Source organism: Streptomyces krungchingensis, assembly GCF_054729265.1.
This window is the reverse complement of record NZ_JBPUKY010000001.1, coordinates 283352-341022: the sequence shown is the minus strand read 5'-3', so window position 1 is coordinate 341022 and position 57671 is coordinate 283352. Positions and strand designations below refer to the sequence as shown.

Genomic DNA, 57671 nt, shown 5'->3' with positions numbered 1-57671 from the left:
GCGGCATCCAGCGTATGTCGAACCTCGTCGGGTCCCTGCCCTGGCCCGCGTACATGGGCGCGAACTGGACCCCGGCGCAGATTCAGCAGAACGTCACGAAGGTCGCCACCAAGATGGCGGCCGCCCAGGTCAACATGGACCTCGCGCCGGTGGTCGACGTCGACGGCAGGAACGTGGCACCCAGCAAGACCAATCCCGACGGGTGGCGGTCCTTCAGCGGCAACACCGCGGTGGTCTCCAAGGCCGGCGTCGCGTACATGAACGGGCTGCTCGCCGGAGGCGTGATACCCGTCGTCAAGCACTTCCCGGGCATCGGCGGCTCCACCTACAACTCCGACTTCGGCCCCGCCCGTACCCTTCCCTGGTCCACCCTGCAGAAGGTGGGCATCCCGCCGTTCACGGCGGCCATCAAGGCCGGAGCCCCGGCCATCATGGTCTCCAACAACATCGTGCCGGGCCTGGGCACCAACCCGGCGAGCCTGTCACCCACCGTCATCAGCTACGAGCTGCGCGGCAAGCTGGGATTCAAGGGGCTGGTCGTCACCGACTCGCTCAGCGCCAAGGCGATCTCCGCAGCAGGCTTCAGCGTCCCCGCCGCCGCCGTCCAGGCCCTGCGCTCCGGCGCCGACATGGTCATGTTCGACCTGGGGACCAACGTCAGCGCCCAGACGTCCTCCATCGCCACGGCGATCACCAATGCGGTGGCCAACGGGCATCTCTCCCGCAGCCGCCTCATCGACGCCGCGGGGCACGTCCTGGCCGTCCGGCACGTGAATCTGTGCTCCTGAGCGCGAGCGGTCACCCACCGGCCGAGACCATGAGAAACAGCACTGCTCGGTGGAACAACCGGGCAGTGCATGGTCTGTCGTAGGCGGTTGAGAGGCTGGACCAGTTGCCTGACACTTGTCCCGCAATCGATCTTTGAACGCTGACGGCCCGACGGACTGACGGCACGGCTGCCGCGAGTCCTACGAAAGGTGACGGTGCGTGGGGAGTCTGTTGAAAGGCGTCGCCGGCGTCCACTGGGGGGAACTGCGCGACGCACGACGGCTCCCCGCCGGAGAGATCCCGCCGCTGCTTTCCCGGATCGCGTACGGGGGCGAGGACACCGCCTGCCTCGCCATCGACGAACTCGGCGACCGTATCTGCGCGTTGGGGTTCGTGGTCGGCGAGGCGACCGCCTCGACGGTCCCCTTCCTCCTGGAACTGACTGGCGCCCCCTACGTGCCCTGCAAGGCCGAACTGCTGGATCTGCTCGAGAGCGTCTACCGGACCGAGCAGTGGCACTCTTCGGCCGTGGCTGCCGGCGGTCCGAAGCGCACGAACTTCCGGGAGCAGCCCGCCTGGGAGGTGGCCGCCAGGGAAGCCGTGCGCGCGGGCCGACCGGTCATCGAGGGCCTTGCCTCATCGCTGCGACCGGAAGAGGCCAAACCAGCACGGAAACTGTTGCTGACGATGGACGAGACTCCACCGTTCCCGGACCTCTGAGATCGGTCGCTTCCTTCCCAACGGGCCGGGCCGGCTGGTGTCGGAGCCCAGGGAAGACGCTCAAGAGGCCGATGCGGGACAAACTGGGAGCTCAGCGGTGTGACCACCTCGCCAGCACGAGAAGTCATGTCGCCCGACGGGTTGTTGCGCAAACGGGCGGCGAAGTGCGAGGCGATCGTCCGGCGCAGGCGCAGGCGCTTGTCGGTTGCCTTGCCCGGCAAAAGGAAAAGGCAAGGAGAACTCTCTCCTTGCCACTCTCAACATATAGCGCACCAGGGGGCTTGCGGCAAGACCCGGGTCACGGCGCAGAATCGTCGGCCGATGCCACAACCTGCGGAAATGAGGGCACGAGGTGCGTGAGCTGTTGTCGACGTACGGGGGACGCGGTGACGTCGAACCAGTGGTGGGACCGGCGGTGTGGCGGGTGCTCGGCGCGGAGGTGCGACGGTGCGCGCCGTCGGACAGGGCCGAGTGGCCGGCCGGCGCGTCGAAGGGGAGGCGACCTGGGACGAGGACGCGCCCGGCACGGCGTACGACCGATCCCGGAGCGTCGGTGATTCGATCGGCCACCGCGGTGCGACGGAGCACGGCTGTCTCGGAGGTGTCGGAATGAACGAGCGATACGTCGTGGATCTTCACGAGGTCGACGAGACGCAGGTCGCGGTCGTCGGCGGCAAGGGCGCGCACCTGGGCGGGCTGTCACGGATCGAAGGCATCCGCGTGCCGGGTGGCTTCTGCGTGACGACGGACGCCTTCCGGCGGATCATGGCGCAGGTGCCGTCGATCGACGAGCGGCTCGATCAGCTCTCGCGCTCGAACCCGGACGACCGGGAGGCGATCCGAGTGCTCAGCGCGGAGATTCGCCGGAGCATCGAAGAGAGCGTCGTACCGGGCGATCTCGCGGCGGCGATCACCCGCGCGCTCGCCCGGCTCGGTGAGCGGTCCGCGTACGCCGTCCGGTCCAGCGCGACGGCGGAGGACCTGCCCACGGCCTCCTTCGCCGGCCAGCAGGACACCTACCTGAACGTGGTGGGGCCCACGGAGATCCTCCGGCACGTCGGCCGGTGCTGGGCCTCACTGTTCACCGAGCGGGCCGTGATCTACCGTCAGCGGAACGGCATCGACCACCGCACGGTCCGCATGGCCGTGGTCGTGCAGCGGATGGTCTTCCCGGACGCGTCCGGCATCCTGTTCACGGCCGACCCCGTCACGGGCCATCGGAAGGTCGCCACGGTGGACGCCGGGTTCGGTCTCGGCGAGGCCCTGGTCTCCGGCCTGGTGAACCCGGACGTCTTCAAGGTGCGGGACGGCGAAGTCGTCGCCAGGACGATCGCCGCCAAACAGCGAGCCGTTCACGCCCTGCCGGCCGGCGGCACGCAGGAAGTGGTGATCGACGCGCACCGGCAGGAGCAGCCGGCGCTGACCGACGCACAGGCCGTAGAGCTCGTGCGGCTGGGGCGGCGGATCGAAGCACACTTCGGCAGCCCGCAGGACATCGAATGGTGCCTGGTCGACGACGGTTTCCGCATCGTCCAGAGCCGGCCGATCACGACACTGTTCCCCATCCCCGAGAGCGGCGATCAGGAGAATCACGTCTACGTCTCCGTCGGGCATCAGCAGATGATGACCGACCCCATGAAGCCCCTGGGGCTCTCCATGTGGCGGCTGACGGCCATGGCGCCGATGCACGAGGCCGGCGGAAGGCTGTTCGTCGACGTCGCCCGGCGCCTGGCCTCGCCCGCGAGCCGCGCCGCCCTGCTGGACGTCATGGGGAGAGGTGATCCGCTGGTCAGGGATGCTCTGGAGACCGTCCTCGGCCACGACGATTTCGTCCCGTCACTTCCGGACGCGGGTCCCGGCGGGCCGCCGGCAGGTGCTGCGTCCGCTCCGGTCGAGGCCGATCCGGCCATCGTCACCGAGCTGATCGAGCGCAGCCGGGCGTCCATCGACGCCTTGGAGCGAGACATCCGGACGAAGACCGGACCGGCGCTGTTCGACTTCCTGTTGGAGGCCTTCGAGGAGCACAAGCGAGTCCTCGGTGATCCGCTGAACATGCGGGCGATCATGGCGGGGATGGAAGCCACATGGTGGCTCAACGACAAGCTGTGGGAGTGGCTGGGCGAGAAGAACGCGGCGGACACGCTGACGCTGTCCGCCCCGGACAACGTCACGTCGGAGATGGGCCTTGAGCTGCTCGACGTCGCCGACGTGATCCGCCCGCACCCGGAAGTGGTGGCGTTCCTGCAGGGAGTCGAGGAAGAGGGCTTCCTCGACGAGCTGGCGAAGCTCCCGGGCGGGACCGAAGCGCGCGACGCCATCGAGGCCTACCTCGACCGGTACGGCATGCGCTGCGTCGGCGAGATCGACATCACGAGGCCACGGTGGCGCGAGTACCCCACCACGCTCGTGCCCGTGATCCTCGACAACGTCAGGAACTTCGAGCCGGGCGCCGCCGGTCGACGCTTCGAGCAAGGGCGGCAGAAGGCGCAGAAGATGGAACACGACGTGCTGGCGCGGTTGCGGGCCCTGCCGGACGGGGACCGGAAAGCCGACGAGGCCAAACGGATGATCGACCAGGTCCGCGCCTTCATCGGGTACCGGGAGTACCCGAAGTACGGCATCGTCAGCCGCTACTTCCTCTACAAGCAGGCGCTGTTGGCGGAGGCCGAGCGTCTCGTGCAGGCCGCCGTGCTTCCCGAGAAGGAGGACGTCTTCTACCTCACGTTCCAGGAGTTCCACGACGTCGTGCGCTCGCACCAGGTGGATGACCGGCTTATCCAGCGGCGCAAGGACGCGTTCCGGTCGTACGACGCGCTCACACCGCCCCGGGTGCTCACTTCGGAGGGTGAGGCCGTGACCGGGGCGTACCGGCGCGACGACGTCCCGGCCGGTGCGCTGATCGGCTTGCCGGTTTCCGCCGGGACCATCGAGGGACGGGCCCGCGTCATCCTCGACATGGCGGACGCCGACCTCGAAGCGGGCGACATCCTGGTCACCCCCTTCACGGACCCCAGCTGGTCGCCGCTGTTCGTCTCAATCGCGGGCCTGGTCACGGAGGTGGGCGGCCTGATGACCCATGGCGCGGTGATCGCCCGGGAGTACGGTTTGCCGGCCGTGGTGGGCGTGGAGCGGGTCACCCGGCTGATCCGGGACGGACAGCGGATCCGCGTGCACGGAACGGACGGGTACATCGAGATCCTGACCTGACCGACCATGCGGAGAAGCCCAGGAGGGTGCGTCCGCACGGCTCAGTGCCTGTGTTGGGTCCTTACATGACAAATTGAGTGGTCTGCTGATGCAGCTCAGGAGCTCCACGGCACCGTCGTGCTGTCTACGGATTGGGTCGGCAGTTGGGTGGTGGTGCGGGGTCGGTGAAGAGGAGGCCGGTTCGTTGGGCGGTCGCCTGTGCCCACGGGGTGGTGGCGAGAGTGCCGAGCAGGGCGATGGTGGCGCCGCAGGCAGTGATGATCCACCAGGCGGGGAGGCTGGCCTCGGCGAACGCTGTGGGGCTGCGATGGGTGGTGCTGTGCAGGGTCGTGGAGAGGAAGGCCCCGGTGACTGCGATGCCGAGGGCCTGGCCGACCAGTCGGCTGGTCATGATGACACCTCCGGCGACCCCGGACTGGGCGGGCGGCAGCCCGGAGACGACCATCTGCGTGACCGGGGTGAGGGCAATGCCGTAGGCGATGCCGTTGAGCGCGAAAGCGGCCATCAGGGCCGGGACCGACCCGGTTTCGGCGTCGGCGAGGGTATACATCAGTCCGCCGGCGGTCAGCGCCGCGCCGGCGATCAGGAGAGGAATCCGTGGCCCCAGGGCAGCGGTCAACCGTCCGGCGAGCGGTGCGAGGATCACGGTCATGGCTGTCATGGGCAGGAGCCACAAGCCTGTCTGCAGGGCGGACAGGTGCCGGGCGTCCTGCAAATACAGGGTGCTCAGGAAGAGGAAACCCGCGCCGGCCCCGACAGCGACCATGGCGATGAGGGCGGCGCTCGTGAACGGCACGCTGCGGAAGAACCTCGGATCGATCAGCGGATGACGGCGGTGGAGTTCATAGGGCACCAACGTCGTCAGGGCCGCGACGACCACGCAGATGCAGGCCAGGATGAGGGGCGTGTCCCAACCTTGTCCGGGCCCTTCGATGATCACGTAGACCAGCGCGGCGAGAAAGACAGTCATCAGCACCTGGCCGACGGGGTCGGCGCCACGGACCGTGGCCGTGCGTGACTCAGGTACATGACGGGTCAGAAGCAGCGCGATCAGGGCGACCAGAACACTGACCCAGAAGACGTAGCGCCATCCGAGGCTGTCCACCACGGCGCCGCCCAGCAACGGTCCCGCGGCCAGTGCGATGCCGGACGCGCTGCTCCATGTCCCGATGGCCCGGGCCCGCTCGGCTTCGCCGGAGAAGACCCCGGCGATGATCGACAAGGAGAGGGGGCTCAGCACGGCGGCACCGATCCCCTGCAGGACGCGGAAGAACACCAGCCATTCGAGCGTGGGAGCCACGGCGCACAGCGTCGAGCCCAGGACGAAGATGCACAGGCCGATGCGGAAGGTCCTTCGGTGCCCGGTCCGGTCGCCGATGGCTCCGGCTGACATCTGCAGGGAGCACAGGACCAGTCCGTAGGCGGCCAGAATCCATTGCAGTCCGGAGACTGAGGTGTGCAGGTCCCGCTGGATCATGGGAAGTGCCACATTCAGGGCGGTGAAGTCCAGGATGACGATGACGATGCTCGTCGAGCAGCAGGCCAGCACGAGCCGGCGACGGTGTGGACTGGTCCCTTCCGCGGCATGCTCGGACTGCTGCGGTGACACTCGCCCCGTTCCAGGGCGCCGGCCACGCTTTCTGGGCACTGCCGGCCTCCGGAGGTCGCCTTGATGCCCTGACTGCCGTCGAGGACGGTAGGGCGCAGGATCGCGTCGGTCGTAGGTGTAGGCGACGGTACCCGCAGGCAGCACGCCGGCCTTGCATGCCACGCGCCGGCGCAGAGGCCTCCCGCGCCGTCAGGCGTGAGACGCCGACGTGCGGGTGGCATGGGGTCCGTTGAGGTCGCGGCCTCGGTGAGGTCGGCGATGGTGTGGCCGCCGGTGGCGTGCTTTTTGAGGAGGTGGGCCCCTCGGCGGCGGCCCGGTAGGAAGCGTAGCCTTGGGCCATGGCCGCGTGTGAGCGGGTGATCGTGTCCTCTCAAGGCGATTTCACCTGGGTCACCATGAATCATCCCGAGCGCAGGAACGCCCTGAGCTGGGAGATGTTGCGAGAGCTGCAGAAATCCCTGACCGAGGTGGCCGGTTCCCGAGCCACGGGGATCGTGCTGGCGGCCAGGGGACCGGTGTTCAGTTCCGGGCACGACTTCGCTGACGTGCTGGCTCTGGACGTTCAGGGCGCCCGCGAGCTGCTGCAGCTGTGCACCAACGTGATGCGGCTGGTCGAGTCCGTCCCCCAGGTCGTGGTGGCCCGGGTACAGGGGTTGGCCACGGCCGCCGGGTGTCAGCTGGTGGCGTCCTGCGACCTGGCTGTGGCAGGTGACCGTGCTGGGTTTGCCCTTCCGGGCGGCAAGGGGGGCTGGTTCTGCCACACCCCTGCTGTGCCGGTGGCCCGCTCCGTCGGGCGCAAACGGCTTATGGAGATGGCCCTGACCGGTGACGTGATCGACGCCCGCACCGCCCTGGACTGGGGACTGATCAACCGAGTCGTACCCGACAGCGAGCTGGACACAGCGGTCGAGGAACTCCTCATCCGCGCCACCCGCGGCAGCGCGGCCAGCAAGGCACTGGGCAAACGCACCCTGTATGCGCAGCTGGACCGCCCTGAAGCAGACGCCTACGACATCGCTTGCCAGGTCATGGCCGATTCCTCACAGACTCCGGCGGCCCGTGAAGGCATCGCCTCCTTCCTCGATAAACGCCCACCCGACTGGCCCGAATAGCACCAATGTCGACCGACGCCATGCAGTTCGGCTGCCGGAGAGGTGCTCTGGGCGCGGGCAGGAAGGGACGCGGACACCACAGATGCCGTGCTCGGCATGCCCAGCGGACAGGCCGGCAGGTGCCGGCTGCCAGTCCGGGGAGAAGGTGCACCCTGACACCGGCGGGCCACGAGGCCGACGGGGCAATCGACCGGCGCACCCCGTGCGGGTCGAAAAGGGGGCGCGGCTGCGCCTGTCCGTGGCCGGTTGGGCACCACCGCCAGCGGCCACCTCTGCCCTGCGGCACGCTACGTCGCCCGATCATGTCGCCGAAGCCGGGGGCGGTCGTGGGCGCCAGCGGCTGGGGCACCGCCACAGGAGCGCTCCTGAGCGGGGCGGGTCTCCTCGTCAGGCCCAGCGGCCCTGCAAGTGCCGCAAGAGGATGGTCGCCGCTGCCGGCGCGGCTTTGACGAAACCCAGAAACGGGCCAAAGTCCTGTGCGGCTGCGAAGCCGGTGAGATAGAGGCCGGGAACGGTGGTCTGGAAGTTCTCGTCCAACACCGGGAACCCGTTGCGGGTGGCGATCCGCTCCAACAGACCGGCCAGGTAGGGGACCCGTGCCAGGTCGGGTGCGTACCCGGTGGCGAACACCACCTGATCAGCTGTCAGAGTTTCAGAATTGGACAGGGTGACATGCACGGTGTCACCGGTCGCGCCTCCGCCGGCGCGGACGACATCGGTGTCCGGCCACACCTGCACCACGGCGGGGTCCAGCCGGGCAGGCAGCCACGGTTCCAGAGTCGCCCGTCCGGCCTGCCAGCACCGCATCCCGATCGCTTCCCGCTCCGTGGCCGTCAGCCGACGCCACCACCCGGTGACCTGCAGGGTGCTGTCGACGTAGTCGTCGAAGAACGCCCAGCTCACCGGTTCGAAACGCGGAACGGGATGGCGGTGGACGATGTCGACGTGGTCGGCATCGTGCTCGGCCAGCAAGGCCGCCCACTCGTACGCGCTCTGCCGACCTCCCACGATCAGCACACGTCGGCCCGCCAGGTCGTCGAAACGGACCAGGTCACAGCTATGGGTCGCTCGACGGGCCGGCACACCGGCCGCCCACGGAGGCAACTGCCGGAAATAACGGACACCAGGAGCGGCGACCACGACCTCGGCACGCACCCGTCCGCCATCGGCGAGTTCCGCTTCGAACCCCGTCTCCCCCCGCGCGATGTCTTGCACCAGTCCGGGCCGGACCGGCACCTGCTTGACGCGGCGGAACCACTCGCCGTACTCGCGAAACAGTTCCACGGGGACGGGGAGGACCTCGTCACCGGTCAGCCCCTGCTCTTCCAGGTAGGCCTGAAGCGTGTGCACTCCCGTGGCGTCCAGATGCCAGTCGACCCCCGAGCGCAGCAGCATCCCGTCGGGCATGTGCTCATGCCAAAAACCCATCGGCCGTCCGACCACCTGGGCGTCAATGCCGTAATCGCGGGCGAGGGCAGCCGCTGAGAGTCCGAACGGTCCCGCACCAACGACGAGCACACGGGTGGAGAGAGTTTCGTCCATGGTCAGCTCCTTTCCGGCCTGCGGATCCGCGGGCACCAGCAGGTGCGTATGACGCGGCCGAGCCAGGACACCTCATGGCCCTCAGCCCCGGGCCTGGCCTGTGCAGACCCGGCAGGGTCCGCCCCCGCCGAGACACTCCCGTTCCCTCCCGCCATTCCACCGCACACGGCGCGCGCGAGCATCAGGGCCGTCGCGGACCGGCATCCGACAAGACCGTGAAGGGCTGATCAGTAGCCTGGTGTCCCGTACCACCCGGAAATGTGCGCCATCCTGCAAGTTTCTCTGAGCCACGCTGAGTCGCCGGCCCCGTGGTCAGGGGGTTCTCCCTCTTGGGTGCGCTTAATGCCCGTGTCACCGAGTGCCGGGTTCGCATCCGATGCCGCTGATCGGCGGCGCGACCTCGATCGCGAGCCGCCGGGCCGCCTCCGCCGCCAGGCAGCGGCGGCGGGCATAGAACGGTCGGGGAGCAGATCGACCAGACGGCGGGTTCCAACGTCCACGAGGACTGTGCCGTAGTGGCGGCCCCTGCAGGTGGCGTACTCATCGACGCCGACCACCCGCGGCCCGGGCACGACCGGCTCGAGCAGCGCGTCGATCAGGCGCAAGATCATGCTCAAGCTGACGGATACGCCGAGGACGGCAGCCAGCCGGGCGCCGGCACGGCCCGCCACGACGAGGCCGACCGCAGCCAAGGTCGAACGCAGCCGCTCGGTGCGCTGGCCGTACCTGCGCGTCAGGCCCGGTATCTGCCTCCACGAAGATCCGGCGCGGACACATGGCGTTCCCGCAATAGAACCGCCGGACCCGGAGTTGGAGGGCGACGCTCCGTCCGGCGCTTGGTACGTCTACGGAAAGCCGCAAGACCTGTGAACCGAGGTCGAGCAGGCCCCGCAAGCCGAGCAGGCCCCGCCGGCCGTGGTGCAGTGCACGTGAACGCGCACTGTCTCGGTATCCACGTCCACCGACGGCACTGCGATGTCCGCGATCGACGGGAACAACAGCTTCTCCAGCCGGAGCACGACCTCTTCCACAGCCCCGAACCGTCAGCCCAACCACCGTGACCACGGCTCATTTCCGGGCGAGTTCGAACGCTATCGGCGAAGCGCACCTGTCGTTCACGGCGTTCGCTGCACCAAGAAGTGGACCAGAGCCCCTGGAGGTGAACGAAGCCACACCACCGACAACCACAGCGCTACGTCGAACCGGTCAAAGGCGGACCAGGATCCGTCGACGTGGCTGCCGCCGAATGCCGACTGCCGGCGTACCTACATCACCAACTGGGTCGCCGACAGAACCCGCTACCGGTTGACCATCGACCCGACCGAGCAGAGCGCCCTTGCCGAGGTCTTGCCGCCTGCCCTGACTCGCCCATCACGGTCACCCTCACCCGCCAACCAAGCAGTCCTGGCCCGCCGCTACGGGGGAAGCGACGGGCCAGGACTCCCCCTACGGTGCCACACCCGCTCATCCGTGCGCAGCACCTCCCATGACGCCACCTCGCGTGCCGGACGGCACCCGGGCCGCGCCGCTGTTTGAGCTCTGCGGCCGGGGCCGCCACGTGAGTGGCAGGCTCGGCGAATCCCGAAACCGCAGAACTCCGTCGGTGCAGTTCCGTCGGTGCAGTCCCGCGTGGGGCCACCGTCCAGCCAGACTGTCGGTGAGGACCTGTAGCGTGACCGGAGAAGCAGCCTTTCGCCTCTCAGCCAGGACTTTCGGGAGCCTCACGTGGCCAAGGACGACGACTATCCGCCGCCAGGCAGGCGCCGGGCCACGGCCCCGCAGGCCAGCGTGGTGTGTGCCTCGTGACCTCCGCATACGGCAGGTTCATCCAGCAGATCCGTCTGGTCCCCGGCGTCGACGACAGTCGGTACCCGTTCAGCCTGCCCGCTGTGAGGCATCTCGCCCGTTCGGGCGCTCTTACGCTGCCGGCGGGTGTCACGTTCCTGGTGGGTGAGAACGGCACCGGCAAGTCGACGCTGATCGAGGCAGTCGCGGTGGCCGCAGGGTTCAACCCGGAGGGTGGCAGTCGAAACTTCCGGTTTGCTACCCGAGCCACCGAGTCCGTGCTGGGCAATCACCTGGTCCTGACCCGGGGGATCCGTAAACCCCGTACAGATTTCTTCCTGCGTGCGGAGTCCTACTACAACGTGGCCAGCGAAATCGAACGACTCAACCAAGCCGGGCCCCGGCCGCTGCTGCCCGCCTACGGCGGCGTCTCGCCCCATGAACGTTCTCACGGAGAATCGTTCCTCGATCTGGCCACCCACCGTTTCGGACCCGCCGGGCTCTACTTGCTGGACGAGCCGGAGGCCGCTCTCTCCGTCCAAAGCTGCCTCGCCCTCCTCACCCGCATGTACGACCTGATCGAGCAAGGCAGCCAATTTCTGGTCGCCACGCACTCACCGATTCTCCTCGCCCTTCCCGGCGCGACAATCATGGAGATCTCCGACGAAGGGATACTGGAGCAGGTCGACTTCGACCAGGCCCTCCCCGTGCGCCTGACACGCGAGTTCCTCGGAGCGCCGGGCCGGTTCCTGAGGAATCTCCTGGACACCGGTGAGAGCAACGGTACTCAGAACAGCTGGCACTGAGCAGGAGTTGGAGAGCTTCTTCAACTCGCCGCAGCAGAGGGAGGCGACGGGCCGCGACCGCCCCGCAGTTGGCCCCCTCCCAGATCGCGGCCCGGCATCGTCATGCCACTCCCCGCTACTGCTACCCCTCTGACACCAGCGACCTCGAATGGGCACTCCTGGAACGGCTCCTGCCGACGCCCGCCTGCCAGACCCCCAAGGGCGGGGCCCGGAGAAGTGGCCACGGCGCCGCATCGTCGACGCCATCCGCCACATCACCGACAACGGGGCGAAATGGAGGGCGCTGCCCGCCGACTTCGGCATCCCATGACGCACCGTGTTCGGCTACTTCGCCCGCTGGGCGAAGGCCGGCGCCCTGCGGCACGTTCTCGGCCAGCTCCGCCGCCGGCTGCGGCTGCTCAGGCGCCGGTGTCCCTGGCCGGTCCGGGTGATCGTCGACTCCCAATCCGTCAAAGGCGCGGAGACCGTGTCGAAAGCCACGCGCGGCTACGACGCGAACAAACACATAAACGGCAGGAAGCGGCATCTCCTCGTCGATCAGGACGGCCTGCTCGTCGACCTGCTTGTCACGCCCGCCTACGTCCAGGACCGGGACGCGGCCCGCGTCCTGCTGAGCCGCCTTCATGCCGAGCACCCCGAAATCGTCCTGGTCTGGGCGGACAACGGCTACGGCGGAGACGAGTTCAGCACCTGGGCCCAGGACACCCTCGGCATCACCATCAAGGTCGTGTCCCGGCCCAAGGGCGCCAAGGGCTTCGTCCTGCTACCCAAGAGGTGGGTGGTGGAGCGGTCGAACTCGTGGACGATGCGGGCCCGGCGCAACGCGAGGGACTACGAACGCCTCATGTCCCATGCCGAAGCCCACATCCAATGGGCCTTCATCACCCTCATGACCGGCCGCCTCACCCGGCGAAACCGCCGACCCGAGGCAGTTACGACCACCTTCACGGAAACCGCCTGGAGATCCCGCCGCTCGCCGTTCGGTTCGGCGTCCGCAGCACGCCGAACCGAACGGCAAACCCGATCACCGTCGCCCTCAACACTCCGTGACCTGCAGAAAGAGGATGTGACACAGGCACTCACGCCGGCGGTTCCGGGAGCAGGCCGGAACCGCCGTCCTGGGTACGGGCTTCGATCGCGTGCAGGACGGCCACCATGTCCTCGGCGCCGTGGCCGAGGGAGACGGTCTCCTGGAACAGTGAGTGGCAGACGTCGAGAAGCGGTGAGGCGAGGCCGTTCTTGCGGGCGGCCTCGGCGATCAGCCGGTTGTTCTTCAGGACGTCCAGCACCGCGGCCTGGACGGCGAAGTCGCGGGCGAGCAGTTTCGGCGTCTTCATCCGGGTGACCGCGCTGGCCATCGGTCCAGCGCCCAGGACGTCCAGGAACAGGTTCCGGTCCAGGCCCTGGCGCTCGGCGAAGTGGAAGGCTTCGGTCAGAGCGGTGACCTGGGCGATCAGGAACAGGTTCACCGACAGCTTCGTCAGCAGGGCGTTCGGCGCGGGGCCGCACACGAACGTCTCACGGCACAAGGGGCCGAGCAGCGGGCGTACTTGTTGCACGGCCTCCTCGTCGCCGGCCAGCATCGCCACCAACTCGCCCTTTTCCGCCGGGACTCGGGAACCCGAGACGGGTGCCTCGACGTAGCGTGCGCCCGCCGCACGGACATCGGCCTCCAGGCCCTGCGAGTACTCCGGCGAGGTCGTGCCCATGTGGACGACCGTGCTGCCGGCGACGCGCGCGGCGAACTGGGGAGTGCCGCGGCCCAGGACGGCGTCGATCGCGAGGTCGTCCGCCAGCATGACGATCACCACGTCGGCCCGCGCGAACACCTCCGCGGGGTCCTCCGCCACCACCGCGCCCGCCGCACGCAGGGGCTCGGTGCGGGCGGAGGTGCGGTTCCACACCACCAGGCGGGTGCCCGCACGGGCCAGGCGAAGCGCCATGGGCTGCCCCATGACCCCGAGACCGATGAAGCCGACGTCCACGAGCGCACCACCCTGCCCACGCGCGGCGGCAAGGTCGCCGCGTCCCGACTATGACAGCGGTCATAGTATCGGCCGTCATGACGACGGTCATAGAGTGGAGGCCTGGACGGGAGGCAGGCGATGGCGACGACCGAACGAGGCCCGCGCGAACGGATGGTGTTCAGCGCGGCGCAGCTCATCCGGCGCGACGGAGTCGCGGCAACGGGCATGCGGGACGTCGCGGCCCATGCCGAAGCGCCCCGCGGCTCGCTCCAGCACTACTTCCCCGGCGGCAAGGAACAACTGGTCAACGAAGCGGTCGCCTGGGCCGGCCGGTACGCGGGCAAGCGCGTCGCGCGCTTCATGGCCGGCATGACCGAACCGACCCCGGCCGGTCTGTTCGCGGCGATGGTGCGGCAGTGGACCGACGAGTACGAGACGCTCGGCTTCGCCGCCGGCTGCCCCGTCGCCGCGGCCACGGTGGACTGCGCCGAGTCGACGGAGTCCACACGCCGGTCCGCGGCCGAGGCGTTCGCCGGCTGGGCCGCCCCGGTCGCCCAGGCCCTCACGGACATGGACGTCCCGGCACAGCGCGCCGAGCCGCTCGCCACGCTCATGATCAGCGCCCTGGAGGGAGCGATCCTGATGGCCCGCGCGGAACAGGACGTACGCCCGCTGACGACCGTGGCGCGAGAACTCGGCCCCATGCTCGACCAAGCGGTACGGGGCGGCGGGCCGAGTCGCGGAGGTCCTCGGTAGGGGATAGGGGACCGGCCGTCCGGACCGTCGCGGCCGAGAAGGAGCCACGACGTCCGGGCCGCCGGAAGGGGCGTGATTGCGTCCGGAGGGCCGAGCCCGTCCTCGCGATGGCTGCGCCTGTTCGGGCGAACTATGACGGCAAACACGCATCGGGCCCGAGAAGCCATGGTTTCTTCGAAGAAATCCGGCTGAGAGAAGGGACCATGAAGTGTATTTGAGGCGTACCGCAACGGCCTTGTGTGCAGCCGCGCTCACCCTCCTGACCATTCCGGCCGACGCCCACGCCGCGGCAATCGCCTGCGGCGGTGGTACGTCGACCGGTCGCGTCGCCGTCAACGGCTGCATCAGCGCGCAGCGAGGAACGGTCGGCGCATTTCCCTCGCGCGAGATGACGGCACACATCAAGCTGCGAAACGCCGGCACGAGAGCACTGAACGTCTCCTACGAGGCATTCGCCCGCCCTGACGGTGGCTCCTGGGACAAAGTGGGCACCGGTCGCGCCTATGTCAGGGCCGGCGAGGAGATCGGTCCTGTCGAGGTGGGAAGCACGACCCGGGTGTGCGCTCCCGTGAGGGTCGAGATCCGGGTCCATGCCCGCGCCGACGGCGCCGCCTGGAGCAACTGGTCCACCGCAGCGACGAAGCAGTGCCAGACCTGACGACCGCTCCGTCGTCCGTGGCCCCGGCCGGTGTCCCGGCCGGGGCCACACGTGTATCCGGGCACAGGATCGCGGTCCATGTGCGCGTGCCCTTGAAGCACACAGGGGCTCGGTGGGGACCGACGACGCGCCCCGGCCTCCGCCGCCGACCGGGTGGCAACGGGCCGGTGGTTGGGCCACGTCGGTGACCCTCCGCAGGACGGGCCGTGCGGGGCGAGGCATCGTGCAGGGAGAGGCGTCGAGGGACGGGTGACCGTCCCGGCCCGGGCTGAACGGCCGTTGCACAGCCCGGCGTACGAACGCCGTCGCGCGGCGCCGAGCGCCGTATTCCGCCTGTTCCGTCTGTGAGGGAGGCCGTGCGTGCGAGCCGTCACTTCCCGTGCTCCAGCAGCCAGATATGCCGCTCGGGCGGCGTCGTACACGGCGGCGACGGCCGTCCTGCTGGTGCCGATACTCGGTGACTTCGCGCCCGACAGTCCGCAGACGCCGTCCGTGACGTCGATGCAGCAGGCGTTCGAGGATTCCGCCGCCGAGTACCGGGTCCCGAAGAGCGTGCTGCTCGGGGTGTCCTACGTGCAGTCCCGGTGGGACACACATGCCGGCGTCCCGAGCGTCAGTGGCGGGTACGGGCCTATGCACCTCACCGGCGCGCGCACCGCTCTGGCCCAGGCACACCAGAACAGTGCACCCCACGCCCAGGCAGGTTCGTCCGCCGCGATATCCGGCGCGCCTCTGCCCGAAGGGCCCCCGCCCGAGCAGATGACCACGCTGGAACAGGCGGCGAGGCTCGTGGGCATATCGTCGCGCAGGCTCCGTACGGATGCCGCCGAGAACGTGCGCGGAGGCGCAGCCTTGCTGGCGGACACCCAGCGGCAGCTCGGCAGACCGCTCAGCACCGACCCGGCCGACTGGTGGGGCGCGGTGGCGCGCTTCACCGGCACGACGAACAGCGTGACGGCAGCCGAATTCGCCGACGACGTCTTCGCGGTGATCCGTAAAGGGGCCCGACGCACCACGGACACCGGGCAGCAGGTCACACTCGCGGCCAGCCCCGGCGCCCGTCCGAACGCCTCGCAGACTCAGGCCGCCCGCCCGGCGAAGGCACCTCACACCGACGTCGAATGCCCGGCGACGCTCGCCTGCGACTGGATTCCCTCACCCCATGTGGAGTTCGGTGACGACCGGTACGGCAATCACGACCCCGCCGACCGTCCCAAGGACCAGAAGATCGACTACATCATCATCCACGACACGGAGGACACCAGCCCGGTCATGATCAAAACGGTGCAGGACCCCAGCGAGGCGTCCTGGCACTACACGATCCGTTCCAGCGACGGCAGCGTGATCCAGCACGTCAAGACCAAGGACGTCGCCTGGCAGGCCGGAAACCAGTTCATCAACGCCAGGTCCATCGGCATCGAGCACGAAGGATTCCTCACCCACCCGGACGCCTGGTACACGGAACAGATGTACCGCTCGTCGGCCCGACTGGTGTCCTACCTCGCCAAGAAGTACGGCATCCCGCTGGACCGCCAGCACATCCTCGGTCACGACAACGTGCCCGGGCCGACCGCTTCGACGATCCCGGGCATGCACGAGGACCCGGGACCTTACTGGGACTGGCGGCACTACTTCGATCTCCTCGGCGCACCACTGCGTGCCACCGCCGGCCCGAACAGCGAACTGGTCACCGTCCTGCCCGACTTCGCCTCGAACAAGCCGGTGTTCACGAACTGCGCCGGCGACGACGAACCCTGCCCGGCGCACGGGTCCAGCGCGGTAAGGCTGTACTCCGAGCCGAGCGAGGACGCCCCGCTGGTCCACGACGAGGGGAAGCATCCTGGGGGAGAGGACTCCACCTTCCGTGTCGCCGACATGGGAGCACGAATCTCCACCGGGCAGACGTACGCCGTCGCCGAGCGCCGAAGGGAGTGGACGGCCATCTGGTACCTGGGCCAGAAGGCGTGGTTCAAGAACCCGCCCGCACACCCGACGGCGGTCGGCGCCGCCGGACGGATGGTGACTCCGAAACCCGGCCTGGAGGACATCCCCGTGTACGGTCGCGCCCTCCCGGAGGAAGACGCCTACCCGGCGGACGTGCCCGTGCAGTCCGTCTCACCCCTGCCGTACGAACTGTCGGCGGGCCAGCGCTACGCCACCCAGGGCAGCACGACCGGCTCGTACGTCGACAGCGGGTCGGGCTTCGACAATGCACCACATCGGGTGGTCGTCGGCGACGACGTCTACTACGAGATCCAGTTCGGCTACCGGATCGCCTACGTCCGTGCCGACGACGTGGACGTGGTGCGCGCGGACGGCTGATGGCCGGCGGACCGTCACGGCGGGATCGTGTCGATCACGTCCCGCAGGCGCCGCAGCACTTCGCCGAGCTCGTCCCGGGGCGCTGTGGCGAGGGCCGGCCGCAGCGCTCGGGGGCGGTGGGGGCCGATGGCGAAGGCGTCCGCGGTGGAGACGAGGATGCCCTACGCACTCCAGTCGGCATCGCCGCCGCCCGCTCCCGCTGCTGCGGGGTCAGAACCAGTGCAGGCAGTGCGGCGGGCGTTCGGCGCGGAAGAGCGCGTCGGCGAGGGAAGCCGCGCCCGGGCGGTGGGCCTGGATGTGTCCGGCACGCACGAGCACGCTCGGGGTGGTGCCGCCGAGGTAGATCGAGCCCAGGTCGCTCACGTCCAGCGAGAGGTCGGGCTCCCGGTCCGACGGGACGCAGTCCGCTGTGCCGTCCCGTACGGTCAGCAGGTACCGGGCGTGCTCGCCGAGGAACGGGTCGCCGACGTCGAGCACGAGCTCGCCGTCCATGGACCACCCGCGTGCGGTCAGGGCACGCGGGACATCCAGCAGCCGCACCCAGAGCCAGTCGGTGTCGTTGCTCACCTGGCCGGCCCGGAAGTCCGCGAGCTGCCAGCGCAGTGGGTGCTCGGGCGGGACGTGCTTGAACACGACCTGGCCGACCAGGTCGTGTCCGAGGACGAACCGGGCCAGGGCCGTCGAGGCGACGTCGTCGACGGCGACGGTCTCGTCGACCGTCAGGGTGTCGGGCTCGCCGATGGAGTAACTGGCGTACCCGTCCGGGACGCCGTCGGGGTCCCGGTGGACGGCGACGTAGCGCGGCGCCGGGGAGACCGGGGGCTGCGTCGACAGGTGGCCCGGTCAAGCGAATTACGGTCGACTCGGCGCGGCTGGACAGAGCGCAGCCCGGTCCCGGAGGACCCGGCCCGGAGGGCGAGTCGGGTCCGACGGGCTCGGTGGCGGCGATCCCCCGAAGCCTCATGGCACGCAAGCAGGGGGCGGGGTATGGGGCCAACCTGGTCAGGACCTCGCCGCGAGGAGCACCGGGAACTACGGTACCTGGGTGACTGATCTTGAGGTTGTGGCACATGTGCCGGGCGGTGGACGTTCCGTTGAGCGGTTGGCCTGCCATCCGCGACTCCCCCTGGTGGCCGGTCTGGACTCGGAGAGACCGGCGGTTCACATCTGGGCCTGCGACGCGGGACAACTGCGCGAACTGGGCTCGATCGGTGCCGAGTCGGACGCCTACGGCGACGCGTTCGGCTGGGACCGGGCACAGCTGACCCCTGTCGTGGCATGGCATCCCCACAAGCCCCTGCTCGTGGTGGCGAGCGACAGCGGGGTGCTGCGGTGGACCCCCGACGGAGCACGCGAACTGAACAGCGTTCCTCCCACTGCCTCCTACCGCAGTCTGGTCTTCGGCCCGGACGGTCGGACGTTGTGGGCGTCGCCGGCGTCAGGCGACGAGGACAACGCATGGGAGAGCTCGGACGTCATCGACCTCACCTCGGGGACGGTCGGTTCCGGACCCCGATGGGACACGGGAGTCGCGGAACATCCCGCCGGTGCGCTGGTGGTCACGCTCGCCAGCGACCAAGGCGCGACGTACGGACTCTTCGCACGGGTCGACCATGACATCACGCCTGCCGTCATGCGTGTACTCCGCCGGGCGTTGATCCTGGACGCGGACGGCTACGAGACGCCGCTCTTCAGCGCAGACGGACGTCATCTCGCGATTCGCGGCAACGCATACGACAACTCGCTGGAGGTGTTCGAGTTTCCTTCCCTTCACCGGGTTCTGGCGACAACACTCGGCGAGCCCAGCCCCGGCTACCCGTACCCTCAGGAGTGGCTCGAACGGATGCGCGCCTGGTCCCGGCACAACATCGCGTTCGGATCCCGGCCCGGCGTGCTCTGGGTCGGAACACCCACCGGAACCCTGGTCGAAGTGGACCTCGGAGACGATCACGCGGTCGAGCACGACGTGCTGACCGGCACTCCCGTGTCCGCGCTCGGCGCCACGCCGACCGGCGAGCTGGTGGTCGCCGGCGGTGCGGGCGATCTTGTTCTCCTGTCCGTGCGCTCCGCCCCCGCGCAACCCCACACCACCGACGGGGCTGCCGCCGAGGCCGCAGCCACAGCGTTCTTGGAGTCCACGTCCGAGATTCCCGACGACGGTGACCTGGACGCACACCTCGTCGTCACCGACGGAGCCCGCACCTGGGCATCCGACGACCTGGCAGCGGTGACCACCGCCACCCCAACAGACCCCACCTGGCTGCAACTTCAAGCCGCCATCAACAACGTCCGCGACCAGGGCGAGTAGCCGGTCGAGCGTGAATGCCGACCGAGCCGTCCCGTCCGGCGGCGTCCTGGCGACAAATGATGCCGGTGGCGTAGCTCTGGCGCTGACCGGGTCAGTCGAGTCCGGCCCCGAGGCGACGCGCGAGATCGGTCAGATCTGCCACCCGCAGCACTCGTCCGCCGAACCCTGGCAGGGGGACATGCAAGGACTCGGTCCAGCGGGCAGGGATCGCTTCCCATCCGTAATAGGCGCCCGCGAGACCTCCGGTGACCGCGGCGACGGTGTCGGTGTCACCGCCGACGTCGATCGCCGCCCGAAGGGCATCCTCGAAACTGGTCGTAGTGCGCAGAGCCCAGACCGCCGTCCCCAAACAGGGCCAGACCGCGCCGTTGAACTCGGTCGCCTGGTCGGGATGCCAGTCAGCGGCAAGGACCGTGCCGTATCGCCGGCGGTGGCCGGGATCGACGAGGTCCAGAACGTCAGGGAGGGCGCGAAGGGGATCGGCGCCGGCCAGGCTGAGGCGCATGAGTTCATGGAATATGGCGGTGCCTTCCCAGGCGGCGCGATCGCCGTGGGTGAGGGCGGCGATGCGCCGCGCGGCATCCATCGTGACCGACCGGCCGCCCGGTGCAAAGTAGACCGCGGATGTCGACGCCCTCATCAACGAGCCGTTGCCGGCTGCCCGTTGGTTGACCTGGAAGTGAAGTCCGGCGGCGAGATCCCAGGGCATGTCGTTGGTCAGTACGTCCTCGGTCTGCAGGCCGATGTCTTTGGGCTCGGCTGCCGCCCACTGCTGGAAGCGAGCGAAGATGTCCGGCAGGTCCAGTCCGCCCCGCTGCAGTAGCGACTCGGCGACAAGAACGGCCATCTGCGTGTCGTCCGTGGCCTCGCCCGGTTCCCAACCGCCGCCTCCGCACATCTCGCCACCTGCCCCTGGCGCTGGAAATCGGGCGGAGAACGCACCCGGCGGACCGAACTCGAAGGGAGCTCCCAGGGCGTCGCCCACAGCTGACCCGACGACCGCCGCGACGGCTCGCTCCATACGTTCCATCGGCGCAGGCTATCCGCCTCACGCGACAGCGCACCCGCCATTTCAGGCGTCCATGGTCGAGGCCCGTGCCGCGGCCGGCCTCGATGAGCCGGCATCAGGGAGCCGCTGCCGAACGGCCAATGCCCTTTTGCGTCCTGGCGTCATTGCGCGTCACTTCCGCAGCCGTCCTCTGCGGTCGAGGGAGGCGCCCCGCCCCGGCTCGCGACGGGTGCCCGTTGGCGCAGCTGGGCTGCTTTGGTTGTGAGGTAGCGCTGCTCGGGGGCGTTGGTGGTGAGGGCCGCCGCCAGGCGGTAGTGATTCACTGCCGACATCGGCTCTCCCGCCATGTCCAGAAGGTGTGCGCGTACCGCGTGCACCCGATGATGGCCGGCGAGTGGGCCGCGGTCGTCGGTGTCGAGTCGGTCGAGCAGTGCCAGGGCGGCGCTCGGGCCGTCGACCATGGCGAGGGCGACCGCTCGGTTGAGAGTGACGAGCGGGCTGCCCGTCACGTGTTCGAGCAACTCGTAGAGGCCGTGGATCTGTGGCCAGTCGGTGTCCTCGGCGCGTGCGGCGTGGTTGTGGACGGCTGCGACGGCGGCCAGCAACCGGTACTCGCCGGGCCGTCCCTCGTTGGCGAACGTGCCGATGAGCAGCGCGACGCCCTCCTGGATCAGGCGGCGGTCCCAGCGCGTGCGGTCCTGTTCGGCCAAGGGGATCAGCTCGCCGTGCGGGCCGGTGCGTGCCGGTCGGCGTGCCTCGGTCAGGAGCATCAGGGCCAGCAGTCCGGCCACCTCACCCTCGGTCGGCAGGATCCGGTGTGCCTGCCGGGCCAGCCGGATGGCCTCACCGGACAGGTCCGCTCGGTGCAGCACCGGGCCCATGGAGGCGGTGTAGCCCTCGTTGAACAGCAGGTACAGCACGTGCAGTACGGAGCGGAGCCTGCCGGGCCAGTCCGGCGTACCCGGCGCGGGCACCTCGAACTGCACCGATGAAGCCTTCAAGCGCTGCTTGGCCCGGCTGACGCGCTGCGCCATCGTCGCTTCGGGCACCAGGTAGGCGGCTGCGATCTGGGCGGTCGTGAGGCCGCCGACGGCCCGCAGTGTCAGGGCGATCGCCGAGGCGGGTGTGAGCGTGGGATGACAGCACATGAACAGCAGCGCGAGGCTGTCGTCGGCAGCCGGGGCTTCGGGCCGGGCCGGTTCCCTTGCCACTCGTTCCTCGCGCCGTCGTCGTGCTGATTCGCTGCGCATCTGGTCGGTGTAGCGGCGCGTGGCGGTCTGCAACAGCCAGCCACGCGGATTCTCCGGCACCCCGTGTGCGGGCCAGTGGCGGGCGGCTGCGATCAGGGCTTCCTGGACCGCGTCCTCACATGCGTCGAAGTCGCCCAGCCGTCGCGCGAGCAGGCCGAGGACCTGCGGCGCCAGCGAGCGCAGCAGGTCCTCGACATCCGGGCGGTCGGTCACAGGTCGAACGCCGTGTCGTTCATCACCTGGCGCACCTCGACCGGCTGTTGGGTCGGAACCCCGCCGGGGCCGGGCACGGCCGAGATCCTGGCGGCGATCTCCAGGGCACGGGCCTCGGAGGCCACGTCGATGACATTGAACCCGGCCAGAACCTCCTTGGACTCCGGGAACGGGCCGTCGGTCACGACCGGGGCCGCAGCCCCGTCCGAGCGCACGATCCTGGCGCGACGCGGGTCGGCCAGCCCGGTGAACTGCACCATCTCACCGCTCGCGACGAGCTCCTTGGTCAACGCCTCGTAGTAGTTGAAGTGGGCCGTGATGTCGCCGGGAGCCCATTCGTCCATGGGCTCCTCGAACACTCCACCGTCGTGGTTGACCAGCAACAGGAACTTCGGCACGTGAACTCCTTGATCTTAGGCGCGCCCAGTGTGGCGCACTCGCCCCATGAACGGAGCCGCCGAGGGGTTCTCTACATCGCCCGTCAGGGAAATGAGGCAAGACGCTCATCCAGTCGCCGGCGCCGTGGGGTCTGGAGAGCCTCGACGGCCGAGGCAACGGCGGTTGGAGGTCGAGCCCGGTCTTGGCGGTGGGACCCCGCACAGGGAGGCAGGGGTGTCAGCGGCTGCCGTGCGGGCCGGTGTGGTCTCGTCGCCGTCCGCACGCCCTGCCTGTGAAGCCATGGTTTGTGCCCTCACTTCACCACTGATCCGCAGACGCCGATGCGCTGCGGCGTCTTCGATTCGTCGGGCCCGGTGTTGCTCTTGGTGGATGCTTCGAGCGCGAGGTCAACGGCCGTGCGGCCCGAAGCCACGAGAACGTTCGGCGCGAGCTGTCAGCATCGATCCGGCTGGAATCGCTGGTCCAGGGCTGTGACGACCACCTCTGCGGCACGCGCGACGAGTCTGTCGTCGTGGTCGGCATCGTGAGTGTCTCGGCTGGAGAGGATGACGATGACGACGGGGGCCGCCTGGGGCGGCCAGGCGATGGCGATGTCGTTGCGGGTTCCGTAGTCGGCGGAGCCGGTCTTGTCGCCGACCTGCCAAGTGTCCGGGACGCCGGCTCGGATGAGGTCGTCACCTGTGGTGTTGCGCTTGAGCCAGTCGATGAGCACTGCTCGCTTGTCGGTGTCGAGGGTGCGGCCGAGGCCGAATTCGCGTAGATCGGCGGCGAGGGCGCGCGGGGTCGACGTGTCGCGTCGGTCGCCGGGCGTGGCTTCGTTGAGGGCGGGTTCGTAGCGGTCGGCCCGGGTGGTGTCATCGCCCAGCGCTGCGAGGGCGGTCTGGAAGCCCTTCGGGCCGTTGAGCTCGTCGAACAGCAGGTTTCCCGCGGTGTTGTCGCTGTAGCGGACCGCGGCGTCGCACAGAGCCCGCAGGCTCATGCCGGTGTCCACATGCTGTTCCGTGACGGGCGAGTGGTCGACCAGGTCGGCTTTGGCGTAGTGGACGATCCGTTCGAGGTCTTCCAGACGGTTCTGGCCCAGCACTGCGGCGGCCGCCAGTGCCTTGTAGGTGGAGGCGTAGGCGAACCTCTCGTCCGCGCGATGGGTGACGATCGTGCCGCTACCGGTGTCGACCGCGAAGACAGCGAGCCGCGCATCGAACTCCCTCTCAAGGGCGGTGAAGGCGTGGTTCGCTGCCGTATGAGACCTCCCTGCGGCCGCGTTGGCGGTGGGGGCGCCGCTGCCGATGATCGGGGTGACGGCGAGGCCGGCCAACGCGGTCAGGGAAGAACGGCGCGTGAGGGGCATCGAAGTTCCTGTTCGGTGGCGTTGCTGCCTTTTGCTCTTGTCCGAGGCTATCTGCCGCGATCAGCTGCCGCGGACACGGCGCCACTGGGTTCAGAATGATCGGATCGCGGTCTCGTGGAAGAGTCAGTGTCAGTGCGCTGTGCGAGGGTCAGTCCCTGAACAGAGGGCTGGGCGACTCGGCGCTTCGACGTAGCACTGACCGTCATTCAGCGCGTTGATGTACGGGCTTGCCCGAGTGTGCTGGACTTCTGTGTACGACGAGCGAGGGGTGGCGGAAGTGATTCGCAAGCTGCAGGCGGTCGCGCTGGACTGCGCCGATCCGGTACGGCTCGCGGAGTTCTACGCGAGTCTGCTGGGCGGTCGGGTGGTCGTGGACCCGGAGGATCCGGACTGGGTCGAGGTGCACGGGTTCGAGGGGACGCCGTTGGCCTGCCAGCGGGTGGACGGATACCGGCCGCCCGAATGGCCTGGCCAGGAGCGCCCGCAGCAACTCCATCTGGACTTCGATGTGGACGACCTCGACGGGGAGGAAGAACGGGCCCTCGCCCTCGGCGCGACCGTGCTGGAGCGGACGGACCAGCTCCGCCCTGCTGCGAACTGGCGGGTCTACGCGGATCCGGCCGGTCATCCGTTCTGCCTGTGCCTCCACTGAGCGCGCCGGGCTCATCGCGGATGCCGAGGCGCGGGAGTGGGGCCCGGTGTCAGGGCTTCACTCTCCGCAGAGAGTATGTGCTGCGGGAGTCGGGGTCACCGAAGAAGAAGTAGATCTCAAGTGCCTTGCTGTCACTGCGTCGCAGCTCGAATGTCCAGATGTAGGTCCGGGGTATCTCTTCGCGACTCGGTAGTGGCTCCGATGGCTTGCCCGGCTCCGGTTTGCGCGTCGCGACCGCGGTGCGTGAGGTGAGCGACAGTTGGACGTGCTGGCCGTCGTTCCAGCCGGTCCGCTTGTCGGTCAGTTTCCAGTGCCCGGTGCCCGACAGCCGCCACCTGTCGTCGAAGTCCCACTCCTGTCCGTCCAGGACGCGGATCTCGGCCTTCCCGTCGGGCTTGAGGACAACTCTCGCTCGGTCGTAGCCGATCCATGTCCCCGTCACCTCTGCTCGCTTCACGCCGTGCAGTGCTGGGACCGATGAATACGCGCCCGGGTTGATGCATCCCGTCAGGGCCAGCAGGCCGGCGGTGAGCACCATGGGGCGCCGTCGGAGGAGGCCGGACGGGCTGGGTGGCACAGGTTCGCTCCACTCAGGACGGGCACACCGAACGGTGGCGAGTCGGCGGGACGCCGATCGCGCTCGCCATGCTGGCACGGTTTCTGAACGTGTTCAACTCTCGGTGAATGGTGGCCGGACAGCATGCGTGTCGCGTCGGTCCGGCGCGTTCGGAGAACCTCAAGTGCCGTGCGCTCATGCGCGGAAGGTGCGGCGATACGTGTCCGGGGGGACGCCCACGGTGCGGTTGAAGTGGCGGCGCAGGGTCGTGGCGGTACCCATGCCGGTGGCTTCCGCGATGGTGTCGACGCTGTCGTCACTGACCTCCAGCAGTTCCTGGGCACGGCGGAGCCGCTGGGTCAGCAGCCACTGGAGCGGGGTGGTGCCGGTGACCGACTTGAAGTGGCGGCCCAGATGGCGGGAGCTCATGCGCGCCTGGCGCGCGAGGTCCTCGACGGTCAGAGGTTGGTCCAGGCGGGCCAGCGCCCAGGGGAAGAGATCGGCGAGCGGGTGGTTCGCGGGAGAGGGTACCGGGGTGGTGACGTACTGGGACTGGCCGCCGTCCCGGTGCGGCGGGACGACCAGGCGCCGGGCCACGGTGTTGGCCACGGACGAGCCGTGGTCGAGTCGGACGATGTGCAGGCACAGGTCCATGGCGGCGGCTTTGCCCGCTGAGGTGAGGACGCGGCCGTTGTCCAGGTACAGGACGTCGGGATCGACCTCCACCTTCGGGTAGCGCGTTGCGAGTTCCCGCGTGTGTGCCCAGTGCGTCGTGGCGCGCTTCCCGTCGAGCAGACCGGCGGCCGCGAGTACGAACGCGCCCGTGCACAACGACGCCACGCGGGCGCCGGCTTCATGGGCCTCCCGTACGGCGTCGACCAGTTCGGTGGGCGGGTCGACGTCGACGTCGGACCAGCCCGGGACGATGACGGTGTCGGCGTGCCGTAGGTGGTCCAGCCCGTGGTCCGGCGAGAGGCGGAAGTTGCCGATCCGTACGCCCTCCGGGCCACACACGGCGACCTCGTACCAAGGGACCTTCACGGCGTCCGGGGGCGGGCCGAAGACCTCGTACGCGAGGGACAGTTCGAAGTGGAGCATTCCATCGGTGACGGCGATCGCGACAGTGGCCATGTCCGGAATTGTATGGTGCGGTTCGTTCCAGACACTGGATTCCGGGTTTCTGGCCGGCCAGGGTGGGTGCAGTTGATCGTCCGAGAGTGCACCGGCGTGCAGCTGGCGGCGTAGTGGGCAGCCGAAAGTCTCCGATCCCACCCCCTGAACACGCCACGCACACCATGGGTTCGGCGATGGCAGGAGCCGGACTCGCACGACCAACGACCACCGACCACCGGCCTCGGTGCCACGGTCCGGCACCTCCGCCATGTCATCGCTGCCGCCACTGGCCCCTCGCCCGTGATCCCCGGCAGGGGACTCGCGACCTCATGGAGGGACTCGGGCGGGACTCGGGTGGGCGGGGAAGGGCGCAGGCGCCGATCGGCGAGTTTAGTATCGAATGATACCGTCGTGATCGAAACCTTGAGGGGAGCTGTCGCGATGGGTTCGTTCTGTCGCCCTTCCCCACACGCAGCGTGAGCGGACGGGAGTGATCATGAAGATCGCAGTGGCCGGTGGCACCGGAGTGGCCGGACGAGCGGTGGTGGAGGTACTGCGGGCCGGCGGACACGCACCCGTAGTGCTGTCGCGCGGACACGGCGTCGATCTCGTGAGCGGGTCGGGGCTGGATGCCGCGCTGAGCGGGGTCGAGGCGGTGATCGACGCCAGCAATGTGACCACGAATCGCAAGTCGGTCGCCGTCGGCTTCTTCGACAAGGCGGGACGGAATCTCGTCGGGGCGGCCGAGCGGGCCGGGGTTCGGCACCTCGTGACCCCGTCGATCGTGGGGGTCGACCGGGTCGGGCACCCGTACTACACGGGCAAGTTGCGGCAGGAGGAGATCATCCAGGGTGGGGTGGTGCCCTGGACGATCATGCGGGCGACGCAGTTCTACGAGTTCGTGGGGCAGGCGCTGAGTGGTGTCCCCGGGCCGATCGCGCTGGTGCCGACGGCGGTGGTCCAGCCCATCGCCGTACGGGAGGTGGCCGAAGCCCTCGTCGACCTCGCCCTCGGACAGCCAAGGGGGATGGCCCCTGAGCTCGCAGGTCCGCAGGTCGAGTCGCTGGTCGACCTGGCCCGGCGCCTCATCGCCGCGGGCGGCGCGCGCCGACGCCCGGTCGTGCCCCTGTACCTCCCCGGCGCGATGCGAAAGGGAGGCCTGCTGCCGACCGGCCCCGGCCCCCGCGGCACGCAGACGTTCGCCGACTGGCTCAAGGAGGAGAGCCCTGCGAAGCCGTCATGACGAAGTCCCGTCCCGTGAGCCCGGCGACGTCCTCATGACGAAGTCCGGTGTCGCGAAACGAACGAACGGACGGGCAGGGCCGGTCTGAGCCAACCGGTCCCACGAGGGGCAGCGGTCAGAGCGTGGCCGTCGCCACCAGGTGCGACAGACTCACCGTCCGCTCTCAAGGCGACTGGGCCGGTCGCAGCCCTCGGCGAGTGACCGCGGCCAACGGGGAGTCGGCGCATGCTGACGTCTCCCCGAATGCCCTGCCACACCGGCCGGCCGGGCAGTAGAGTCCGCATGTGCGTTGATCTTCCGGGCGGCAGCCGTGCGCAGCCGCAGACAGTGCAGGGAGCCCTTTGCGTAAGGGGCCCCAGCAGGCATACCTGTCGTCACCGCAGCGGAGATCCACACCATGACTGCTCAGCAGCCTCTCACCTACGACGCGCTCGTCGAACGAGCCACCGCTGATTCATCCGTCGTCGGGCTCGTCCTCAAAGGTTCCCGAGCCCACGACGGCATGATCACCCGACACTCCGACCACGATCTGTACGTGGTCGTCGCCGATGACGCCACGACCGACCTCGCCCGGTTCGCGGGCCACCGCACCGCCGAACTGGACCTCGTCGTCGTCTCTCTCACCGAGTTCCGTGCGGCCGGGATGCCAGGCTTCGAACGCTACGCCCTCGCTCGCGCCCGGATCGTGCTCGACCGGCTCGACGGAGGCATCGCCCGGATCCTCGCCGACAAGGCACGTCTGGGGGCCGACGAGGCATTCCAGGACGCCCGCGGCCGGCTCGACGCCTACGCCAACTCGCTCTACCGCTCTGTCAAGAACCACCGGGACGGCCAGGCTCTCGCCGCTCGACTCGACGCCGCCGACAGCGTTCGGTTCCTGCTCGAACTGCTCTTCGCTCTCGACCGTCGCCCCCGTCCCTACAACAAATACCTGGAGTGGGAGCTTGCCCGACATCCGCTTCCGGGCTGGGACACCGACGTGTTGCTCCGCGCCCTGGACCGCATCTCGGCAACAGGCGACGTATCTGAGCAGCGGCACCTTTTCACCCTTGTCGAGGCGACGGCACGAAAGGCCGGACACGGCGAAGTGCTGGATGCATGGGGCGAGGACCTTGCCCTCATGCGACCGCAATAGGGAGACAGCGTCTCCCTGGTTGGAGCCCGCGCCGCGCGCCCGCGCGCCCGCGCGCCCGCGCCGCGCCGCGTACCGGCACGGATGACCTTCCAAGTCGCGAAGACCGAGGCCGTGCGCAAGGCTGATCAGTTGACCGCTCCTGTCGCGGGGTGCGGTGATGCCGAGGACAGGGAGATCTCGTGGTGGGGGAATGGTCCACGTGGTGCGGCGAGTGGCTGGGATCGCCGCCCGTCGAGACGCTCTTCGAACACGCCCACCTGTCCACGGTCGTGGGACTGCGGCTGGCGGACGGCCGTGAAGTCGTCGTCAAGGCAAGGGCGTTCGAGCACCGGCTGGCCGGTTGCCAGGAGGTGCAACGGCGTCTGCACCAAGCCGGTTTCCCGTGCCCGGAGCCGCTGGTGGGGCCCAAGCCTCTTGCCGGACAGGGGCCGTTGAGAGGCCAGGTCGTCACGGCCGAGGCACTGGTCCCCGACGGCAGCGTGCTGCCGCCACGTCCTGACGCACCCGAGCTGTTCGCGGCGGCGCTGGCCCGCCTGATCAAGACGGCGCCGTCAACTGCGGACGTACCGTCGCTTGCTCCCGCGCCACCGTGGAACGGCTGGGACCACGACGACCCGCGCCCCTGGCCGTGGCCGGACGACATGGACGTGGATCTCAACGACCGCCCCGGCCCCGGCTGGCTGGACGAGACGGCACGCCGAGTGCGCGCTCGGCTGCGGCGCGCCGCCCTGCCCGAGGTGGTCGGCCACGGCGACTTCGAGTCCCAGAACATCCGCTGGAACGGCGCCACACTGCACGTGGTCCACGACTGGGACAGCGCCGTCGCACGGCCCGAGGCGGCCCTGGCCGGGCTGGCCGCCGCCGTCTTCCCCCTGGGCGGGCCAAAAGACCGGCCCGCGACCGTCGCCGAGACCGAGCGGTTCCTGTCCGGGTACGCCCGATCCCGCGGCCGGCACTGGACGCGTGAGGAGTCCGAGGTGGCCTGGGCCGCGGGGCTGTGGGTCCTGGCCTTCAACGCCAAGAAGGCAACGGTCGCCCGGCCGGACGGCTCCGCAGCCGCTCGGCTGACCGAAGAAGCAGCCGAGCGGCTCCGCAGGGCCGACGCCTGAACCGTGTGGGCTGAGGCGCGCCCGGCAGCGATGCGCAGCCGGGGTGTCATGGCTCGCCACGGGCAGCACCGGCCGCAACCGGCCGCCGGACGAGGAGCGGGCCGGCCTCCGTGAGCGGGGCACCCCGCCCGTGGTTCAGCTCACGCTTCGTGGACCGTTCAGCGTGTGGCGAGGAGTTCCAGTGTGTCGATGACGCGGTTGGAGAAGCCCCACTCGTTGTCGTACCAGGCGACGACCTTCACGTGTCGGCCGTCGACTCGGGTGAGGGCCGCGTCGAAGATCGACGAGGCGGGGTTGCCGACGATGTCGGAGGACACGAGGGCGTCGTCGGAGTACTCGAGGACACCGGCCAACGGGCCCTGCGCGGCGGTGCGGTAGGCGGCCAGCACGTCGTCGCGGGTCACCTCGCGGGCGACGGTCGTGTTGAGCTCCACGATCGAGCCGACCGGCACCGGCACACGGATCGAGTCGCCCGACAGCTTGCCGTCGAGGCCGGGCAGGACGAGGCCGATCGCCTTGGCGGCGCCCGTCGTGGTCGGCACGATGTTGACGGCGGCGGCGCGGGCGCGGCGGGCGTCGCGGTGCGGGCCGTCCTGCAGGTTCTGCTCCTGCGTGTAGGCGTGCACCGTGGTCATGAAGCCGTGCTCGATGCCGGCGAGGTCGTCGAGCACCGCGGCCAGCGGCGCGAGCGCGTTGGTCGTGCAGGAGGCGTTCGAGACGATCGTGTGCACGGCCGGGTCGTACGCGTCCGTGTTGACCCCGTACGCGAGCGTAACGTCGGCGCCGTCCGACGGGGCACTGACGAGCACCTTGGCCGCTCCCGCGTCCAGGTGGGCGCGGGCCGCCTTGGCCGACGTGAAACGGCCGGTCGCCTCCAGCACGATGTCGACGTCGAGCTCGGCCCACGGCAGCTGGGCCGGATCCCGCTCGGCGAGCACCGTGATGCGCCGGCCGTCGACGATCAGGGCGTCGCCGTCGACGGTCACCGGACGGCCGAGCCGGCCGGCGGTGGAGTCGTACGCGAGGAGCCGGGCGAGGGTGGCGGGCTCGGTGAGGTCGTTGACGGCGACGATCTCCAGGCTGCTGTCGCGCTCCAGCAGGGCGCGCAGCACGTTGCGTCCGATGCGGCCGAATCCGTTGATGGCGATGCGAGTCATGTGTGGTGTCCCTTCGGTTCCCCACCAGCCTCGCGTGCGGGATCCGCCCGTGGCCGTGGCGAGAGCGCCATGGTTCGAAAGGATCGCGCCAAGCGCCGGACGGCAGGTCTACTCGCCGCGTCGGACGGCGGGGCTACTCGCCTCGGGTGAACGTGCGCCGGTACTCGCTCGGAGTGGTGCCGAGGATGCGCTGGAAGTGCATCCGCAGATTCGCGCCGGTGCCCAGACCGACGTCGTTGGCGATCTGCTCGACGCTGCGCTTCGAACGCTCGAGCAGCTCGCGGGCCAGGTCGATGCGGGCGCGCATGACCCACTGCATCGGTGTGTACCCGGTGTCTTCGGCGAAGCGGCGCGAGAACGTGCGCGGTGAGACCGCCGCGTGCTGGGCGAGGGCTTCGAGGCTGAGCGGCTCGTCGAGCCGGTGCAGGGCCCATTCGCGGGTGGCGGCGAACCGCTCACCGAGTGGCTCGGGCACGCTGCGCGGCACGTACTGCGCCTGGCCGCCGCTGCGGTAGGGGGCCGCGACCAGGCGTCGGGCCGCGTGGTTCGACGCGGCCACCCCGAGGTCGCCGCGCAGGATGTGCAGACACAGGTCGATGCCCGAGGCGGCGCCGGCCGACGTCAGTACACTGCCCTCGTCGACGAACAGGACGTTCTCGTCGATCCGGATCAGCGGATGCTTCTCGGCGAGCGCGTGCGTGTAGTGCCAGTGCGTCGTGGCGCGCTTGCCGTCGAGCAGGCCTGTCGCGGCGAGCGCGAAAGCACCGGTCGAGATGGCGGCAAGCCGTGCGCCTCGCTCGTGCGCGGAGACGAGCGCGTCGACGACGGCCTGTGGCGGGTCGTCGCGGTCGGGGAACCGATAGCCGGGGATGAAGACGATGTCGGCCCACGCCAGCGCGTCGAGACCGTGGTCGACGTGGTAGGCCAGGCCGTCGCCGCCGGTCACCAGGCCGGGTGCCGCACCGCACACCCGCACCTCGTACGGCATGCTCGCCCGGGTCGTGAACACCTGAGCGGGGATGCCGACATCAAGCGGCTTCGCACCCGCGAGGACCAGAACGGCGACGCGACGCAGGCGGGAGGAGGACACGGGGAACAGGGTACGAGGTCGCGCATCAGATGCCTGGAGACCATGCCTCGGCGCACGGATGTCCCTGACTCCGCATCTGCTGAAGTGGGGCGGCAGGTCTCCCCGGGAAACAGCGTCGCCGCAGCGGGAACTGGGGGAATGCGATGATGGGAGCATGGGACGACAGAGGACCAAGCCGGCTCCGACGCCGCCGACCACCACGCGTGGTCGGCGTACTCGTGATGCGCTGGTCCTCGCCGGGCGGGAAGTCCTGGAGCAGCAAGGCTGGTCGGTCTTCAGCCCTGAAGCAGTGGCCCAGGCGGCAGGCGTCTCGTACGGGACGTTCTACACGTACTTCGAATCCAGGGACGACCTCCTGCGGCACATCGTCCGGTCGGTCGCCGGCGAGATGTTCGCCTCGAGCCTGGTGTCGCCGGACACCGCGGACGACCCCTACACGAAGCTCGTGGAGTCGAACCGTCTCTACCTGCGCGCCTGGGACAAGGCGTCGAAGGTGCTGCGGCTCGTGGATCAGGGGGCGGCCGCGGACGAGACCATGCGGCAGATGGTCCTCGAGATCCGTGAGTTCTATGTCAGCCGTGCCACGCGAGGCCTGCGGCGACTGCAGGACGAGGGGCTGGCGAATCCGAACCTGGACACCCGGCTGACGGCCCTGGCGTTGGGCTCGATGGTCGAGCAGGTCGCCCACGCCAGATCCTCCATGGAGGAACAGTTCGACGAGGACACAGTCGTCGACCACCTGTCACGGCTGTGGGCCGCAGCCATCGGGATGCGGGGCACGCCGGACGACGACTGGGCCGATCGCGCCCGTTCCTCCGCGGACACAACGTCCAGCTGACCTGGACAAATAACCACGCCGAGGTGTTCCCGCCGACAGGCTCGGAACGGCGAGGTCGAACGGCTCGCCTCTAGGGTGCGCGCGGGGCGGTCTCGCCTCAGCCATGGGGCGACCTCTCCATCGAGCCGCGCTGCCCGTGAACTCGCAAGCGGGCAGGCGTCGTTCCGACCCCCGCACTCCCGCCGTTCCCATGAGCGGCCCGGCCTGCAGCTTTCCGAGTGTGCACCCGACCGAACGGTCTGGCTGACTATTTTGTCAAAGCAATGAGTATCACAGTTGGGTCGGTCGACAGGTCCTGAGCTCGCGCGTCCTTGAGATGTCCCGTTGTCACGCTGAACATGCGGAAATATCGCACCCGTCGACTCTCCATACGCCCCTCGATCGCGTAGGCGGAGGCGAATCCGCAGACTTGACTATTTTGTCAGTTTGATTGACGCTGCCGTCATTGCGGCTCCAGCTCACCGTGAGCAGTGGAGCTGTTCACGTTCGAGCTCCAGGGAGAGATGCGCATGGACATCCAGTTCGATTTCGGCGGCAAGCGGGTGGTGGTGTTCGGTGGTACGTCGGGCATCAACCTCGCCATCGCCGAGGCGTTCGCCGCGAGGGGCGCCGCGGTCGCGGTGGCCAGCCGGAAGCAGTCCAACGTCGACGCGGCCGTGAAGCAGCTCGGCGCGCACGGGAACGCGGTGCGCGGCTTCGTCGCCGACGTGCGGGACACGGGATCCGTCGCGGACGTGTTCGAGGCGGTGAGCTCGGAGTGGGGCCCCGTCGACGTCCTGGTCTCCGGGGCGGCAGGCAACTTCCTGGCCGAGGCGAACGAGCTGTCGTCGAACGGCTTCAAAGTGGTCGTGGACATCGACCTGAACGGCACCTTCCATGTGATGCGCGCCGGGTTCACGCACCTGGCTCCCGGCGCCTCGGTCATCAACATCACCGCGCCGCAGGCGACGATCCCCGTGCGGTACCAGGCCCACGTGTGCGCGGCGAAGGCGGGCGTGGACCAGCTGACCCGGGTTCTCGCGCTGGAGTGGGGTGGCAAGGGCATCCGTGTGAACGCGATAGCGCCGGGCCCGATCGCCGGAACCGAGGGCCTGGCACGGCTCTCGCCGGGGGACGACCCGGGTGGCGCGAGGTCGGTCAGGAGTGTCCCGCTGGGGAGGTTCGGAACCAAGGAGGAGATCGCCGATCTGGCGATGTTCCTGTCGTCCTCCGCTGCCGCCTACATCTCCGGCGCGGTGATCCCCTGCGACGGCGGGGGCTCGTTCGAAAGCATGCGCGCGATCGAGGAGGCCGGCCGCCTTCTCGCGTCGGCCCCGCGGTGACGGGCGTGCGACCACCCTCTCTCAGCACCGCGAAAGCCCATGACCGGGCCGTGCCCGCTCTGCCCCTCACGCCGCAGGAGCCTTCCGCATGAAACGTCAGCTCTACACCGAGGACCACGAGGCCTTCCGCGCGATCGTCCGTACCTTCCTGGAGAAGGAGGTGCTGCCCCATTACGCGCAGTGGGAGAAGGACGGCATCGTCCCCCGCGAGCTCTGGCGGGCCGCCGGCCGGCAGGGCCTGCTCGGTCTCGCCGTGGGGGAGGAGTACGGGGGCGGCGGGAACTCCGACTACCGGTACAGTGCCGTGCTCGCCGAGGAGTTCGGCCGCGCGTACGCCGCCGGGTTCGCCATCGGCCTGCACAACGACATGATCGGCCCCTACTTGACCTCACTGGCGACCGATGAGCAGAAGCGGCGCTGGCTGCCGGGGTTCTGCAGCGGTGAGATCGTCACCGCGATCGCGATGACCGAGCCCGGTGCCGGCTCGGACCTCCAAGGAATCCGCACCACCGCCGAGGACCAGGGCGACCACTGGGTTCTGAACGGCTCGAAGACCTTCATCTCCAATGGCATCAACGCCGACCTGGTGATCGTCGTCGCCCGGACGACGCCCGAGGGCGGCGCTCATGGGATGTCGTTGCTGGTCGTCGAGCGGGGTATGGAGGGCTTCGAACGCGGCCGGAACCTCGACAAGATCGGCCAGAAGTCCCAGGACACGGCCGAGTTGTTCTTCAACGACGTTCGCGTCCCCAAGAAGAACCTCCTCGGTGACCTCAACGGGGCCTTCCTGCACCTGATGACGAACCTCGCGCAGGAGCGCGTCACGATCGCGGTCGCCGCCGTCGCCGGGACGGAGCGCCTTCTGGAGATCACCACCCGGTACGTGAAGGAGCGCGAGGCGTTCGGGCGGCCGCTGGCCAGACTCCAGCACGTCCGCTTCGAGATCGCGGAGATGGCGACCGAGTGCGCCGTCACCCGGGCCTTCCTGGACCGGTGCGTCGAGGAACACGCGGGTGGTGCGCTGGATGCCGTCCACGCCTCGATGGCGAAGTGGTGGGCGACCGAGCTGCAGAAGCGTGTCGCGGACAGGTGCCTGCAACTGCACGGCGGATATGGCTACATGACCGAGTACCCGATCGCCAGGGCCTTCGCCGACGGCCGTGTCCAGACCATCTACGGCGGGACCACCGAGATCATGAAGGAGATCATCGGCCGCTCCCTGCTCGCCTGATTCCGTCTGCCGTCACAGCACTCCGTCCTGCGCTGGACGCACGCGGGACGACCGACCAGCGCGCGGGAGGCCAGGTCACCGCCCGTGTGTGCGACGGACGCGCCTACGGGGTCGTGGACGCGTCCGTCGCTTCTCGTCGTTCCGCCGACGTCAGCTCAGCGGTTCGATCCAGATGTTGCGGTAGCGCACTTTGTTGCCGTGGTCCTGGAGGCGGACGGCCCCGGCTGACAGCCCCTCCGACGCGCCTCCGCCGGTCGGACCGTCGATCGCGATGTCGTCGTGGATCTTCTTGCCGTTCCAGACGACGGTCACGCGAGCGTCAGCGGTCTTGGTGCCGTCGGCGTCGAATCGTGCCGCACGGAAGGTGATGTCGTAGGTCTGCCATGTTTGCGGAGCCGTCGCCGCGTTGATGTCCGGCGCCTTCTTCAGATAGATCGCTCCGGCTTCGTTCGTGTCGAGTGTCGTGTCACCGTAGGAGTCGAGGATCTGCAGTTCGTAGCGGTCCTGGAGGTAGACGCCGCTGTTGCCTCGGTCCTGGCCGGTCACGTCGTCCGGCAGGAGCGGGACGCGGAACTCCACGTGCAGCTTGAAGTCCTGGTAGGCGTCCTTGGTACGGATGTCGCCGCAGCACACCTCCATGGACTGCTCGTCGGTCAGCGGCCATTGCACGGCCCGCCCGTTCGTGTGCTGCCACTGACTCTGCGAGCCGCTGGTGCCGTCGAAGAGGGTGATCCGGGTGCCATGCGGGCGCACGGTGATCAGGTCCAGGTTCACGTGGCCGGTGTCGCCGGAGTCGAACCGGTACGCGATGGTGTTCTTCCCCTTGCGGAGATCGACCCGCTCGGTCTGCGTCGACCAGGCGTCCCAGGTGCCGGTCGAGGCGAGCTTCGTCTGTCTCAGCTTCTGCCCATTGGCGTACAACGAGAGCGACTTGGTGCCCTGGAAGGGGTTGGGCCCGTTGGAGTAGCGCAGGTTCACGTCGTACTCGCCGGCCTCGGGCACGGTGACGTCGAAGGTGGTGGCGCCCTTGCCCTCGGTGTTGTAGCGATCGACGAAACCGCTGCCGGAGTAGCCGGTGTGGTCGGTGTTGATTCCCGCCGTCCCGGTCAGCCGAGCTTCCTCTGCCTCATACAGTGTGGCCGGTGGCGGTTGCTTTCCGGGCAGGGCATTGAGGGTGTACCAGGCCTCCGTGCTCCACAGTGCCTCACCCGAGGCGGATGCGAACGGGCGTGGGGAGCGGACGTGCACGACGCGGCCGGGCTTGAGGCCGTCGACCTGCAGATGGACCGTGCGTCCGTCGTCGGCGAGCGTTGCCGAGCGGACGCCGAGCCGCTCCTCTGCGATCTTCGGCCCTCCGTAGTCCGACGTGGGGGTGTAGCGCCACTGCTCGGCCTGGTAGCGGGAGGCCAGCTTCTCCGCGGTGGCCTGTGACAGCGGTTGGGTGTACTCCAGGTCGAAGCCGCCTTCCACGGCGCGCATTTCCTTGATGTCGAACGTGTTGCCGCCGTTGGGCGCCAGTTTCTGCAGGCCGAACTTCAGTTTTCCTTCCTGGCCCCAGTTGCCGTCGGCACCGAGCCCGCCCGCGTAGATGGCGCCGTCGGGCCCCATGGTGATGCGGTTGACGCCTGCTTCGAGTCCTTGCGTATAGCGGAACACGGCGCCCTGGTACTGGCCCTTCACCTTTTCCAGGTAGGCGCGCTGGAGCCCGCCGTAGGTGACGTCACCGAAGAGCATTTGCCCGGCGTACCGGCCCTTGGTCAGGTAGAGCGGTGTGCTGGGGGAGTTGGCGATCTCGTTCTGCGGCAGCCACAGCACCGGTTGGGTGACGGAGCGGTCGTCGAAGGGGCCCTGCGGCTCGGTGTAGTGGTTGAAGAAGCGGTCCTGCTTGATGTGGACGAGCTTCGATGCGGGGAGCCAGCCGCCTTGGTTGTCGGTGGTGAAGATGTCGCCACCGGGACCCCAGCCGATGCCGTTCGGGGTGCGCAGACCGCCTGCGACCGGGTGGATGTCCCCCGTCTTCTTGTTGATCTTGTACGTGGTGCCGCGGCCGGGGGCCGGCTGCGGAGTCGTGGTCGCCCCGCCGTAGTTGATGGCGACGGAGAGGTTCACATAGAAGTAGCCGTCACGGTAGAGCAGGCCGAAGGCGAACTCGTGGAAGTTGCCGCCGTAGGGCCATGTGGCGATCCTGCGGTACTCGTCCGCGACGAAGTCCCCATTGCTGTCGACCAGTTGGGTCAGCTCATGCTTCTGCGACACGTACAGCGAACCGTCGACGTACTTGATGCCCATCGGTTCGCGCAGTCCGCTCGCCACCTTCTTCACGGTCACCTTGTCGCGACTCGTCTTTCCGGTGACGTGGTCCAGGAGGTACACCTCGCCCGCCGTGGTCTGCGAACCACCCCATGTGGAGATCGCCAGGCGGCCGTCGGGCAGCCAGTCCATGCCGGTGACTTGGGGGTCGAAGCCGTCCGGGCGCAGGTCGGTGAGGTCGAGGTCGGGTCGCACATCGGTCAGGGGCAGGCCGTCGCCGGGGCTGTCCGCCCCCGATTCGCACTCCTTGCGGCCCGGTGCGGTGACCCGGACGACCCCGCTGTCGGTGCTCAGTGCCTCGCTCGGCACGGTGGTGAAGTCGTCCGCGCCCGGCGGCTTCCAGGCGAGCGCGAGGCGCTGTTCGCCGCCGGCTTCGAAGTAGTCGATGCGGAACGGATGTGATCCGGCGCCGAGTTGGACGGATCCGTCCTTGGGTTCGGCCGCGTGGAGTCCGTCGTGCTCGATGACCGTGCGGTCGTCGACGGTCAGCCGTGAGCCGTCGTCGCTGGTGAGGCGGAAGTCGTACGTTCCGTCGCTGGGCACGACGAGGTAGCCGGAGGCCTCGGCCATGAAGTTGTCGGCGAAGCCGCCGAAGTCACCGGTTGTCGACCAGTCCACGGTCGGCATTAGCTTGTCGATGTTGGGTGTCTGGCCCGGCTTGAGCGTGCACAGCTTGCTGAGCGGAACCTGGGTGTCGAAGACCCGCAGGGTCACTCCCGGTTCCTGGGGCGGGATGTCGGCGCCGGTGGCGGCGGTCGAAGGCGCTGCCCACACACCTCCCACAAGGAAGCTGCCCAGAAGCAGCGGAGCAAGCCGTCTTCGGGCACGTGAAACCAACCGTCGATGCATCGGACCTCCAGTCGGACCGGAGGTCGTCGGGTCGCACTCCGGTCGAGCTTTCCCTCTGCGCGGGCGGCGTGCAGAGGGTGCGGTACTGGTGCGGTTGTGTCGATACGGTAGGGGTCTTTCGCGGAGTGCGTCCATACTTTGTCATCAGTGAGTTCAAAGTTCACCGCTCGCCGGCGGAAGCGCTGATGCGCGCCGCAGCAGCAAGAGGGCAGGAATCTTCGTCGAGCTTCTCAACTGGACTGGATGCACCGGGCTCTGACCGGCCTGATGGTCATCGGTGCGGTGGGCGTCGCCAGTGGACCGCTGTCGGGCAGGGAGCGGCGGGAACACGTCCGGCCCAGCTCTCGCCGGACCAGACGTGGGAAGAACCCGGGTCACCCGGAACCTCTGCCGCCTTCTTACATCGGCGGACGGCTCTCCAACTCCCGCTGCCGGGCAGCCAGTGCCCGTGCCAGCATCTTCGCCCGGTAGGGGTTCGCCGCGCTGAGAGCCGTCGCCACCTTCACCGCCTCATCCAGCAGGGCCAGCCGTTGCTCCGGCAGGTCCCGCACCAGGGGCGAGGTGCTGGCCTCCACCAGGACGTACGCCAACTTCGATCCGTACGCCTCCGGTTCGACCTGTGTGAGAAGGCGGTACGCCCACAGCCCCTCCGCGCCGCGTACCACCCGTCGGTTGGCGCTGAGCAGCTTGACCCTCGCCAGCACGACCATGTCCTGATCCAACGATCCCCCTCTGTTCCCATGCTCCCGACGTGCCCGTCGCACGACGAGACAGCACGGCGAACGCACCGGCAGCCGAGGACGGTTGCCGGTACGGACGCCGGAAAGTGGATGACGACGAGTTTGCGGGCGGACCAGTACCTGCGACAAGCCCGGACGGACGTGCTCTCCGTCCTACCGAAACAGCCGCCGAACAGGCATGATGGACCTGACACTCACCCCAGGCCCGGCCGGCGAACCACCCGACGCGCAGGGATCGCAACACCGGACGCAGAGCAGTTGCCGTACCCGGGCCGGGTCGGTCTGAGGGCGCAGGGCGCGCACCGGGCGACGTCGTATCGCACCGAGGGTGTCTCCACCTCGGCCGGTTGCAGCAGTGTGTTGGCCGCCGAGTCCACGGCAACCTCCGGGCCGCAGGCCCAAGTTCCGCGTGCCAGAGGGTCGTTCAGGAATCAGGTGGTGTGTCGAACGATCCGGTCCCGGAACCGCCGGCGTGAGGGAGAACGTCAGGGCAGGGTCAGGATGCGAGGGCCCTGGTCGGTGATGGCAACGGTGTGTTCGATGTGGGCGGCCCTGCTGCCGTCGGTCGTGCGCAGGGTCCATCCATCGGCATCCGTGCGGTAGGTGTTCTGCCCACCGGCCATGAACATGGGCTCGATGGCGAGGACCAGGCCGTGGCGGAGGGGGAAACCACGGCCGGGGCGGCCGCGGTTGGGGACATGGGGGTCCTCGTGCATGCGGCGTCCGATGCCGTGGCCGCCGAAGTCGGCGGGCATGCCGCAGCCCGCCTTGCGGGCGACGGTGTCGACGGCGTGGGAGATGTCCCCGATGCGACCGCCCACCTGGGCGGCGGCGATGCCGGCGTCGAGGGCTTGCTGCGTGGCGTCGATCAGATCGAGGTCGCCGGGGCGCGGCGTTCCGACGGTGAAAGTGATGGCCGCGTCGCCCGCCCAGCCGTCGAGCTGCGCACCGCAGTCGATGCTCACCAGGTCGCCGTCGCGCAGCCGGTAGCCGGTGGGGATGCCGTGTGACACGGCGTCGTTGACGGACGTGCAGATCACGGCCGGGAAGGCGACCGGAGCGAAGGACGGCCGGTATCCGAGGAAGGGCGACCCGGCTCCGGCCTCGTCCAGAACTGACCGGGCCGCCTCATCCAGCTCCCGCAAGGACACCCCCACGCCGGCTGCGTCGCGCACCGCGGCCAGGGCACGGGCCACCACACGTCCGGCTTCCCGCATCGCGTCCAATGCGGCATCGGTCTTGATCTCCACCATGTGCTTGACTCCTCGAAGCGTGTCGACCCAATTCTTATACCGGTATTAGTATCACGGTCGTGGCGAGGGTTCCTCGTGACGCTGGGGGAGCGGGAGCGGGGGGCGGTCGTGCGGCGAGCGGTTCGGCGCGCCGCTGTGTCGAGCGTGCGGCAGCCGAAGTGTGGTGGAGGTGGCGGCCGCGGAGGGGTTTCCTGGGGACCCTGGGCACGATCGAAACCGGCCGTGCCCCGCCCCGGTCCCTTTTGCCATCGCGGCCCCAGTCCACCGCGTCCCCCGCTTCATCAGCCGTCTACGCTCTCGACATGCAGCGCAGCAATGTCACACGGGACGACGGCGCATGGACGGGCCTGTCCCTGGACGTGCGGGATCGCCACCGGCCGGGACTGTGCGTACTCAGTGCAGGGCCGCGGCTGCTGATCTCCCAGCAGTCGCATCCAGTGCTGCTCGCCGATGTCGACGAGCACTTCCAGGGCGTGGACTTCTGGCGCACCGACGCGTACCGCTCCTGCATCCCACCCCTGCGCGCCGATGTCGCGCGTGCCCTGGCGGGCAGTCCGGAGCGGTGGGCTCACCGCTTCGCGCAGTACCTCATCGACTCGTCGGGCAGCCCGTTGCACGAGGGCCGATGGCTGCTCTCGGCTCAGAGCCCGCTCCGGCGCCGGCATGGCACTGACGCTTCGCATGCCGAGTACTGGAGCTCGATGCTCGTGGAGGGCCATCCGGACGGATGCATCGACTGGTTCGTCCACTCGAGCTCGTGGGAGGTTCTTCCGCTGCGGCAGATGCCCGAACCGGGCGACAGTCGGGTCAAGGCGTACCGCAAGCAGGCCCGTGAAGGGACCCTCCCGCCGGTCCTGTTGTGGTGGGTCAGTGGCCTGGACTGCCACTTGGTCCTGGACGGTCATGCGCGGCTCGCCGCGGCGATCGCCGAGTCCGTCGAGCCCACGCTGCTGCACCTGCACGGGTCGGCGCCGCGTAATGACCTCGCCGCGCGCATCGATGACGCCGTGGGCTTCTACGAGCGCGAGCTGGCCCGCTTCGCCGAACTCCGTGCGGTCCACGGCCCTGCCGTCCCGGACGGCGCCGCCATCGCCGGCCCGCAACTCGTCCGCCGCCTCCATGAATTGGACGCGGCGGCGCAGCTCACCTGGGCCTGGCCTCTGCCCGGCGGGCAGGCCCAGTGGCGTCGCATCGCACGCGAGGTGACGTCAGGTCAGGACTGGCTTCGTAGTTGAGTCTTGATGCATCCCGTAGGCAGTGCGGGAGGCCCGCACGTGCTGCGAGGCGGCGCGGCCGCTCATGGGGTCCGCGGCCAGTCTCGCCACGTAGGTGAGGGACTGGCGCTGCGGCGGTCCCGCCTCGGTCGTGGGTTCCGGGTCGGCGTGTGCTCGTAGGCCGAGCAGCATGTCCGTCATAGCGTTCACCCTCAATCCATTGCAATGGAATAAGGATCCGCTCGTTGCATTAAAGTCAAGCCATCGCAACGATTATTCTCAATCTACCTGCGAATATATCGACCTTGCGCAATAAATGGATTGCTCAAGATATGAATGCAACGTAGCGTTTCCTTCGTCAGAAACGCACGCTCGAAGGCCTCGCAGGCCGCGAACCGCGCGTTTCACGGGGTGGGCGATCAAAGGGGGCAGACCATGGACACAGTGCAGAGACGCCAGCCGGGGGAACCCGGCAACGTCACTGCCTTCGCCCGCTTCGTGGTCTGCGGCGGCGGAGTGGGCGTCGCCTCCAGCTTCGCTGTGGCGGCCCTCGCTTCCTGGATTCCCTGGGGCTTGGCCAATGCCCTGATCACCGTGGTCTCCACGCTCCTCGCCACCGAGCTGCACGCCCGCTTCACCTTCGGTGCGGGCGTGCGCGCGACCGGGCGCCAGCATGCGCAGTCCGCCGGGTCCGCGGCAGCCGCGTACGCGGTGACCTGCGTGGCCATGTTCGTCCTGCAGCAACTCGTAGTGGAGCCGGGCGCGTTGCTCGAGCAGGTCGTCTACCTGTCGGCCTCCGCGCTCGCCGGTGTCGCACGGTTCGCGGTGCTGCGCCTCGTCGTCTTCGCGCGGCACCGCTCGCAGGTCGCAGGCACCGACCGCACCACGCGTCTCGTGCATGCCACCGTGGCGCGCGACGCGGCACCCGCCGATCCGGTCACGCTCTACCGCGCCGCCTGAACCTTCTGTTCGGGCGGCGCACCCCGCGCCCGCCTCGTGACCGGCATCTTCGCGATGCACCGTGCGGAAAGACGACGCTCGGTACACGGCACAGGTGACGGGTGATCGCGCAGCGGGCGGATCCCGTTTGACCTTGACACGGTGACAAGGCCTTCACTGCTCGCCAAGGAGGTGGTCCCGATGGCCATGGCGAGACAGGACACGGACGCGAAACGAGCGCTCCAGGCGCTGGAGGACGGCCGGTCGTCCGTACGACTGCGAGCGGCTCTGGAGACCGGCACGAGGCCTGACCCGCGCTACGTCGGCAAGCTCATCGAGCGATGCGGGACCGAGCCGGAGTTCTTCGTCCGCGACATGCTGACCTGGGCCCTCACCCGGCACCCGGTGTCCGTCACGCTCCCCGGGCTGTTGCGCGAAGTGCGTTCGGAGCGTGCGCAGGCACGGAGCCAGGCGCTGCACACGCTGTCCAAGATCGGGGACCCGCGGGCGTGGCCGTCGATCACAACGGCGCTCCTGACCGACGCCGACGACGAGGTGGCGCGGAGCGCCTGGCGGGCCGCAGTCCTGCTCGTGCCGCAGGGCGAGCAGTCCGCCTTGGCCATGGTGCTGGCGACGCAGCTCGGGCGCGGTGAGCGCGAGACGCAGCTGAGCCTCAGCCGGGCGCTGGTCGCGCTGGGTGACGTAGTCCTGCCGGCGCTGCGTTCGGCGGCGACGGCCCCTGACCCCGGCGTACGTGCGCACGGGCTCGCCACCGAGCGGTTGCTGCGCGACCCGGATGCCGGATTCGAGTTCGCGATCGAGGAGGCGAAGCGCATCCTGGCCCTCGGCGGCTCCGACCAGGAGGGACAATAGGAAGTGTTGATCGGCGAGGTGGCGCGGCGGTCCGGGGTCAGTGCCCGGATGCTCAGGCATTACGAGTCGCTCGGCCTGGTGCGGCCTTCGGGCCGTACGGGCTCCGGCTATCGGGAGTACTCCGGCGAGGACATCCGGCGGATCTTCCACATCGAGAGCCTGCGATCGCTGGGGCTGTCGCTGCGTGACATCGGGCGCGCGCTCGACGATCCCGGCTTCGCGCCCTCGGCGCTCGTCGACGACCTCATCCGACAGACGCGCGAACGCCTCGCGGCCGAGACCGAACTGCTCACCCGCCTCCGCCGGATCGACGCCGCGGAACCCGCCGGCTGGGAGGACGTCCTCCAGGTCGTCGCGCTTCTCCAGGCACTTGAGTCGAAGAGCCCCGACGCACGCCAGCGTGCGGCCCTCTCCTCGGCCGACGAGGTTCCGGTGCCGGTGGAGGCGCTGGTCGAGGCGGCGCTGAGCGAGACGGAGCCGAACGTCGCCGGAGCCCTTCGATGGGCACTGGCGCGATCGGGCGAGGGCGGCACGGAACTGCTCGCAAAGGGCCTGGGCTCACCGGTGGCCGCAGTACGGGAACGTGCCGTCCGGTCCCTTGCCGAGATGCCCGGTGACGAGGCCGCCGCGCGGTTGCGTGACGCCCTCGCGGATCCCGACGTCGCGGTTCGCGGACATGCGGCTCTGGCGCTCGGGACACGGGGCGTGGCCGACGTGATCCCGACGCTCATCGACATGATCGTGGAAGGAAGGAACGACACCGATGCGGCCGATGCGCTGAGCGCCCTGGCGAGCGACACCGTGACGGCGGATCAGGTCGCGACCGGGCTCGTCGACCGCCTCGCCGACGACACTACCGAGGCGCCCGCACGCGGACGGCTGACCCAGGCGCTGGCGGACATCCCGGGGAACACGGCGTCACGTGCCCTCGTGGAACTGTCGGACGACGAGGACCGGGCCGTCGCGCTGACCGCGGCGTACCTTCTTCAGCTGCGCGACGCGCGGTGAGAGATCTCTTCGCCGGGCGCGCTCGGCCAGGAATGTCGCCCGACCCTGACTCGACACGCGATGCGGTGACCCGAAGGTCGCTGCGCGTCGTGAGGCCGCTTCCGTGTGCCACCGCTGTCGTGACGAATGCTGTGTCGTCGAGACCGTGCGGCGTGTGACTCGCGCCCATGGCAGGTGACTTGGTGGCCGCTGCCTACGCGGAGTCCGACCAAGGCCCCCTCTCCCGGTCGTGTTCGCTGTCGGCTCCGAGGATGTCGTCCCGGACCTGGTCCGGCGCCGACGGCTGCTGCGGCGTCTGTGCGCCCTGCGCCGCGGCGAGCGGGATCAGGTGCCGCTCGGCGCTGTCGAGCAGCCCGAGGTCGGCCCTGGTGTGCGCGATGGCGGCATCGACCAGCAGGGCGACCAGTGGCTCGTCGGCGTGCGCCCTGCGCTGCTGTGCGAGGCCCGCGAGCTCCGACAAGTACGTCTGCCGCTGGGTCTCGATCAGGGACCCCAACGCTTCGCTGCCCAGGGCGACGGCCCCGAGGAGTTTCAGGAACACCTCGTCACGGAAGCCGCCGGTGCGTACCGAGGCGGTGGTCGCCCAGGCGCGTACTTCCGCTTTCCCGGCGGGAGTCAGCGTGTACAGGTTCTTGTCCGGCCGGTCGGGCTGCGCGACTTGTGAGCGCGTGACGTATCCGTCCCGGACGAGCCGTTCGAGGATCTGGTAGAGGTGGCCGATGTTGAGGCCACCCCACTGTGGCCCGATGGTCTCCTCGAACTGGGCCTTGAGCTCGTAGCCGTGGCTCGGTCGCTGCGTCAGGAGCGCGAGCACGGCGTGGTGTAGCGGCATATACGTCCCTCCTGCATTGTGACAATGTACCGTTGCATTGCGGCAATGCAGGGGAGTGGGGGCTGTATCCATGGCTGTGAGCGTGGCGTTGCGAGGGGTGAGCCGGCGGTACCGCGGCCTGATCGCCCTGGACGAAGTCGACTTGGAGGTCGCGCCGGGGGAGGCGGTGATGCTCACCGGCCCGTCCGGAGCCGGCAAGTCCACGGTGCTGCACGTGACCGGCGGGATGGACCGGCCCGACGAAGGCAGCGTCGAGATCGACGGAAAGGAACTGCGCTCTCGGGACCTGGACGGACACCGGCGCCGCATCGGATTCGTCTTCCAGCGCTTTCACCTGCTGCCCGCATTGACGGTGCTGGACAACGTGCTGGCGCCCGTGCTCCCTCGCAAGGTCGACTTCGACCGGCGTGAGCGCGGCACGGAACTGCTGGAGGCGGTCGGCCTGGGCGGGCGGGCCGACGCCCTGCCCGCGGAGCTGTCGGGCGGCCAGCAGCAACGCGTCGCCCTGGCACGCGCATTGATCAACCGGCCGGGACTGCTTCTGGCCGACGAGCCGACGGGCAACCTCGACAGCGTCATCGGCCGGGAGATCATCGACCTCCTGATGTCCCTGCGGGAGCGCTACGGGATGACGATGCTCATCGCCACCCACGACCCCGAGGTCGCCGCGAACGGCGACCGGGTGGTGCGCCTGCAGGACGGCAGAATCACCTCGGACCAGCGGATCACCGCGTCCAGTGATGTGCTCGACCGGCTGGGAGGCCTGCGCCCGTGATAGCGATGATCATCGGGCAGCTCCGGCGTCGGCGCGGGCGCGCGATGGCGCTGGCCGCCGGGATCCTGGTCGCGGCGACCAGCTTCACTCTGCTGACCTCGACCGTGCACACGAGCCAGGCGAGCACCGTGGGCACGGTACGGAAGAACGCCCGGTCCGCGTACGACGTCCTGGTGCGGCCGCCGAACTCGCAGACGGACGTGGAGCGCCGAAGCGGACTGGTCGCGCCCAATTTCCTGTCCGGCACCTTCGGCGGCATCACCATGGAGCAGTACCGGCGCATCCAGCGGATGAGCGGAGTCGACGTGGCGGCGCCGGTCGCCAACATCGGCTACCTGATGGTGCACAACACGGTCTCCGTCGACGTGTCCCGCTTCCTCGACAGCAAGGCGACCCGGCAGATCCTGCGCCTCGCTCCGACGCTCACCGCGGGCCTGAGCACCTATCGCGCCGCCGACCAGTACGTCTACCTCACCCGCAGCCCCCTCACCTCGGGGAAGCACGACGTGTTCGAGTCCGACACCCTGGAGAAGGGCGCGATCGACAAGGGCACGCGGCAGTACGTGATGAACGGGAAGTACAACGTGTGCTTCTACTTCAACGGGGACAAGACGGAAAAGACCCGCTGGAACCTCGAACTGCCGATGATGGAGAGCATCATCGCCGAGGACCTCAGCGACAGATCGGCGTTCGACCCCGACCTGCACTCGCGGATGAACTGCCAGTCGGGACAGGGCAAGGCCACCATCGACATCCCGGTCGCCTACCCGGTCCTCCTCTCCGCCGTCGACCCGCGGGCCGAGGACCGCCTGGTGGGCCTGCGCCGCACCGTCACCTCCGGCCGGATGCTCACCGAACAGGACAAGCCGCAGGTCGTACCGCCCTCGAAGAACCCGAACGGCCAGAGGGAGACGTTCGTACCGGTGGTGCTCAGCAGCCGCCCGCTGACCGCGGGGAAGATCAGCGCCACCGTCGAGCGACTCGACACCGGAGACCCGGCCAAGTTGCCTTCACGACTGGGCAATCCGACCGCCGCCGGCTTCGTCAAGAATCTGCGCGGCACACCCGTGGGCCGGGTCGCCGTCGACCTGAGCCAGGGCTACGAGAAGGCGGTGCCGACCTACGGGGTCGACGCCACCAACTACTGGACCGTCGGCCCTGTCACCTACCGTCGCACATCCGGCGGCGACCTCGCGGTACAGCCGCAGCCGCCGCAGAACCCCGGCCTGTGGGTGACCAACCTGAACCAGCAACCGGTGGCGGACGTCCCCGAGGAGAACACGGGCCCGCAGTACCGGAAGGTGACCAGCCACGCCTCCACCTTCTGCAGTGGTTTGGGCGTGTGCGAGCAACTCGACTACGGTCGCCTGCCGAACCCGCTCTTCCATGTCGTCGGCCGCTTCGACACCGGCAGACTGCCCGGCTTCTCGCCCCTGACCGAGGCCCCGCTGGAGACGTACCAGCCCCCCAAGGTCACCGGCGCGGACGAAGCCACCCGCACGGCACTGAACGACACGTCACTGCAGCCCGACCGCAACCTGGGCGGCTACCTCACCCCACCCCCCACCATGCTGACGACGATGGACTCCATCACCGCGCTGACCAAGAGCCGCCGGACCCCGAACCTCCAGGACACGGCACCGGTCAGCGCGATCAGGCTCCGGGTGGCCGGAGTGACCGGCGTCGACGCCGCCTCCCGCGCACGCGTCAACGCCGTGGCCGGCAAGATCCGTACCGCCTGTCCCGAGCTCCAGGTCGACGTGACCGTGGGCAGCTCACCCACCCCCCGGACCATCGCGCTGAGCACCACGGCGCATGTGACGGAGCGCTGGGTGAGCAAGGGCGTCGCACTGCGGATCCTCAAGGCGGTCGACACCAAGAGCGCCATCCTCTTCACACTCGTCCTGGTCGTCTGCGCGCTGTTCCTCGGCCAGGCGGCGCTGGCCTCGGTGCGCTCCCGCCGCACCGAGATCGGCACGCTGCGCTGCGTGGGCTGGAGCGGCGCGGAAGTACTCCGCCTGGTCCTGGGCGAACTGGCCGCGATCGGCCTCGCGGCCGGGGCCGTGGGGGCGCTGCTCGCGTACGTGCTCGGCAGGCTGCTCGGCCAGCCCGACGCCGGCGCCAAATCACTCCTGGTCCTCCCGGTGGCACTGCTGCTGGCCACGGCCGCAGGCCTGATCCCCGCCTGGCTCGCCACCCGGCTGGGCCCCATGCAAGCCGTCCGCCCTCCGGTGACGGCGGTCCGCCGGGCCCGCCCGGTGCGCTCAGTGGCCGGCCTGGCCATGCTCAACCTCGTGCGGATGCGGGGCCGTACCCTGCTCGGCGCGGCGGGCCTGGCACTCGGAGTGGCCGCCTTCACGGTGCTCCTCGCCCTCACCCTCGCCTTCCAGGGCGAAGTGGCGGGGTCGCTGCTCGGCAACGCGGTCGTGGCACAAGCCCGGACCGCCGACTACCTCAGCGTCGCCTTGTCGCTGGTGCTCGGCGCCGCGGGAGCCGTCGACGTACTGGTCCTCTCGCAACGCGAACGCGCCGCCGATCTCGCCGTACTGCGGGCAACCGGCTGGACCAACCGCGAACTCGCCCTGCTGACCCTGTACGAGGGCATCGGACTGGCTCTGCTGGGCGGCTTGTCGGGCGCCGCGCTGGGCCTGGCGGCGGTGGTGGTGCTCGGGCAGGGCGTACTGCACGGACACCTCCTCGCGATCACCGGCGCCGCACTCCTGGCCACGCTGGCCGCCACCGCACTGGTCAGCGCCGCGCTGACGGTGCCCATCCGGAAGCTCTCCCAGATCGCCCCCGCCCACCTGCTGGCCGCGGACTGATCCTCCCTGCCCCCTGCCTGCTCTCGCCCAGGGCGGTATGCAGTCTGCTCTGCTCCTGCCGACAGGCGGGGGGCACATGGATGGGGCGGCGCGTGGCCTTGGACCGATCATCCGGACCGGCCCCGAACCCGCGGTGGCGCGTTCTAGTCGCCCGAGAAGCCGAAGATGCCCAGGTGGCTGGGCCTGCCATCGGAGTGGAGGACGACGTAATAGCCGGTCCACCGCATCCGACACTCGCCGAGCAGGCTCCGCACGTGCTCCTCGTGGTTCGCAGCCTGATGGGCAACGGCGACGAGTTCCTCGTACCGCTCGACCGTGGGACGGTCGGTGTCGAAGTGGTGCATCACCCGGCTGAGCGCCAGAGGGCGGAGGGTGCCGTAGTCAGAGGGACGAGACGACATCGGTGGGACGTCCGTGGCGACGACCGTGTCGATGTCGAGGATCGTATGGGTGCCCTCCGTCCCCATGAACTCCTCATCCGCGTACAGGTCCTCGAGGCTTCGGTAGCTCGCACCGTCGCCGTACTCGTCCTGAAACACGCTCGCCTGCAACGTCGCCAAAGCCGCCTCGACGTCCCCGTCGTATCCGGTGACGTAGTCCCACCCACTGGCGCCCATCGAGCCACCCTCCCTGAAGATCGTGAACGGTGAAACGGTAGCGGCGGGCACTGACATCCGGCTTTGTCCATCGCCGTCACCCTCCTCGGCAGCTGAGCCGGCCGCCCCTATCGGCACGCACGAGGCAAGGGCCCTGGGAGGCCGCACCGCCCCCAGCGAGGCAGGCTGGGGTGCTTCTTCGTCTACCTGCCCTGGGACCTGTCCGATGGTTCGCGCACGGCGTTCATGGATGCGGAGTCGTCCCCGGCAGCTCAGGGCGGTTGCATGCTCAGAACGCTCAGCTGTCGGACTGGGCGCAGATGTTCACCCATCTCTTCGGCCAGGCGGAATGCCCGCGCTGTGCCGGCGTCCTCGGCATCGCCGATGAGTACGAGTCGTCCCATCGTCCTCCGGTCGCGAAGAACCTCTACTGGCCGGGGGGTTCGGATCCCTTGAGGTAGGTCAGCCGGCTTCGGTCGCGCTCAGTCGTCAAGTCGAGGGTGGTCACGGGATGGCGGGTCCACACAGGCGAGCCGTCGATCCACGGCACGAGCACGGTGACGGAAGAGAGCAGGCCGTGAACGTTCGCGACGCCCGTCGGCGGGAGGCGTCGTGCCTGCCGCTTCTTCGCGAGCCGCAGCAGCATCGGCGCAGCCTCGTCCGGATCGTCGTCGGCCCCGTACAGCACCAAGTAGGCCTCACCCGCGTCCGGTTCGCGCAGCAGCAGCCAGCGCATCGGGCGTACCTGCTCGCTGGTGGCCAGGCGGGCGAGACCGCGGGCGAGCCGCGCTTCGAACGCGAGGGCCACCAAGCCGGCGGCCGAGGCCACGAGGAAGAACCACCCGCGGCCGGCCCCGCCGAAGATGTGCAGCACGCCGCCGAAGCCGACAAGCGCCATGACGACGGTCCAGACAGCCATGCCGGGAAGGCCGAAAGCGGTGAGCAGGTCGCGGTTGCGCCACCAGACCAACCGCCCCCGGCTGTCGGTCACGGGCGCCGGCGGCCGTGACCGAACGGGCGCAGCCGTGGACCGCAGGGCCGCTTCGAGGAGGGTCTCACGGGTGAGCTCCGCTGCAGCCAGGGGCGCCTGTAGGGAACGGCGGACGGCGGTCCTGCGGCGGCGCTCCCTCCTCGACTCGGGATCCAGCCGACACAGCACACCGACCCAAGCCGTGACACCCACCAGCAGACCGCCGATGAAGATCATGACCCAGGCGAAGGCACCGGCCTCCGTGCCGTCGTCGAAACCCTCGAAGTAGCCAACCGCCGCGCCCGGGGCCGCAATGAGGAGCCCGAGGACACCGACGCGCAGCAACCACTTCTCGGGCGCGGTGCCCGGACCCACGGGGGGAACGTCCCAGCGATCGGCCATGCCTCTCCTCAACTCGTGTGCTGCAGATCAGACATACGAGTGCGCCGAACGGTTGCTCCGCCTCCCGCGGTTCCTCGCCCAGGTCGGCACGTGGTGACACACGTGTCGGCAGCCGTGGATTCTGCAGGATCGAAAGGTCGGCGACCGGTGCTTGACCTGGGCCATCAATCCGTGTTGACGGATTCCTGGGTCGTCGGCGGGGAACGCCGCGGACGAGTGAGTGCTGGTGAGTGTCTGAGGTGTGCCCGCACTGTCAGGGCAGCCGGAGTCGTAGGCAGGAGAGAGTGACCAGGCGTAGTCGAACGTGAGCAGGGTGATGCGGGGCCGGTGCGGGCGGGCGGGGTCGACCAGGTGCGGACGGGTGACCGACTGATCACATGGCCGGCGCACGAGGTGAGCCTGGTCGGGCTCAGCCGGCGGTTCTCGCCCTAGTCACGGGCTTGCCTGACGTGAGAAAGGTCGGGGTCGGTGTGAGACTGGCCAAGGAAGGGGTGATCCCCGTGCCGGATCCGCCGCACGCGTCCTCCGGTCCCGACACCGTCATCGACGAGAATCGACTGGAAGAACTGATCGTCGAGGCGCAGACGGCCCTGCCGGTCGAACTGCCCGCCCTGGCGAACCGGTGCGCCTCATCCCTCGGCCTGGAGACCGCGCTGATCTACCTCGTCGACCTGCAACAAAGGCTGCTCATCCCACTCGACGAGGCTTTGGAGCCGCTGCCGGTGGAGTTGTCGTCGGCCGGCTGGGCGTATCGCACGGTCTCCCCGCGGGTGGCCGAGGCGGACGACGGCTTGATCCTCTGGATGCCTCTGGTCGACGGCGCGGAGCGGTTGGGTGTGCTGGCGGTGCGGACCGCCTCGCTCGACGGGATACGGATGCGCCGCATCCGGATGCTGGCCCATCTCCTCGCCATGCTGATCACCTCCAAACGCGCCTACAGCGACTGGCTCGCCGCCCGAACCCGCACCGCGACCATGCAGCTGCCCGCCGAGATGCTGCGGGCCTTCCTGCCGCCCCGGACCATCGGCAGCACCAGGTGCGTCTCGACCGCGGCGATGGAACCGGCCTACGACGTCGCCGGCGACGCCTTCGACCACTCGGTGGTCAAGAACATCCTGCACACCATGATCCTCGACGCCATGGGGCACGATCTGACCGCCGGCCTGACCACATCGGTCGCCATGGCGGCGGCGCGCAACGCCCGCCGCGGCGGTGGCCACCTGGCCGACGTCGTCGGCTCCGTCGACCAGGCGCTCGCCCAGTGGCTGCCCGACCAGTTCTGCACCGGCGTGCTGTGTCGGCTCGACGCCGAGACCGGGGTGCTGCGCTGGGTCAATTGCGGTCACCCGCCACCGCTGCTGATCCGTGCCGACCGAGTGCTCGCCGGCGCGCTGGACAGCCCCCCACAGCCGCCGATCGGCCTGGCCGGTGCCTTCGCCCCAACAGGCCGGCAGGTCAGCGAGACGACCCTGGAACCGGGCGATTGCGTCCTGCTCTACACCGACGGTGTCGTGGAGGCCCGCGACGCGGACGGTGCGGAATTCGGCCTTGAGCGGTTCACCGACTTCATCATCCGCTCCCACGCCGCCGGAGAGCGCCCGGCCGAGGTGCTGCGGCTGCTCATCAACGCCATCCTCGAATACCAGCGCAACCAACTGCGGGACGACCTGACCATCCTGCTCTTCGAATGGCGCCCGCAGACCCGATGACGCGTGGCATCGCGCGGGCACGCCCACCCGCGAGCGGCACGGACGGCGTGCTCCTACGTCACCGACTCGCTGTGCCGAGCGGGCGTCCGTCGGTCGAGCCTGCGTCCCCGCCCGCTGGGTCCGCGCTTCGGACCCACCTCCACGGCGCGAGCTGGAGGACGCCGAACGCCACCTCGACGCCGAAGAACAGCCACAGGAGCCGCGACGCACCGTGGGCCAGCGCGTACACCTGCCATGCCGCGAACAGGGTACGCGCGAAGCCGTCGAACAGGCCGTGCTCCGGCCGTGGCCCGACGATCCGCAGAACGGCCCAGACGACCACCAGCGAGCCCATCAGATTGGCGTACAGAATCTGAAACGGGTCGAGTTCGGGCAGAGCGCCAAGTCCGAGCGCGTTGCCGCACGACGACAGTGCGTCGTGAACCAAGGCGTAGGTCCACGGAGTTGCGAATCCAGCTGTGACGACGAGGTCGTACCAGGCGCTTGCGCGCACGACGCGGGGAGGGGCATGCGCATCGGTGAGCTTGCCGCGCAGGCAGGCATGACCAGAGACACCATCCGGTTCTACGAGAAGGTCGGCCTTGTCGCAGGTCGGCGTCTGCCCAACGGGTATCGCGACTTTCCACCCGAGACGGTGGCTTGGCTGCAATACATCCGCACTGCGCAGGCGCTCGGATTCTCGCTGTCGGAGATCGCGCGGAACGGCGAGAAACTGCGCGAAGCGCCGGACACCGCGGCAGCGCTGTCCGCGCTCTTCGAGGAGAAGATTCAGGTCATCGACGCCCGTATGACCGAACTGGCCGCTCTGAGAGCCGACTTGGCCACGCGCGTCGGCACGGGATGCCCACTGCGGGCGTCCGGTCGGCCCGCACGAACAGAAGAGAGAAGCGACGCCGTTCTGACCGGTGTGCGGCAACCGGTGGAATAGCCGTAGGGGTCACGGGCAGCCCGAGAGCCGGGGCTCTTGCGGGATGATCAAGGTCGGTGTCGATCCATGGGAGAGCCGAGTGGCTTGGGCCGAGCGGACAGTGACGCGAGACCGTGTGCGACGTGTCTGCCGGGACTGGGGCGGGCCGGGCACCCCGGTCGTGCTGCTCCATGGTCTGGCCGGCCACTCGGGGGAGTGGGATGCAGTGGCGCGGCATCTGAGCCCGCGGTATCGGGTCGTCGCGGTCGACCAACGTGGGACGGCTGCCGCTGCCTGTCAGCCGCTGCTGGACGGCACTGCGGCGGGCGGCTCGGCCTGACGGAGCTCGGCGAGGAGTTCGTTCTGTCCCGCCAACAGCTCCGTCAGGATGCGCCGGGCGGCTCTCAGCAGCTCGGCGACGTCACCGCCGGCGAGTGCGTAGCTGACTGTGCTTCCGTCACGGATCGAAACGACGATGCCCGACCTGCGCAGGACCGCCAGTTGCTGGGAGAGGCTGGACGGCTCGATGTCGATGTCGGCGAGCAGGTCTCTGACGGAGACGGGGCCGTGTTGCAGCAGCTCCAGCACTCTGATGCGCACCGGATGCCCCAGCATCCGGAAGAACTCGGCCTTGGCCTGATAGAGGGGAACTTGCAAGACATACGCTCCCTGCGCGTCAGCGAGGACCCCGAGAGGGGCTGCCGGGAGGGGCGGGAGACTCGCGTGTCCCGCCCCGCACAACCGATCGTGCACCTGTACACCGCCCGGATCCGCGAAATGGCGGAATGCGGATATGGAGAGTTGCAGAACTCTTCACATCGCAGGCACGCAAAAAGATCCGTCACACAGCGAGCTGTTGCTCCACGTTCTTGAGCTGATGCCTGGCCATGGCCAGATTGGACCTGGCCCTGTCCAACACCAGGTACAGGAACAGGCCGTTGCCGTCCCGGCCGGTCACCAGCCGGATGAGGTGGTACTGGTGCCCAAGAGTGATCAGGATGTCCTCGATCTGCCCGCCGAGGCCTACCTGCTCCATGGCCCGGACCTCCGCGCGGATCACGTCGGTGTTTCCCGCCGCTGCCACCATCAGGTCGAGGTCGGCTCCTCCGCCCAGGGTTCCCAGCGCCATCCCGCTGCTGTAATCCACTACGGCGGCCCCCACCGATCCCTCGACGGCCGTCATCAGCTCCTTGAGCGAAACTTCCACACTGGCCACGGTCTGCTCCCCTCCATCGCTCGGCCGGGCGGATGCCCGCCCGGCCGTGGCAGACACCGTAGGAGCGCGATGTCTCCTCACGTCCCAAGTGTCAACTAGTTGCCAGAACCTGACAGGAAGTCCGCTGAATCGCCTCCCTCTTCGACCGCTTCGGCCGGCGACGAGGCAGGACGACCGTCGCCGGCGACGGCCACTCCTGCTGCGACTCATGCCCGTGATGTCGTGCCGCAAGGACCCGGGACAAGCGGTCGGGCGGTGTCCGCGGCCGTCGGCGTGCACGGTTCTGGGGTACCGCGTGAGCCGCGCAGAGGACTCTCTTTCCTGGCCCTGACCAGCGATCGCTTCAACGCGAGGCCTGGACCTCCTGTTATGACATGCAGCGGGTGGTGTAGAACAGACGCGGGGTGTTGCTCGCTCGCGGGCGGCCCCTTTTCATAGACCAGCCGGGCATTCCGGCTATATCGAAGGACAACAGCATGGCCAGCGGTACCGTGAAGTGGTTCAACGCCGAGAAGGGCTTCGGATTCATCGAGCAGGACGGCGGCGGCCCGGACGTCTTCGCCCACTACTCCAACATTGCCGGGAACGGTTTCCGCGAGCTGGTCGAGGGTGAGAAGGTCACCTTCGACGTCGCCCAGGGCCAGAAGGGCCCCCAGGCCGAGAACATCGTCCGCGGCTGACAAGACGTAGCCAAAGGTGGATAACGACGGGGCCCGGCGCATCGCCGGGCCCCGTTGTGCTGCGGGGTGAGTCACCTTGCTGGCATGTACAGCGCGGATCGACTTCCGGCAGCCCAGGGCCGCCGGCGTCCGCGGACCACACGGCCGCTGACGTCCAGGCGTCATCGGGGCCGGTTGGTTCGGGGACCGCACGCCGAACGACTGCTCGGCGCCGTACTCCCAGCATCGCCCGTCGAGATCGACCAAGAATTGCCGGGTCGCCGCCCAGGCACCTCGGGCACCTCGGGCATCGCGCGCTCGAGCTCGGCACGCGATCGAGCGCCACCGATGCAGGTGCCCACCTCCGGCGAGGCGAACAGCTCGATGAACGCTGCCCGGTCCCGGGGCTCGGACTCGCGGAGCACGAGCCGCTCGGTCCTGATCGGGCCAGGTGGCCAGGTGGCCAGGTGCTGGGTCCGCGCTCTGTCATGGCCCGCGACGTATCGCGCGTCCGTCGGCGGACAGCAGCCCGGGACGGTCGTCCACGACAGCTGCACTGACCGTCGGCCCGACCGCGAGGGGAGAGCTGAGGTGTCGGTGGTGTTGTCCTTCAGGCATCCCCGCGGGACGGCACCGACAGCCCTCCCGAGCGACGGCCGTCCGTGCGGCCGCGGTCAGGGCAGCGTCCAGAACCGGACCGTGACGAGGTAGAAGACGGCAGCCCAGAAGGCCATGGCCACAGCGACGAGACCGAGGCCGCGGAGGTTGGTCTTTGTCGCCGATTCCTTCGGGGGCGGCCGCAGCCATCGTCCGAGCAGCGGGTTCACGTAGTAGGGCATGGTCAGGAAGCTCATGAGGAAACTCGACAGCAGGTTGCCCACGAGCAGGCCGATCCAGAGCCGCATGTGCAGCGGGGACAGCGCGAGCGTCAGCAGCACGACGGTCGGGTACAGGCCGACCCATATGGCGAGCGAGGTCCTGGCCTCGGAGGGTGGTGGCGGTGTCTCCTTGCCGTTGCCGTGGAAGGCGAACCAGCTGCCGAACGAGTTGTCGATCGTCCGCAGTTTGAAGTCGCTGAATCTCTCGCCCTCGGCCAGGATCTGCTGGCGTTGGGGCGATGTCAGCCAGGCGTCGAGGTGCTCGGCGGTGTCGTAGCGGTAGAGCGTGGTCCATTCCTCCTGCAGCCCTTCGATGGGTCGGAAGAGCTCGGTCCCGCGAAACCCCTCGAACTTGCTCTCCTCCTGGACCATGTGGTTCTGCCAGTCGAGGAACTCGTCGACCTGGTTCGGGTGGACGCGGTGGGTGACCACCACGGTGACCAGCGGATCCAGTGACTGAGTGCCGCTGCTGACCACCTGCTGGGTCGCCGGACCGTCGAAGTACTTGGCGCCGACGTCGAGATACGTCTGCCTGGTCCCGCTGTTGATCCACGCCTGCAGATGTGCCACCGAGTCGAACCGGTACACGACGACCCAGTCGGGTTGCAGCGACGTCGGAGGGGAGATCTCGGCGCCGAGGAAACCGGGGTAGTAGGCGGCCGCGGTGTTGAGGTCCTCCTGCCACGACTCGAATTCCTGCTCCATCCCGGGGAGGACCTTCTGGCCGATGATCGCCGTCGCGGCGGCGGCTACGTTCCGTTCGGCGTTCATGGTGGCTCAACCCGCCGACACGGACTGCTCCGCGGGGAGCCGTCCGTAGAGGCGTTCCGGAGTCAGCGGCAGGGCGCGGTAGCGCACGCCCGTCGCGTCGTGCACCGCGTTCGCGAGCGCGGGGGCGACGGGGTTGATGCAGCACTCCGCCATCCCCTTCGCCCGCATGGGACCGACCGAATCCGCCGAGTCCACCAGCAGGACCTCGGTGCGGGGGATGTCGGCGTAGGTGGGAATGCGGTAGTTCCGCAGGTTCGGGTTGGCCATGACGCCGTTGTCGTCGACGTGATGGTTCTCGGTCAGCGCGAAGCCGATTCCCTGGGCGACGCCGCCCTCCACCTGGCCCCGCACCTGCGCCGGATTGATGATCACCCCGGCGTCGGCCGCCTGCACGCTGTACAGGATCCGTATCTCACCCGTCACACGGTGCACGGCGACCCGGAAGCCATGCGTGTTGGAGGTGACGCTCCGGGGCGAGCCGTAGGCCTTGCGTGCGGCGGTGAAGCGGATTCCGCGCGCTCGGGCCAGCGCGACGAGTTCGGCCAGCGACACCCGCCGGTCGCCGCAGACGACACCGTCGTCGTCCATCGTGCACATCACGACGTGGACGCCCGTGTGTGCCGCGGCGAAGTGCAGGATGCGGTCGCGTACGGCGTTGGCCGCGCGCAGGACCGCGTTGCCGGCCACGAAGAGGCCCGCGCTCGCGAAGGCACCGGTGTCGAA

Annotated in this window: 47 protein-coding genes and 4 pseudogenes (2 of these 51 running past the window's edge); 27 read left to right on the top strand and 24 right to left on the bottom strand. The window is 69.1% G+C overall.

All coding sequences use genetic code 11. The features are described 5' to 3' along the window. From ACSYGO_RS01610 to rph, 3 genes are all read left to right on the top strand, one after another. Positions 1-788, top strand: the 3' portion of a protein-coding gene (locus ACSYGO_RS01610) for a glycoside hydrolase family 3 N-terminal domain-containing protein (RefSeq protein WP_426679469.1). It extends 487 nt beyond the left edge of the window; only the last 788 of its 1275 coding nucleotides appear in the window; its start codon lies off the left edge, out of view; the stop codon is at positions 786-788. A 199-nt stretch (positions 789-987) separates the two neighbouring features. Continuing rightward, entirely contained in the window at positions 988-1488 is a 501-nt protein-coding gene (locus ACSYGO_RS01605; RefSeq protein WP_460385525.1) for a hypothetical protein, read from the top strand. Between the two features lie 609 nt (positions 1489-2097). Further along, the gene (gene rph / locus ACSYGO_RS01600) at positions 2098-4695 is read left to right on the top strand and encodes a rifamycin-inactivating phosphotransferase (protein ID WP_460385523.1); all 2598 of its coding nucleotides are present in this window, start codon (positions 2098-2100) and stop codon (positions 4693-4695) included. A 124-nt stretch (positions 4696-4819) separates the two neighbouring features. On the opposite strand, the gene ACSYGO_RS01595 is transcribed toward rph, so the two are convergent. Continuing rightward, positions 4820-6304 carry an MFS transporter gene (locus ACSYGO_RS01595; RefSeq protein WP_460385521.1) on the bottom strand — a complete coding sequence of 495 codons (1485 nt, stop codon included), beginning with the start codon at positions 6302-6304 and terminating at the stop codon, positions 4820-4822. A gap of 338 nt (positions 6305-6642) precedes the next feature. On the opposite strand from ACSYGO_RS01595, the gene ACSYGO_RS01590 reads away from it, so the two are divergent. Beyond that, positions 6643-7416 carry an enoyl-CoA hydratase-related protein gene (locus ACSYGO_RS01590; RefSeq protein ID WP_432187223.1) on the top strand — a complete coding sequence of 258 codons (774 nt, stop codon included), beginning with the start codon at positions 6643-6645 and terminating at the stop codon, positions 7414-7416. A gap of 387 nt (positions 7417-7803) precedes the next feature. On the opposite strand, the gene ACSYGO_RS01585 is transcribed toward ACSYGO_RS01590, so the two are convergent. Next, the gene (locus tag ACSYGO_RS01585; RefSeq protein ID WP_426679474.1) at positions 7804-8958 is read right to left on the bottom strand and encodes an NAD(P)-binding domain-containing protein; all 1155 of its coding nucleotides are present in this window, start codon (positions 8956-8958) and stop codon (positions 7804-7806) included. 1802 nt (positions 8959-10760) lie between these two features. Here ACSYGO_RS01585 and ACSYGO_RS01580 point away from each other — a divergent pair. Further along, positions 10761-11549 carry an AAA family ATPase gene (locus ACSYGO_RS01580; RefSeq protein WP_460385519.1) on the top strand — a complete coding sequence of 263 codons (789 nt, stop codon included), beginning with the start codon at positions 10761-10763 and terminating at the stop codon, positions 11547-11549. Between the two features lie 316 nt (positions 11550-11865). Further along, positions 11866-12381 (top strand): annotated as a pseudogene (locus ACSYGO_RS01575) (transposase); the annotation flags it as partial. A 247-nt stretch (positions 12382-12628) separates the two neighbouring features. Here ACSYGO_RS01575 and ACSYGO_RS01570 read toward each other — a convergent pair. Next, complete coding sequence (locus tag ACSYGO_RS01570) at positions 12629-13534, bottom strand: NAD(P)-dependent oxidoreductase (protein WP_426679477.1); 906 nt, start codon at positions 13532-13534, stop codon at positions 12629-12631. A 120-nt stretch (positions 13535-13654) separates the two neighbouring features. On the opposite strand from ACSYGO_RS01570, the gene ACSYGO_RS01565 reads away from it, so the two are divergent. The 3 genes from ACSYGO_RS01565 to ACSYGO_RS01555 all read left to right on the top strand — a co-directional run bounded on the left by ACSYGO_RS01565 (position 13655) and on the right by ACSYGO_RS01555 (position 17252). Beyond that, positions 13655-14272, top strand: a complete 618-nt coding sequence (locus ACSYGO_RS01565; protein WP_460385518.1) for a TetR/AcrR family transcriptional regulator — start codon at positions 13655-13657, stop codon at positions 14270-14272. 235 nt (positions 14273-14507) lie between these two features. After that, a complete protein-coding gene (locus ACSYGO_RS01560; protein ID WP_426679479.1) occupies positions 14508-14930 on the top strand; it encodes a hypothetical protein in 423 nt (140 codons plus the stop codon). A 360-nt stretch (positions 14931-15290) separates the two neighbouring features. Next, entirely contained in the window at positions 15291-17252 is a 1962-nt protein-coding gene (locus ACSYGO_RS01555) for an N-acetylmuramoyl-L-alanine amidase (RefSeq protein WP_460385517.1), read from the top strand. Between the two features lie 210 nt (positions 17253-17462). On the opposite strand, the pseudogene ACSYGO_RS01550 reads toward ACSYGO_RS01555, so the two are convergent. Next, positions 17463-18077 (bottom strand): annotated as a pseudogene (locus ACSYGO_RS01550) (sterol carrier protein domain-containing protein); the annotation flags it as partial. A gap of 220 nt (positions 18078-18297) precedes the next feature. On the opposite strand from ACSYGO_RS01550, the gene ACSYGO_RS01545 reads away from it, so the two are divergent. Next, on the top strand, positions 18298-19560 hold the full coding sequence (locus ACSYGO_RS01545; protein WP_460385516.1) for a WD40 repeat domain-containing protein: 1263 nt from the start codon (positions 18298-18300) through the stop codon (positions 19558-19560). 91 nt (positions 19561-19651) lie between these two features. On the opposite strand, the gene ACSYGO_RS01540 is transcribed toward ACSYGO_RS01545, so the two are convergent. The 4 genes from ACSYGO_RS01540 to bla all read right to left on the bottom strand — a co-directional run bounded on the left by ACSYGO_RS01540 (position 19652) and on the right by bla (position 23779). Continuing rightward, positions 19652-20590, bottom strand: coding sequence for an ADP-ribosylglycohydrolase family protein (locus ACSYGO_RS01540; protein WP_460385515.1), 939 nt, complete (start codon positions 20588-20590; stop codon positions 19652-19654). Between the two features lie 140 nt (positions 20591-20730). Continuing rightward, on the bottom strand, positions 20731-22032 hold the full coding sequence (locus ACSYGO_RS01535; RefSeq protein ID WP_460385514.1) for an RNA polymerase sigma factor: 1302 nt from the start codon (positions 22030-22032) through the stop codon (positions 20731-20733). Beyond that, positions 22029-22430 carry a YciI family protein gene (locus tag ACSYGO_RS01530; RefSeq protein WP_426679483.1) on the bottom strand — a complete coding sequence of 134 codons (402 nt, stop codon included), beginning with the start codon at positions 22428-22430 and terminating at the stop codon, positions 22029-22031. Before ACSYGO_RS01530 ends, ACSYGO_RS01535 begins: the two co-directional genes overlap by 4 nt. Positions 22431-22864: 434 nt before the next feature. Continuing rightward, positions 22865-23779, bottom strand: a complete 915-nt coding sequence (bla, locus tag ACSYGO_RS01525; protein ID WP_460385512.1) for a class A beta-lactamase — start codon at positions 23777-23779, stop codon at positions 22865-22867. 277 nt (positions 23780-24056) lie between these two features. Here bla and ACSYGO_RS01520 point away from each other — a divergent pair, with 277 nt between their 5' ends. Continuing rightward, the gene (locus tag ACSYGO_RS01520) at positions 24057-24431 is read left to right on the top strand and encodes a VOC family protein (protein WP_426679485.1); all 375 of its coding nucleotides are present in this window, start codon (positions 24057-24059) and stop codon (positions 24429-24431) included. 49 nt (positions 24432-24480) lie between these two features. On the opposite strand, the gene ACSYGO_RS01515 is transcribed toward ACSYGO_RS01520, so the two are convergent. Continuing rightward, the gene (locus ACSYGO_RS01515; RefSeq protein WP_460385511.1) at positions 24481-24969 is read right to left on the bottom strand and encodes a hypothetical protein; all 489 of its coding nucleotides are present in this window, start codon (positions 24967-24969) and stop codon (positions 24481-24483) included. 213 nt (positions 24970-25182) lie between these two features. Then, positions 25183-26118, bottom strand: a complete 936-nt coding sequence (locus ACSYGO_RS01510; protein ID WP_460385510.1) for a helix-turn-helix domain-containing protein — start codon at positions 26116-26118, stop codon at positions 25183-25185. A gap of 478 nt (positions 26119-26596) precedes the next feature. On the opposite strand from ACSYGO_RS01510, the gene ACSYGO_RS01505 reads away from it, so the two are divergent. The 3 genes from ACSYGO_RS01505 (at position 26597) to ACSYGO_RS01495 (ending at position 29587) form a co-directional block, all read left to right on the top strand. Next, entirely contained in the window at positions 26597-27343 is a 747-nt protein-coding gene (locus tag ACSYGO_RS01505; RefSeq protein WP_426679488.1) for an SDR family oxidoreductase, read from the top strand. Positions 27344-27740: 397 nt separating this feature from the next. After that, positions 27741-28478, top strand: coding sequence for a hypothetical protein (locus tag ACSYGO_RS01500; protein ID WP_460385508.1), 738 nt, complete (start codon positions 27741-27743; stop codon positions 28476-28478). Between the two features lie 179 nt (positions 28479-28657). Beyond that, positions 28658-29587: a phosphotransferase gene (locus ACSYGO_RS01495; protein WP_460385507.1), complete on the top strand. Its 930-nt coding sequence runs from the start codon at positions 28658-28660 to the stop codon at positions 29585-29587. Between the two features lie 158 nt (positions 29588-29745). On the opposite strand, the gene gap is transcribed toward ACSYGO_RS01495, so the two are convergent. After that, positions 29746-30744 (bottom strand): type I glyceraldehyde-3-phosphate dehydrogenase, encoded by a 999-nt coding sequence (gap, locus tag ACSYGO_RS01490; protein ID WP_432173483.1) that lies wholly within the window; start codon positions 30742-30744, stop codon positions 29746-29748. 133 nt (positions 30745-30877) lie between these two features. Next, positions 30878-31834 (bottom strand): GlxA family transcriptional regulator, encoded by a 957-nt coding sequence (locus tag ACSYGO_RS01485; RefSeq protein WP_426679492.1) that lies wholly within the window; start codon positions 31832-31834, stop codon positions 30878-30880. Between the two features lie 154 nt (positions 31835-31988). On the opposite strand from ACSYGO_RS01485, the gene ACSYGO_RS01480 reads away from it, so the two are divergent. From ACSYGO_RS01480 to ACSYGO_RS01470, 3 genes are all read left to right on the top strand, one after another. Then, positions 31989-32672 carry a TetR/AcrR family transcriptional regulator gene (locus ACSYGO_RS01480; RefSeq protein WP_432187209.1) on the top strand — a complete coding sequence of 228 codons (684 nt, stop codon included), beginning with the start codon at positions 31989-31991 and terminating at the stop codon, positions 32670-32672. Between the two features lie 509 nt (positions 32673-33181). After that, positions 33182-33994, top strand: coding sequence for an SDR family oxidoreductase (locus ACSYGO_RS01475; RefSeq protein ID WP_426679494.1), 813 nt, complete (start codon positions 33182-33184; stop codon positions 33992-33994). 88 nt (positions 33995-34082) lie between these two features. Further along, complete coding sequence (locus ACSYGO_RS01470; protein WP_460385506.1) at positions 34083-35225, top strand: acyl-CoA dehydrogenase family protein; 1143 nt, start codon at positions 34083-34085, stop codon at positions 35223-35225. 150 nt (positions 35226-35375) lie between these two features. Here the strand turns inward: ACSYGO_RS01470 and ACSYGO_RS01465 are convergent, their stop codons facing one another. The 3 genes from ACSYGO_RS01465 to map all read right to left on the bottom strand — a co-directional run bounded on the left by ACSYGO_RS01465 (position 35376) and on the right by map (position 40377). Next, positions 35376-38384 (bottom strand): family 16 glycoside hydrolase, encoded by a 3009-nt coding sequence (locus ACSYGO_RS01465; protein WP_460385505.1) that lies wholly within the window; start codon positions 38382-38384, stop codon positions 35376-35378. Positions 38385-38782: 398 nt separating this feature from the next. Continuing rightward, positions 38783-39106, bottom strand: coding sequence for a hypothetical protein (locus ACSYGO_RS01460; protein ID WP_460385504.1), 324 nt, complete (start codon positions 39104-39106; stop codon positions 38783-38785). Between the two features lie 503 nt (positions 39107-39609). Beyond that, a complete protein-coding gene (map, locus tag ACSYGO_RS01455) occupies positions 39610-40377 on the bottom strand; it encodes a type I methionyl aminopeptidase (RefSeq protein WP_426679498.1) in 768 nt (255 codons plus the stop codon). A 302-nt stretch (positions 40378-40679) separates the two neighbouring features. Here map and ACSYGO_RS01450 point away from each other — a divergent pair, with 302 nt between their 5' ends. From ACSYGO_RS01450 to ACSYGO_RS01435, 4 genes are all read left to right on the top strand, one after another. Further along, entirely contained in the window at positions 40680-41612 is a 933-nt protein-coding gene (locus tag ACSYGO_RS01450) for a hypothetical protein (RefSeq protein ID WP_460385503.1), read from the top strand. Between the two features lie 414 nt (positions 41613-42026). Beyond that, on the top strand, positions 42027-42551 hold the full coding sequence (locus ACSYGO_RS01445) for a hypothetical protein (RefSeq protein ID WP_460385502.1): 525 nt from the start codon (positions 42027-42029) through the stop codon (positions 42549-42551). 180 nt (positions 42552-42731) lie between these two features. Next, positions 42732-43403: a HEAT repeat domain-containing protein gene (locus ACSYGO_RS01440; protein ID WP_460389660.1), complete on the top strand. Its 672-nt coding sequence runs from the start codon at positions 42732-42734 to the stop codon at positions 43401-43403. 3 nt (positions 43404-43406) lie between these two features. Continuing rightward, positions 43407-44411, top strand: a complete 1005-nt coding sequence (locus ACSYGO_RS01435) for a HEAT repeat domain-containing protein (RefSeq protein ID WP_460385501.1) — start codon at positions 43407-43409, stop codon at positions 44409-44411. 193 nt (positions 44412-44604) lie between these two features. Here ACSYGO_RS01435 and ACSYGO_RS01430 read toward each other — a convergent pair whose 3' ends face one another. Then, on the bottom strand, positions 44605-45243 hold the full coding sequence (locus ACSYGO_RS01430; protein ID WP_460385500.1) for a PadR family transcriptional regulator: 639 nt from the start codon (positions 45241-45243) through the stop codon (positions 44605-44607). Positions 45244-45313: 70 nt separating this feature from the next. Between ACSYGO_RS01430 and ACSYGO_RS01425 the strand changes: the two genes are divergently transcribed. Then, entirely contained in the window at positions 45314-46018 is a 705-nt protein-coding gene (locus ACSYGO_RS01425; protein WP_460385499.1) for an ABC transporter ATP-binding protein, read from the top strand. Positions 46019-46023: 5 nt separating this feature from the next. Further along, on the top strand, positions 46024-48840 hold the full coding sequence (locus ACSYGO_RS01420; protein ID WP_460389659.1) for an FtsX-like permease family protein: 2817 nt from the start codon (positions 46024-46026) through the stop codon (positions 48838-48840). 143 nt (positions 48841-48983) lie between these two features. On the opposite strand, the gene ACSYGO_RS01415 is transcribed toward ACSYGO_RS01420, so the two are convergent. Then, positions 48984-49514, bottom strand: a complete 531-nt coding sequence (locus ACSYGO_RS01415; RefSeq protein WP_432173470.1) for a hypothetical protein — start codon at positions 49512-49514, stop codon at positions 48984-48986. Between the two features lie 349 nt (positions 49515-49863). Beyond that, positions 49864-50808, bottom strand: coding sequence for a hypothetical protein (locus ACSYGO_RS01410; protein WP_460385498.1), 945 nt, complete (start codon positions 50806-50808; stop codon positions 49864-49866). A gap of 500 nt (positions 50809-51308) precedes the next feature. Here ACSYGO_RS01410 and ACSYGO_RS01405 point away from each other — a divergent pair, with 500 nt between their 5' ends. Beyond that, entirely contained in the window at positions 51309-52517 is a 1209-nt protein-coding gene (locus ACSYGO_RS01405) for a PP2C family protein-serine/threonine phosphatase (protein ID WP_432173603.1), read from the top strand. Between the two features lie 58 nt (positions 52518-52575). On the opposite strand, the gene ACSYGO_RS01400 is transcribed toward ACSYGO_RS01405, so the two are convergent. After that, positions 52576-53010, bottom strand: a complete 435-nt coding sequence (locus ACSYGO_RS01400; protein ID WP_460385497.1) for a hypothetical protein — start codon at positions 53008-53010, stop codon at positions 52576-52578. A gap of 15 nt (positions 53011-53025) precedes the next feature. On the opposite strand from ACSYGO_RS01400, the gene ACSYGO_RS01395 reads away from it, so the two are divergent. Next, positions 53026-53445, top strand: a complete 420-nt coding sequence (locus ACSYGO_RS01395; RefSeq protein ID WP_460385495.1) for a MerR family transcriptional regulator — start codon at positions 53026-53028, stop codon at positions 53443-53445. 79 nt (positions 53446-53524) lie between these two features. Beyond that, positions 53525-53728 (top strand): annotated as a pseudogene (locus ACSYGO_RS01390) (alpha/beta fold hydrolase); the annotation flags it as partial. Here ACSYGO_RS01390 and ACSYGO_RS01385 read toward each other — a convergent pair. After that, on the bottom strand, positions 53722-54081 hold the full coding sequence (locus tag ACSYGO_RS01385; RefSeq protein ID WP_426679509.1) for an ArsR/SmtB family transcription factor: 360 nt from the start codon (positions 54079-54081) through the stop codon (positions 53722-53724). The pseudogene ACSYGO_RS01390 and the gene ACSYGO_RS01385 overlap by 7 nt on opposite strands. Before the next feature lie 184 nt (positions 54082-54265). Further along, the gene (locus tag ACSYGO_RS01380; RefSeq protein WP_345651654.1) at positions 54266-54640 is read right to left on the bottom strand and encodes a globin family protein; all 375 of its coding nucleotides are present in this window, start codon (positions 54638-54640) and stop codon (positions 54266-54268) included. Between the two features lie 476 nt (positions 54641-55116). On the opposite strand from ACSYGO_RS01380, the gene ACSYGO_RS01375 reads away from it, so the two are divergent. After that, the gene (locus tag ACSYGO_RS01375; RefSeq protein ID WP_028801133.1) at positions 55117-55320 is read left to right on the top strand and encodes a cold-shock protein; all 204 of its coding nucleotides are present in this window, start codon (positions 55117-55119) and stop codon (positions 55318-55320) included. A gap of 228 nt (positions 55321-55548) precedes the next feature. Here ACSYGO_RS01375 and ACSYGO_RS01370 read toward each other — a convergent pair. The 3 genes and pseudogenes from ACSYGO_RS01370 to ACSYGO_RS01360 form a co-directional block, all read right to left on the bottom strand. Continuing rightward, positions 55549-55766, bottom strand: a pseudogene (locus tag ACSYGO_RS01370) (GNAT family N-acetyltransferase); the annotation flags it as partial. 207 nt (positions 55767-55973) lie between these two features. Next, the gene (locus ACSYGO_RS01365) at positions 55974-56948 is read right to left on the bottom strand and encodes an antibiotic biosynthesis monooxygenase (RefSeq protein ID WP_426679510.1); all 975 of its coding nucleotides are present in this window, start codon (positions 56946-56948) and stop codon (positions 55974-55976) included. A gap of 6 nt (positions 56949-56954) precedes the next feature. After that, positions 56955-57671, bottom strand: the 3' end of a protein-coding gene (locus ACSYGO_RS01360) for a molybdopterin-dependent oxidoreductase (RefSeq protein ID WP_426679511.1). 2001 nt of this gene lie beyond the right edge of the window; 717 of the gene's 2718 nt are visible here — the last part of the coding sequence; its start codon lies off the right edge, out of view; the stop codon is at positions 56955-56957.

Excerpts from the sequence above, each read along its gene's own strand:
- ACSYGO_RS01465 (WP_460385505.1), bottom strand. The coding sequence starts at position 38,384 with ATGCATCGACGGTTGGTTTCACGTGCCCGAAGACGGCTTGCTCCGCTG.
- ACSYGO_RS01395 (WP_460385495.1), top strand. The coding sequence starts at position 53,026 with ATGCGCATCGGTGAGCTTGCCGCGCAGGCAGGCATGACCAGAGACACC.
- ACSYGO_RS01420 (WP_460389659.1), top strand. The coding sequence starts at position 46,024 with ATGATCATCGGGCAGCTCCGGCGTCGGCGCGGGCGCGCGATGGCGCTG.
- ACSYGO_RS01480 (WP_432187209.1), top strand. The coding sequence starts at position 31,989 with ATGGGACGACAGAGGACCAAGCCGGCTCCGACGCCGCCGACCACCACG.
- map (WP_426679498.1), bottom strand. The coding sequence starts at position 40,377 with ATGGTGGAGATCAAGACCGATGCCGCATTGGACGCGATGCGGGAAGCC.
- ACSYGO_RS01470 (WP_460385506.1), top strand. The coding sequence starts at position 34,083 with ATGAAACGTCAGCTCTACACCGAGGACCACGAGGCCTTCCGCGCGATC.
- ACSYGO_RS01475 (WP_426679494.1), top strand. The coding sequence starts at position 33,182 with ATGGACATCCAGTTCGATTTCGGCGGCAAGCGGGTGGTGGTGTTCGGT.
- ACSYGO_RS01585 (WP_426679474.1), bottom strand. The coding sequence starts at position 8,958 with ATGGACGAAACTCTCTCCACCCGTGTGCTCGTCGTTGGTGCGGGACCG.
- ACSYGO_RS01365 (WP_426679510.1), bottom strand. The coding sequence starts at position 56,948 with ATGAACGCCGAACGGAACGTAGCCGCCGCCGCGACGGCGATCATCGGC.
- ACSYGO_RS01450 (WP_460385503.1), top strand. The coding sequence starts at position 40,680 with ATGCAGCGCAGCAATGTCACACGGGACGACGGCGCATGGACGGGCCTG.
- ACSYGO_RS01505 (WP_426679488.1), top strand. The coding sequence starts at position 26,597 with ATGAAGATCGCAGTGGCCGGTGGCACCGGAGTGGCCGGACGAGCGGTG.
- ACSYGO_RS01515 (WP_460385511.1), bottom strand. The coding sequence starts at position 24,969 with ATGGTGCTCACCGCCGGCCTGCTGGCCCTGACGGGATGCATCAACCCG.
- ACSYGO_RS01425 (WP_460385499.1), top strand. The coding sequence starts at position 45,314 with ATGGCTGTGAGCGTGGCGTTGCGAGGGGTGAGCCGGCGGTACCGCGGC.
- ACSYGO_RS01440 (WP_460389660.1), top strand. The coding sequence starts at position 42,732 with ATGGCCATGGCGAGACAGGACACGGACGCGAAACGAGCGCTCCAGGCG.
- ACSYGO_RS01510 (WP_460385510.1), bottom strand. The coding sequence starts at position 26,118 with ATGGCCACTGTCGCGATCGCCGTCACCGATGGAATGCTCCACTTCGAA.
- ACSYGO_RS01410 (WP_460385498.1), bottom strand. The coding sequence starts at position 50,808 with ATGGCCGATCGCTGGGACGTTCCCCCCGTGGGTCCGGGCACCGCGCCC.
- bla (WP_460385512.1), bottom strand. The coding sequence starts at position 23,779 with ATGCCCCTCACGCGCCGTTCTTCCCTGACCGCGTTGGCCGGCCTCGCC.
- ACSYGO_RS01565 (WP_460385518.1), top strand. The coding sequence starts at position 13,655 with ATGGCGACGACCGAACGAGGCCCGCGCGAACGGATGGTGTTCAGCGCG.
- ACSYGO_RS01540 (WP_460385515.1), bottom strand. The coding sequence starts at position 20,590 with ATGGAACGTATGGAGCGAGCCGTCGCGGCGGTCGTCGGGTCAGCTGTG.
- ACSYGO_RS01430 (WP_460385500.1), bottom strand. The coding sequence starts at position 45,243 with ATGCCGCTACACCACGCCGTGCTCGCGCTCCTGACGCAGCGACCGAGC.
- ACSYGO_RS01590 (WP_432187223.1), top strand. The coding sequence starts at position 6,643 with ATGGCCGCGTGTGAGCGGGTGATCGTGTCCTCTCAAGGCGATTTCACC.
- gap (WP_432173483.1), bottom strand. The coding sequence starts at position 30,744 with ATGACTCGCATCGCCATCAACGGATTCGGCCGCATCGGACGCAACGTG.
- ACSYGO_RS01375 (WP_028801133.1), top strand. The coding sequence starts at position 55,117 with ATGGCCAGCGGTACCGTGAAGTGGTTCAACGCCGAGAAGGGCTTCGGA.
- rph (WP_460385523.1), top strand. The coding sequence starts at position 2,098 with ATGAACGAGCGATACGTCGTGGATCTTCACGAGGTCGACGAGACGCAG.
- ACSYGO_RS01445 (WP_460385502.1), top strand. The coding sequence starts at position 42,027 with ATGGACACAGTGCAGAGACGCCAGCCGGGGGAACCCGGCAACGTCACT.
- ACSYGO_RS01500 (WP_460385508.1), top strand. The coding sequence starts at position 27,741 with ATGACTGCTCAGCAGCCTCTCACCTACGACGCGCTCGTCGAACGAGCC.
- ACSYGO_RS01415 (WP_432173470.1), bottom strand. The coding sequence starts at position 49,514 with ATGTCAGTGCCCGCCGCTACCGTTTCACCGTTCACGATCTTCAGGGAG.